Origin of the sequence: Lachnospira hominis (ex Hitch et al. 2025), from assembly GCF_040096395.1 — a bacterium.
Classification (GTDB): domain Bacteria; phylum Bacillota; class Clostridia; order Lachnospirales; family Lachnospiraceae; genus Lachnospira; species Lachnospira hominis.
In genome coordinates, this window is sequence record NZ_JBBMES010000021.1 from 1 (window position 1) to 43,662 (window position 43,662).

General features: G+C 37.3%; 44 protein-coding genes, 1 tRNA gene and 1 pseudogene. 8 read left to right on the forward strand and 38 right to left on the reverse strand.

What is annotated here, in order from left to right:
- Positions 1-257: 257 nt before the first annotated feature.
- The 10 genes from WMO38_RS13125 to WMO38_RS13170 all read right to left on the reverse strand — a co-directional run bounded on the left by WMO38_RS13125 (position 258) and on the right by WMO38_RS13170 (position 13,774).
- Positions 258-386 carry a helix-turn-helix domain-containing protein gene (locus WMO38_RS13125; RefSeq protein WP_349163010.1) on the reverse strand — a complete coding sequence of 43 codons (129 nt, stop codon included), beginning with the start codon at positions 384-386 and terminating at the stop codon, positions 258-260.
- 104 nt (positions 387-490) lie between these two features.
- Positions 491-2,026, reverse strand: a complete 1,536-nt coding sequence (locus WMO38_RS13130) for an HAD-IA family hydrolase (RefSeq protein WP_349163011.1) — start codon at positions 2,024-2,026, stop codon at positions 491-493.
- A 106-nt stretch (positions 2,027-2,132) separates the two neighbouring features.
- Positions 2,133-4,973 (reverse strand): excinuclease ABC subunit UvrA, encoded by a 2,841-nt coding sequence (uvrA, locus tag WMO38_RS13135; RefSeq protein WP_349163012.1) that lies wholly within the window; start codon positions 4,971-4,973, stop codon positions 2,133-2,135.
- A gap of 12 nt (positions 4,974-4,985) precedes the next feature.
- A complete protein-coding gene (gene uvrB / locus WMO38_RS13140; RefSeq protein ID WP_021866021.1) occupies positions 4,986-6,980 on the reverse strand; it encodes an excinuclease ABC subunit UvrB in 1,995 nt (664 codons plus the stop codon).
- Positions 6,981-7,120: 140 nt separating this feature from the next.
- On the reverse strand, positions 7,121-8,422 hold the full coding sequence (locus tag WMO38_RS13145) for a S41 family peptidase (RefSeq protein ID WP_349163013.1): 1,302 nt from the start codon (positions 8,420-8,422) through the stop codon (positions 7,121-7,123).
- 83 nt (positions 8,423-8,505) lie between these two features.
- Positions 8,506-9,729, reverse strand: a complete 1,224-nt coding sequence (locus WMO38_RS13150; RefSeq protein ID WP_349163014.1) for a murein hydrolase activator EnvC family protein — start codon at positions 9,727-9,729, stop codon at positions 8,506-8,508.
- 69 nt (positions 9,730-9,798) lie between these two features.
- Positions 9,799-10,707, reverse strand: a complete 909-nt coding sequence (ftsX, locus tag WMO38_RS13155) for a permease-like cell division protein FtsX (RefSeq protein ID WP_349163015.1) — start codon at positions 10,705-10,707, stop codon at positions 9,799-9,801.
- On the reverse strand, positions 10,697-11,383 hold the full coding sequence (gene ftsE, locus WMO38_RS13160; protein ID WP_021840326.1) for a cell division ATP-binding protein FtsE: 687 nt from the start codon (positions 11,381-11,383) through the stop codon (positions 10,697-10,699). The genes ftsX and ftsE overlap by 11 nt, the downstream gene beginning before the upstream one ends.
- A gap of 15 nt (positions 11,384-11,398) precedes the next feature.
- Positions 11,399-12,490, reverse strand: a complete 1,092-nt coding sequence (locus tag WMO38_RS13165; RefSeq protein WP_349163016.1) for a PucR family transcriptional regulator — start codon at positions 12,488-12,490, stop codon at positions 11,399-11,401.
- A 168-nt stretch (positions 12,491-12,658) separates the two neighbouring features.
- Positions 12,659-13,774, reverse strand: a complete 1,116-nt coding sequence (locus tag WMO38_RS13170) for an ABC transporter ATP-binding protein (protein ID WP_186835972.1) — start codon at positions 13,772-13,774, stop codon at positions 12,659-12,661.
- 412 nt (positions 13,775-14,186) lie between these two features.
- On the opposite strand from WMO38_RS13170, the gene WMO38_RS13175 reads away from it, so the two are divergent.
- A complete protein-coding gene (locus WMO38_RS13175) occupies positions 14,187-14,363 on the forward strand; it encodes a YjfB family protein (protein WP_349163017.1) in 177 nt (58 codons plus the stop codon).
- A 120-nt stretch (positions 14,364-14,483) separates the two neighbouring features.
- On the opposite strand, the gene WMO38_RS13180 is transcribed toward WMO38_RS13175, so the two are convergent.
- From WMO38_RS13180 to WMO38_RS13210, 7 genes are all read right to left on the reverse strand, one after another.
- Positions 14,484-15,437 (reverse strand): CPBP family intramembrane glutamic endopeptidase, encoded by a 954-nt coding sequence (locus WMO38_RS13180; protein WP_349163018.1) that lies wholly within the window; start codon positions 15,435-15,437, stop codon positions 14,484-14,486.
- A gap of 40 nt (positions 15,438-15,477) precedes the next feature.
- Positions 15,478-15,852 carry a RidA family protein gene (locus WMO38_RS13185; protein ID WP_021865640.1) on the reverse strand — a complete coding sequence of 125 codons (375 nt, stop codon included), beginning with the start codon at positions 15,850-15,852 and terminating at the stop codon, positions 15,478-15,480.
- A 183-nt stretch (positions 15,853-16,035) separates the two neighbouring features.
- A complete protein-coding gene (locus WMO38_RS13190) occupies positions 16,036-16,860 on the reverse strand; it encodes a CvfB family protein (protein ID WP_349163019.1) in 825 nt (274 codons plus the stop codon).
- A gap of 98 nt (positions 16,861-16,958) precedes the next feature.
- Positions 16,959-17,031, reverse strand: a tRNA-Gln gene (locus tag WMO38_RS13195).
- Positions 17,032-17,149: 118 nt separating this feature from the next.
- The gene (locus WMO38_RS13200; protein WP_349163020.1) at positions 17,150-17,542 is read right to left on the reverse strand and encodes a hypothetical protein; all 393 of its coding nucleotides are present in this window, start codon (positions 17,540-17,542) and stop codon (positions 17,150-17,152) included.
- Between the two features lie 120 nt (positions 17,543-17,662).
- Positions 17,663-18,163 carry a YkgJ family cysteine cluster protein gene (locus WMO38_RS13205; RefSeq protein WP_349163021.1) on the reverse strand — a complete coding sequence of 167 codons (501 nt, stop codon included), beginning with the start codon at positions 18,161-18,163 and terminating at the stop codon, positions 17,663-17,665.
- A 60-nt stretch (positions 18,164-18,223) separates the two neighbouring features.
- Positions 18,224-19,120, reverse strand: a complete 897-nt coding sequence (locus WMO38_RS13210) for a DUF2156 domain-containing protein (protein ID WP_186835976.1) — start codon at positions 19,118-19,120, stop codon at positions 18,224-18,226.
- 213 nt (positions 19,121-19,333) lie between these two features.
- Between WMO38_RS13210 and WMO38_RS13215 the strand changes: the two genes are divergently transcribed.
- Both WMO38_RS13215 and WMO38_RS13220 read left to right on the forward strand, forming a co-directional pair.
- Positions 19,334-19,909 (forward strand): hypothetical protein, encoded by a 576-nt coding sequence (locus tag WMO38_RS13215; protein WP_349163022.1) that lies wholly within the window; start codon positions 19,334-19,336, stop codon positions 19,907-19,909.
- Between the two features lie 21 nt (positions 19,910-19,930).
- Positions 19,931-20,269 carry a P-II family nitrogen regulator gene (locus tag WMO38_RS13220; RefSeq protein WP_021865646.1) on the forward strand — a complete coding sequence of 113 codons (339 nt, stop codon included), beginning with the start codon at positions 19,931-19,933 and terminating at the stop codon, positions 20,267-20,269.
- Between the two features lie 213 nt (positions 20,270-20,482).
- Here the strand turns inward: WMO38_RS13220 and WMO38_RS13225 are convergent, their stop codons facing one another.
- Entirely contained in the window at positions 20,483-21,184 is a 702-nt protein-coding gene (locus WMO38_RS13225) for a YesL family protein (RefSeq protein ID WP_021865647.1), read from the reverse strand.
- 189 nt (positions 21,185-21,373) lie between these two features.
- Here WMO38_RS13225 and WMO38_RS13230 point away from each other — a divergent pair, with 189 nt between their 5' ends.
- The gene (locus WMO38_RS13230; protein WP_349163023.1) at positions 21,374-22,072 is read left to right on the forward strand and encodes a hypothetical protein; all 699 of its coding nucleotides are present in this window, start codon (positions 21,374-21,376) and stop codon (positions 22,070-22,072) included.
- A gap of 17 nt (positions 22,073-22,089) precedes the next feature.
- Here the strand turns inward: WMO38_RS13230 and WMO38_RS13235 are convergent, their stop codons facing one another.
- Positions 22,090-22,914, reverse strand: a complete 825-nt coding sequence (locus WMO38_RS13235) for a GNAT family N-acetyltransferase (RefSeq protein ID WP_349163024.1) — start codon at positions 22,912-22,914, stop codon at positions 22,090-22,092.
- A 142-nt stretch (positions 22,915-23,056) separates the two neighbouring features.
- Here WMO38_RS13235 and WMO38_RS13240 point away from each other — a divergent pair, with 142 nt between their 5' ends.
- A complete protein-coding gene (locus tag WMO38_RS13240) occupies positions 23,057-23,581 on the forward strand; it encodes a peptidylprolyl isomerase (protein WP_021865650.1) in 525 nt (174 codons plus the stop codon).
- 90 nt (positions 23,582-23,671) lie between these two features.
- Here WMO38_RS13240 and WMO38_RS13245 read toward each other — a convergent pair whose 3' ends face one another.
- The 3 genes from WMO38_RS13245 to WMO38_RS13255 all read right to left on the reverse strand — a co-directional run bounded on the left by WMO38_RS13245 (position 23,672) and on the right by WMO38_RS13255 (position 26,172).
- Positions 23,672-24,463, reverse strand: coding sequence for a TPM domain-containing protein (locus WMO38_RS13245; RefSeq protein ID WP_349163025.1), 792 nt, complete (start codon positions 24,461-24,463; stop codon positions 23,672-23,674).
- On the reverse strand, positions 24,460-25,542 hold the full coding sequence (locus tag WMO38_RS13250) for a TFIIB-type zinc ribbon-containing protein (protein WP_021865652.1): 1,083 nt from the start codon (positions 25,540-25,542) through the stop codon (positions 24,460-24,462). Before WMO38_RS13250 ends, WMO38_RS13245 begins: the two co-directional genes overlap by 4 nt.
- 315 nt (positions 25,543-25,857) lie before the next feature.
- Positions 25,858-26,172: a hypothetical protein gene (locus tag WMO38_RS13255; RefSeq protein WP_021865653.1), complete on the reverse strand. Its 315-nt coding sequence runs from the start codon at positions 26,170-26,172 to the stop codon at positions 25,858-25,860.
- Positions 26,173-26,373: 201 nt separating this feature from the next.
- On the opposite strand from WMO38_RS13255, the gene fba reads away from it, so the two are divergent.
- The 3 genes from fba (at position 26,374) to WMO38_RS13270 (ending at position 30,489) form a co-directional block, all read left to right on the forward strand.
- Positions 26,374-27,237 (forward strand): class II fructose-1,6-bisphosphate aldolase, encoded by an 864-nt coding sequence (gene fba / locus WMO38_RS13260; protein WP_021865654.1) that lies wholly within the window; start codon positions 26,374-26,376, stop codon positions 27,235-27,237.
- Positions 27,238-27,242: 5 nt separating this feature from the next.
- The gene (locus tag WMO38_RS13265; protein WP_349163026.1) at positions 27,243-28,109 is read left to right on the forward strand and encodes a class B sortase; all 867 of its coding nucleotides are present in this window, start codon (positions 27,243-27,245) and stop codon (positions 28,107-28,109) included.
- Between the two features lie 268 nt (positions 28,110-28,377).
- On the forward strand, positions 28,378-30,489 hold the full coding sequence (locus tag WMO38_RS13270; RefSeq protein WP_349163027.1) for a glutamine synthetase III family protein: 2,112 nt from the start codon (positions 28,378-28,380) through the stop codon (positions 30,487-30,489).
- A gap of 104 nt (positions 30,490-30,593) precedes the next feature.
- On the opposite strand, the gene WMO38_RS13275 is transcribed toward WMO38_RS13270, so the two are convergent.
- The 16 genes and pseudogenes from WMO38_RS13275 to WMO38_RS13350 form a co-directional block, all read right to left on the reverse strand.
- Positions 30,594-31,073, reverse strand: coding sequence for an S-ribosylhomocysteine lyase (locus WMO38_RS13275; protein ID WP_349163028.1), 480 nt, complete (start codon positions 31,071-31,073; stop codon positions 30,594-30,596).
- Positions 31,074-31,107: 34 nt separating this feature from the next.
- The gene (locus WMO38_RS13280) at positions 31,108-32,061 is read right to left on the reverse strand and encodes an NYN domain-containing protein (RefSeq protein WP_021865658.1); all 954 of its coding nucleotides are present in this window, start codon (positions 32,059-32,061) and stop codon (positions 31,108-31,110) included.
- A gap of 26 nt (positions 32,062-32,087) precedes the next feature.
- A complete protein-coding gene (locus WMO38_RS13285; protein WP_021865659.1) occupies positions 32,088-32,282 on the reverse strand; it encodes a DUF6472 family protein in 195 nt (64 codons plus the stop codon).
- Positions 32,260-33,627: a nickel pincer cofactor biosynthesis protein LarC gene (gene larC / locus WMO38_RS13290; RefSeq protein WP_349163029.1), complete on the reverse strand. Its 1,368-nt coding sequence runs from the start codon at positions 33,625-33,627 to the stop codon at positions 32,260-32,262. Before larC ends, WMO38_RS13285 begins: the two co-directional genes overlap by 23 nt.
- A gap of 1 nt (position 33,628) precedes the next feature.
- Complete coding sequence (larB, locus tag WMO38_RS13295; protein WP_349163030.1) at positions 33,629-34,375, reverse strand: nickel pincer cofactor biosynthesis protein LarB; 747 nt, start codon at positions 34,373-34,375, stop codon at positions 33,629-33,631.
- A gap of 34 nt (positions 34,376-34,409) precedes the next feature.
- On the reverse strand, positions 34,410-35,066 hold the full coding sequence (locus WMO38_RS13300) for an HAD family hydrolase (protein ID WP_349163031.1): 657 nt from the start codon (positions 35,064-35,066) through the stop codon (positions 34,410-34,412).
- Position 35,067: 1 nt separating this feature from the next.
- Positions 35,068-35,643 (reverse strand): annotated as a pseudogene (locus tag WMO38_RS13305) (cytidylate kinase-like family protein).
- Between the two features lie 16 nt (positions 35,644-35,659).
- Positions 35,660-36,352 carry an LrgB family protein gene (locus WMO38_RS13310; protein WP_349163041.1) on the reverse strand — a complete coding sequence of 231 codons (693 nt, stop codon included), beginning with the start codon at positions 36,350-36,352 and terminating at the stop codon, positions 35,660-35,662.
- Complete coding sequence (locus WMO38_RS13315) at positions 36,345-36,719, reverse strand: CidA/LrgA family protein (protein ID WP_349163032.1); 375 nt, start codon at positions 36,717-36,719, stop codon at positions 36,345-36,347. Before WMO38_RS13315 ends, WMO38_RS13310 begins: the two co-directional genes overlap by 8 nt.
- A 147-nt stretch (positions 36,720-36,866) precedes the next feature.
- Complete coding sequence (locus tag WMO38_RS13320) at positions 36,867-37,634, reverse strand: hypothetical protein (protein ID WP_349163033.1); 768 nt, start codon at positions 37,632-37,634, stop codon at positions 36,867-36,869.
- Between the two features lie 172 nt (positions 37,635-37,806).
- Complete coding sequence (locus tag WMO38_RS13325) at positions 37,807-39,981, reverse strand: ABC-2 transporter permease (RefSeq protein WP_349163034.1); 2,175 nt, start codon at positions 39,979-39,981, stop codon at positions 37,807-37,809.
- Between the two features lie 28 nt (positions 39,982-40,009).
- Positions 40,010-41,263 (reverse strand): hypothetical protein, encoded by a 1,254-nt coding sequence (locus tag WMO38_RS13330; protein WP_349163035.1) that lies wholly within the window; start codon positions 41,261-41,263, stop codon positions 40,010-40,012.
- Positions 41,264-41,286: 23 nt separating this feature from the next.
- A complete protein-coding gene (locus tag WMO38_RS13335; RefSeq protein ID WP_349163036.1) occupies positions 41,287-41,712 on the reverse strand; it encodes a hypothetical protein in 426 nt (141 codons plus the stop codon).
- 69 nt (positions 41,713-41,781) lie between these two features.
- Positions 41,782-42,024, reverse strand: coding sequence for a hypothetical protein (locus tag WMO38_RS13340; RefSeq protein ID WP_349163037.1), 243 nt, complete (start codon positions 42,022-42,024; stop codon positions 41,782-41,784).
- Positions 42,025-42,070: 46 nt separating this feature from the next.
- A complete protein-coding gene (locus WMO38_RS13345) occupies positions 42,071-42,796 on the reverse strand; it encodes a hypothetical protein (RefSeq protein ID WP_349163039.1) in 726 nt (241 codons plus the stop codon).
- Positions 42,797-43,061: 265 nt separating this feature from the next.
- Positions 43,062-43,421, reverse strand: a complete 360-nt coding sequence (locus WMO38_RS13350; RefSeq protein ID WP_349163040.1) for a LytR/AlgR family response regulator transcription factor — start codon at positions 43,419-43,421, stop codon at positions 43,062-43,064.
- Between the last annotated feature and the right edge of the window lie 241 nt (positions 43,422-43,662).

The following is a 43,662-nucleotide window of genomic DNA, read 5'->3' on the forward strand; positions in this document are numbered from 1 at the left end:
AATCAGCTGATGGAATATTCCATCTCAAGTGCTAATTTAGTCCTCACTAAATGTTTTTGATATAAAATTGTACCTAAACTAAGCACACAGATTCACTCTCAGACTGATTGCGGACATCTGTGATACTGACTTGGATTTTCGGTTTAATATTGCAGCGCTGCCCTATCTTTACCGCTAAAATGGTATAAAAATAAGGACTAAATTAGGCATAACCCCTTGATTTTACTGGGTTTCATCTAACTTGGTCCTATTATAACTCAAACACCCGTTTCCCATCTCGAAACAGTCCTTGACGATACATTGAACTGTTCCGCAAGCTGTTCCTGCGTAAGGTTCTTTTCCTTTCTTAATATTTTAAGAAACGAGCCTATATTTTTTTGATTCATACTGCTGCCTCCTTTCATTGACAGGTTATATCATCTGTACCGGAATAAACACGACACAAAGCGAGAAATGCCGTATTTTCACCTATAGACACACTATGTCCTGCTTAATTTCCCTCAAGAAACTTATCAACAAACTTCCTCATTCCGGCAAACTTTTCCACAGTATCCGGTCTGTCCGACTTAAAATCCAGCATTTTATACACATAACCCTGCTCCTTTACAATTTTAAGGCTCACTGGATATACCAGTTCAAAAATAAGCGAAATGTGTCCGACAATATTATCCACAACACTTTTTTTAAGCGACCTGAGTACAGTCTGTTTTGCATAAAAACATTCAAGCACTTCATCTGTTATCACACTGTTTCTTATCTCTTCTGTCGTTGCATTATAAATTGTCTCAAGAGGCACATCTACATTAACCTTTAAAATATCGATTTTGTCTGCGTCACGAAGAATATTACAAAACATTTCTTCACGTTTGGAAAGCCCATCAGCAATCCTGAACTTATTATGCTGTCTGATAGCAAGCTCAAGCAAATCACTGCCGTTTTTCTCGACATATCCTTCGGCAAATTTATTAATTATGCGAGGAGCATTTTTCACAACAGTAACGTTGACAGGTTCACACATAGGATTTTTTATTGCATACACAGTACCCTGGGCGGAAGTCACACAAACTTTATCTTTTCTGTCAGGGTCAAAAAGAATATCCGCACCAAGCTCGGCGTGGTCAACTGACATTCCATCATTAAAAGTCCCAAAACATCTTATCTGTTCAAATCTTCCAATATCATGCAGCATGCCCAGAAGCCATGCAACGTCCTTATCTTCACCAGTAAGTCCTACAGAATCGGCAATTTTTTCACAAAGTGCTGCAACTCTGTAAGTGTGGTCAATTTTTAGTTTAATCTTTCCATCCGACGGGTCATAATAATGCACATATCCGGCAAATGCGTTAAGCACAGCCTTTCTGTTAATCACAGGCTTGTTAATACTGTCAACAATATCGGCAATTTCCGTCAAATCATTGCACACGCAGTACGTCAGTTTTCTTATCTCATCATCAATCGCTATCGTGTCAGGCACATGAATAACTCTCATTCCCGCCGCATGACCTGCCTTAATTCCGTTGATACTATCCTCTACAACAATCGCATTTTCAGGTTTTACACCTATTGCATCTGCCGCAAGCAGAAATATATCAGGTTCGGGTTTCCCATGCTCAACCTCATTGCCATACACGACCGCATCAAGGTAATCCGACACACCTATATCGCGGAGTGTTTTTTCGGCACTGACACGCCTTGTTGAAGTTGCAACCGCACATTTCAAATTATTTGCTTTAATATACTCAAATATTTCCTTAACACCTTTTTTAACAGGAAGACCTTCCTTTTCCCTTATCTTGTAAATATGCTCTGTACGAAGCTTTTTTGTCTCCCAATAATCAGCTTTTCCGTCAAAATAATCATCAAACATTTTACAGTTAAGCTCATCGGGTGCTCCCTTAAAACTGTCGATAAGCCACATAGGCATGTCTATGCCTTGTTTTTTTGCTGCCCACTTCCAGCCCTCATTTGACTGTCTTTCGGAATCGACCAAAACTCCGTCCATATCAAAAATAATTCCATCAACCATACTTATTTTTCTCCAAAATATTTTCTGTATATCTGTATATATATCTGCTGCCCTATATAAATCCATCAGGTATTCAAACTACCTGATGTCACAATCAAAATGCCGCCTACTTTTCCAGATATTTTTTTACATACTGTCCCGTGTAAGATTCTTTAACCTTGACAATCTCCTCAGGCGTGCCCTTTGCGATAACAGTACCGCCTCTCGCACCGCCTTCCGGTCCCATGTCGATAATATAATCTGCAGTCTTTATTACATCAAGATTATGCTCGATAACAACGACCGTATTACCGCCCTCCGCGAGCTTATGAAGAATATCAACCAGTTTATGCACATCCGCAAAATGAAGTCCTGTTGTAGGCTCATCAAGAATATAAATAGTCTTTCCTGTGCTTCTCTTTGAAAGCTCTGTCGCCAGCTTTATTCTTTGTGCCTCACCACCCGAAAGTTCAGTAGAAGGCTGTCCGAGCTTTACATAAGAAAGTCCGACATCATTGAGAGTTTCAATTTTTCTTTTAATTGACGGAACATTTTCAAAGAATTCAACTGCATCTTCAACTGTCATATCAAGCACGTCATATATGCTCTTGCCTTTATACTTAACCTCAAGCGTTTCACGATTGTAACGCTTGCCGCCGCAGACTTCACAAGGCACGTACACATCAGGAAGAAAATGCATCTCAATCTTAATAATACCGTCACCCGAACATGCTTCACATCTTCCGCCCTTGACATTAAAACTAAATCTTCCTTTTTTGTATCCTCGCTCTTTTGCATCCGATGTTGCGGCAAACAAATCCCTTATCATATCAAATACGCCTGTATATGTCGCAGGATTTGACCTCGGAGTACGTCCGATTGGCGACTGGTCTATATCAATAACCTTATCAAGCTGTTCCACTCCGTCTATTCCGTCGTGTTTTCCCGGGATACATCTTGCCCTGTTAAGTTCCTTTGCAAGGTGCTTGTAAAGAATCTCATTTACAAGTGAGCTCTTTCCTGAACCTGATACACCCGTAACACATGTAAATACGCCAAGTGGAATATCAACATCAATATTTTTAAGATTATTTTCCCTTGCACCTCTCACCTTAATCCAGCCTGTCGGTTTGCGTCTTTTTGCAGGAACAGGAATCTTAATTCTTCCGCTCAGATATGCTCCGGTAATTGATTCCTTACACTTCATAATCTGTTCGGCAGTTCCCGTTGCAACAACCTGTCCACCATTCCTGCCGGCACCGGGACCGATATCCACAATATAGTCTGCAGCATACATAGTATCCTCATCATGTTCAACAACGATGACCGAATTGCCTAAGTCTCTTAAATGTTCAAGCGTCTTTAAAAGCTTGTCATTATCTCTCTGATGAAGACCGATACTTGGCTCATCAAGAATATATGCAACACCTACAAGCCCCGAACCAATCTGGGTTGCAAGCCTGATTCTTTGTGCCTCGCCGCCCGAAAGCGTACCTGTTGCCCTGGAAAGAGAAAGATAATCAAGTCCTACATCCATAAGGAACTGTATTCTTGACCTTATCTCCTTTAAAATCTGGCTGCCTATGGCAAGTTGTCTTTCTGAAAGCTTCATATTCTGAAGAAAATCCTGCAAATCAAGAATCGGCATATTGGTAATCTCATAAATATTCTTATCAGCAACCGTAACAGCAAGCGATGTCGGTTTTAATCTCTGTCCCTTACATGACGCACACGGAGTAATTCTCATAAATTCTTCATACTGCTGCTTAGATGCCTCTGAAGCTGTCTCCCTGTAGCGTTTTGCAACATTCCTTACAAGTCCCTCAAATGCAATATCATATACACCCTCACCTCGCTGGCCTCTGTAATAAACCTTAACGCTGTGACCTTTGGTTCCGTTGATAATAATATCTTTAATCTCGTCCGGATAATCCTTAAATGGTGTTGAAAGGCTGAAATTATACTCATCTGCAAGTGCTTTCATAATCGCTCTTGAAAAACTTCCCTCATCTGTTACAGACTGCCAGCCCATAACAACAATGGCACCCTCATCAATACTAAGTCTCTCATCGGGTATCATAAGCTCGGCGTCAAATTCCATCTTATATCCAAGGCCAAAACAATCAGGACACGCACCAAAAGGATTATTGAAAGAAAAGCTTCTCGGCTCAATCTCATCAATACTTATCTCACAGTCCGGGCATGCAAAACTCTGGCTGAAGTTTATCGGCTTTCCACCAATAACATCAACAGTCATTATTCCATCAGCAAGCTTCAATGTCGTCTCAATCGAATCAGTAAGTCTTTTTTCGATTCCCTCTCTTATAGAAAGACGGTCAACAACTATCTCAATATTATGTTTTTTATTCTTATCAAGTTTAATCTCGTCTGTCAGCTCATACATGCTTCCATCAACCATAACACGAACATATCCACTCTTTTTAGCCTGCTCAAAGAGTTTAACATGCTCACCTTTTCTTCCTCTTACAACAGGAGCAAGAAGCTGAATCTTTGTCCTTTCGGGAAGTCCCATAATAACATCAACCATCTGGTCCACAGTCTGTTTCTTAATCTCTCTTCCACACTTAGGGCAATGCGGAATACCCACTCTTGCATACAAAAGCCTGAAATAATCATATATCTCTGTAACAGTTCCGACTGTAGAACGTGGATTTCTGTTAGTAGATTTCTGATCAATAGAAATCGCCGGTGAAAGTCCCTCTATACTTTCAACATTAGGCTTTTCCATCTGACCGAGGAACTGTCTGGCATATGAAGAAAGCGACTCCATATATCTTCTCTGTCCTTCAGCATAAATAGTATCAAATGCAAGCGAAGACTTACCTGAACCTGAAAGTCCTGTAAGCACAACAAGCTCATTTCTTGGTATATCAACAGATACATTTTTAAGGTTATGCTCATTAGCTCCCTTAATCCTTATAAACTGCCTGTAATCTCCTTTTTTCATCATTTACCTCTTTCACTTCGTCTCATATAAAAACTTATTAACTTCAATCATCTTATCCCTGAGAACTGCTGCCTCCTCAAAGTTAAGCTCTGCCGCAGCCTTGTGCATATTCTTCTCAATCTGCTTCTTAACCTTTTCAAGTTCTTTGCGGCTCATAGACTCATAATCTTTCTCAAGAGTCTCACCATTGCCGGATGATGCATCTGCTGCCTTGGAAATGCTTATCAGATCCCTCACAGCCTTCTTTATAGTCTGAGGAGTTATTCCATGCTCTTCATTATACTCCTGCTGAATCTGACGTCTTCTTTCCGTCTCGGAAATCGCTTTTTCCATTGATTCCGTAATCTTATCGGCATACATAATAACATGTCCCTCACTGTTACGTGCAGCTCGTCCGATTGTCTGGATAAGCGATGTCTCCGTCCTTAAAAATCCTTCCTTATCGGCATCAAGAATAGCAACAAGTGTAATCTCAGGAATATCAAGACCTTCTCGTAAAAGGTTAATACCAACAAGCACGTCAAACGCATCCATTCGCATATCACGTATAATCTTCTGCCTTTCAAGCGTATCAATGTCGGCATGAAGATACTTGACACGTATTCCAAGCTCTTTAAGATAATCTGTCAAATCCTCTGCCATACGTTTAGTAAGCGTTGTGACAAGGATCTTATTATGTTTCTTAGTCTCCTTGTTAATCTCCGAAACAAGGTCATCAATCTGCCCTTCAATAGGACGTACAAAAATCTCAGGATCCAGAAGTCCTGTAGGACGTATAATCTGCTCCGCCCTTAAAAGTTCATGCTCTTCCTCATAGACAGATGGTGTTGCCGAAACAAACAACATCTGCGAAATCTTATTCTCAAATTCAGTAAAATTAAGCGGTCTGTTATCCTTAGCAGATGGAAGCCTGAAACCATAATCTACAAGAGTTGTCTTTCTTGACTGGTCGCCGGCATACATTCCTCTTATCTGTGGAATCGTTATGTGTGACTCATCAACTATAATAAGAAAATCATCCGGAAAATAATCCATAAGTGTATATGGCGGAACCCCTGCCGGAAGCCCCGCAAGATGTCTTGAATAATTCTCAATTCCCGAGCAGAAACCGGTCTCCTGCATCATCTCTATATCAAAATTAGTTCTCTCCTCAATTCTCTGTGCCTCAACAAGCTTATCTTCGCTCTTAAAATAAGCAATTCTCTCCTTCAGTTCTTCCTTAATATTCTCAATTGCTGCCGCCATCTTTTCCTTATCAACAACATAATGTGAATTCGGGAAAATCGCAATATGTTCAAGCTCTGACTTGACTTCTCCAGTCAAAGAGTCAATCTCAGATATTCTGTCAACTTCATCACCAAAAAATTCAATTCTTACAGCCTCTCCACTTGATGCTGCCGGATAAACCTCAACAACATCGCCACGCACACGGAAAGTTCCTCGTTTAAAATCCTGATCTCCTCTCATATATTGAATATCAACAAGCTTTCTTATGACATCGTCTCTGTCCTTCTCCATGCCGGGACGCAGGGAAATAACCATATTCTGGTAATCAATAGGTGCACCGAGTCCGTATATGCACGATACAGAAGCCACAATAATAACATCCTTTCTTTCAGAAAGTGCGGCTGTTGCTGAATGCCTTAACTTATCAATCTCATCATTAATAGAAGAATCCTTAGCTATATAAGTATCGCTCTGCGGCACATAAGCCTCGGGCTGATAATAATCGTAATATGAAACAAAATATTCAACAGCATTATTTGGAAAAAATTCCTTCATCTCGCCGTAAAGCTGTGCAGCAAGTGTCTTATTATGTGAAATAATAAGCGTAGGCTTCTGCACTTTCTCAATAATATTAGCCATTGTAAAAGTCTTTCCCGAACCGGTTACACCGACAAGCGTCTCAAACTGATTGCCCTCAAGAAATCCATCTGAAAGCTTCTTAATTGCCTGTGGCTGGTCGCCGGTCGGCTTATATTCAGATACCAACTCAAAATGATTCATACTGTTCTCCTGATTAAGATTAAACTATGTGATATATCTAAAATAATAAACTATTCCTAGTATGTTACCACTATAGTATATCATTCAAAATAAAAAAAGTACAGAACAAATCGAATATTTGTTCTGTACTTTTAAAACTCTTAATTCATTTTTCCTTTAAGATAGTTGACAGCTGCCTCATACTGGACGTCACTTACAGCATCATCCGGAAGCGTAACCTCAATATCAGGTGTAACGCCATTTCCGTGAATATCCTGTCCCTTAGGAGTAAAATATTTGGCAATCGTATACTTTACAGCACTTCCGTCTGTGAGCGGCTGTATTGTCTGGACAATACCTTTACCGAATGTCTTTGTTCCGATAATCGCACCTTTTCCGTAATCCTGAACCGCACCGGCAAATATCTCTGAAGCACTCGCACTATCCTCATTTACAAGAACTGCAAGAGGAACTTTAAGTTCATTGCTGTTGCTTCCCTTATATTCCTTACGTGTTCCGCTCTTAGTCTCTGTATACACAATCAATCCATCCGGAAGAAGCCCATCAAGAATATCAACAACGCTGTTTAAAAGTCCACCCGGATTTGAACGTATATCAATTATAAGTCCGCTCATTCCCTGCTGCTGCAAATCTTCTAATGCTTCTTTAAACTGCTTTGTCGTAACTTCATCAAACTGTGAAACTATAATATATCCAATATTATCATCCATCATTTTATGGTCAACAGTCTTTACATTTACCTCTGCTCTTTCAACTGTAAAGGTAAGTGTCTGTGAGCCCCTTCTTATTTCAAGATTAACAGTTGTTCCTTTATCACCCTTTATAAGTGCAACTGCGGATGACAAATCCATATCAGTTATATCTGTTCCGTCAACTTTCACAACGCAGTCGCCCTTCCTTATTCCCGCTTTGTATGCCGGAGCATCCTCATATGGGTCTGCAATAAGAATCGAACCATCCTCATTTTTCTGGCATACAGCACCTATTCCATAGAACTTGCCGCTTGTCGATTCAAGGATTGCCTTATATTCATCAGGAGTATAATAAACTGTATATTTATCGCCATAGGAATCAAGAAAAGCCTTGTAAATATAATTTTCAGCCTTTTCATCATCTGTTCCACCAAAATAAAAATTCCTGTCAAGAAGCGAATCAATTGCATTAAGCTTACCCTCAACATCACTTCCTATTCCATCTGAATCATCAGTTGAAGTCTGCTGCACATACACCTCTCCATTTGCACCAAAATGAAGATATCCTTTTCTCTCAAAAATCCCAGCTGTAATTCCCACAACAGAAACCGTTGCGAAAACTCCTGCAAGAATGCCAGCCACAAGCCCTTTGCCAAACTTTGACTTATTTTTATTTTTTTCTCTCCTATACGATGCATACGCATTATTTAAATCATTGTTCTGCTGATTTGAATTGTCCATATTATCCATCTGTTTTCGCCTTTCAAAAAACTTAAATCAGAACAAATCCGTATTAAGACCCGTTCTGATTTATGTATAAAAAATATGTCTTTCTACCTTAAATATCCCCAAGGATTAACATATGTACCGCCATAACGCACACTGAAATGAAGATGTGCCCCTGTCGATTCACCTGTCGAACCCATCAGAGCTATTGTATCTCCTCTGTTTACTGTCTGGCCTACAGAGACAAGGAACTGTGAACAGTGCATATAAATAGAATAAAGTCCGTTGCCATGGTCTATCCAGAGCCAGTTACCCGCTGACCAGTTATACTCAGCTCTTACAACTCTTCCTCCGTCAGCCGCATAAATAGGATCTCCCCATACGCCCGGCGTAGTTGCTCCTATATCAATTCCAATATGCGGATTGTTTCTTCCATCAGTATCGCCATAATCAGAAGTTATTCTTCTTGATATTGTAGGCCATAGAAATACTCCCGTACTTGGAATACCTGTGCTTCCGCCACTATTTCCGCCATTATTATTGTTGTTATTTCTGTTCTGTTCCTCAAGCTCGCGTTCAATACGCTCTATCTCACTCGTAAGTCCGCTGATATCACTAGAAAGTTCCGTTTCCTGTGCCTTTGAGGATGCTATGAGACTGTTATAATTGGCAAGTTCGCTCTCTTTTTCAGCCTGCATCTGTGCAAGCTCATCACGCTGTGATTCAAGCTGTGACTGTGTATCAGCAAGCTCAGTATAATCATCCTCGAGCTGCTGTTTTGCCTCAGCTATATACTTAATAGTCTCTTCATATTTTGTGAGCATATCCCTGTCATATGACGAAATTTTTGTAACATACTCGGCACGGTTTAACATTTCACCCATACTCTCAGATGTAAGAATCAAAGCAAGATAGCTCTCTTCATTATGTTCGTACATAAATTTAATTCTTAACTTCATCATCTCGTACTGGCTTGCTGCATCTTCCTGTGCCGCCTCAAGATTCTGTGTTGTCTCATCAATCTGTGTATTCAGATCTTCCATCTTTATCTGAAGTTCATACAGACTGCCATTAAGTTCTGACATCTGTGCGTCAAGTATTGCCATATATTCTTTTGTATCTTGTGCACTGGCCTTATATTCGTCCATTTTCTTTTGAACATCTTTTCTTTGCTGTTCCTTATCTTCTTTTTCCTGTTTTACGTCATCAAGGTCAGAAGCCGCGACCTTTTTTGCCGCAAACAATCCGTTAGACAAAGCCATAACAGAAGATGCACATAATGCAAGGCACAGCAATGTAGCAACAAATTTTAAAATTGTCGTTTTTTTCATACGGTGCCTCTCCTTTCCCAATACCATCCGATAACGGCACATTTTTTTAACATTTTTCAAACCGGCATTTTATACATTGGCATGCTTACGTACCGCAAAGAAGCTTCCGAGGAAACCAATGCCGATTCCGAGGCATATTGCCACAGGTGCAAGAACTCTGAAAACATCTGACATCGGCATAAATGCAAGAATATTGCTGAGAATTGAAAATTTACCAAGAACGTAGCTGATAACCTTCTGATAAATATAGCTCAGAATAACAAGCGGAATTACTGAACCGATAATTCCGATTGTAATACCCTCAACAAAAAATGGAGCATTTACAAATCCATCAGTTGCACCAATAAATTTCATAATTGAAATCTCGTCTTTACGAACTGTAATACCAATAACAATTGTATTCGTAATAAGGAAAATTGATACTGCAAGAAGTATGATAATAATTGCTGCAGCAACATATCCTACAAGCTTTGCTGCACTTGCAAGGCTGCTCGCAGTAACCTCTGAACGGTTTACCTGTCTTACGCCGTCAAGATTCTCAAGATATGTTACAAGTGTACCCTGCATGCTTGCATCGCTGAGATATACCTCATAAGATGCAGAGTTGGCAAGAGGGTTATCATTCTTAAATCCTAATGCAAGTTCAGGATATTCCTTAAAATATTCTGTCTTGAATTTAGCCCATGCCTCTTCAGCAGATGTGTAATGTACTGAAGAAACTTCAACTCTTTTTGAAATAGTATCACCGAGCTGCTTAATCTGTGTCTCTGAAAGTCCCTCGTCAAAGAAAACCGTAACACAGACTTCATTTTCAGCCTTTTTAACCATATACTGGAAATTCATTACAAGTGAATACAAAATACCAAAAAGAAATATACATGCCGCTATTGTTGCTATTGAAGCAAGTGAAAACAGACGGTTGCGGTATATGTTCTTGAGACCGTCTTTTATATGATAAAATAATGACCTAATCTTCATAGAAATAACCACCCTTTTCCAAATCGCTTATAATCTTACCTTCACTCATTGTGATAGTTCTCTTCTTCATCTGCTGCACAATTTCCATGTTATGTGTAACAACAAGGACAGTCGTACCAAGCTTGTTAGCCTGATTAAGAATCTTCATAATCTCGGCAGAATTGGCAGGGTCAAGGTTACCTGTCGGCTCATCACATAAAAGGATAGCCGGTCTGTTTACAAGAGCTCTTGCGATTGCAACTCTCTGCTGCTCGCCGCCTGAAAGCTCATTCGGATAAGCCTTATATTTGTCGAGAAGCCCAACCATTGAGAGCATAGAAAGGACACGGCTCTTAATCTGTCTTGACGGAGCTTCTACAACCTTCATTGCAAATGCAATATTTTCATAAACATTTCTATCCGGAAGAAGCCTGAAATCCTGGAACACAACACCTATGTCCCTTCTGAGATAAGGAAGCTTCTTTCTTGTAATCTTGTTAAGATATTTCTTATTAATATATATCTTTCCTGTTGTCGGGTCTAACTCTTTAAGCAGAAGCTTTATAAGAGTTGATTTACCCGAACCGCTTTTACCTACTATAAATACAAACTCACCCTTCTGAACATGCAGATTAATACCATTTAAGGCAGGTGTACCGGATGAGTATGTCTTTGTGACATTTTCTAAGATTATCATCAGTAATCTCCTCCATTAAAATGTATCTTTACTTTCCATATACTTCATATATTTCACAACCATAAGTGCAATCTTGAATGTAATCGCATCATCAAATACACGCAAATCAAGACCTGTGCTCTTCTGGAGCTTATCAAGTCTGTATACAAGCGTATTTCTGTGAATATAAAGCTGTCTTGATGTCTCTGAAACATTCAGGCTGTTCTCAAAGAACTTGTTAATTGTTGACAATGTTTCATCATCAAAATCGTCAGGCGACTTACCGCCGAATATTTCTCTTATAAACATCTGACAAAGTGGTATCGGAAGCTGATAAATAAGACGTCCGATTCCAAGTCTGCTATAAGCAACCACATTCTTGTTGCTGTAGAAAATCTTGCCTACATCGAGAGCCATCTTAGCTTCTTTATAAGAACGCGAAACCTCTCTTATATCACCCACAATAGTACCATATGCAATATGTGCTGAACTCATTGCCTCAGTATTGAGCATGTCAATAATAACCTGTGCGGTCTTGTCGAGTTCTTCATATGTCTCATTGCCTTTAACTTCCTTAACAAGAATTATACTCTTCTCATCAACTGCTGTAATAAAATCATGCACTTTTCCCGCAAATAAAGTTCTTACTATCTCAAGTGCATTAGTATCTTTTTCGTGTTTCGTCTCAATTATATAAACAACACGCTTAACATCCGTCTCAATATGTAACTTTTCTGCTCTTGTATACATATCTACACGCAAGAGATTATCTAGAAGAAGATTCTTTATAAAATTATCTTTATCGAATCTTTCCTTATAAGCCACCAAGAGATTCTGAATCTGAAATGTCGCAAGCTTACCAAGCATATAAACATCATCGCTTGTTCCCTTTGCAAGAAGAATATATTCAAGATTCTGTTCGTCTATAACTTTAAAAAACTGGTAGCCGTTTACAACCTGGCTCTCTGCCGGCGAATCCATAAATGTCAATGCATCTGCAACACAGCCTTGAACATCATCAAATGTCTTAGCCGCAATCTTGCCGTCTGAATCTATAACGCACAAATCCACCCGTGATATTGCTTTAAGTCCATCAACAGTTGTCTGTAATATTTGATTTGATATCATAGTGAACACCCTTTCGCTTTTAGTCCTTTTTAGGTCCTTGTTTTATTGTAATGCAAAATGACGAAAAAAAAAAGAGGAAATGCATAATTTCTATACATTTCCTCAAAAATTACATCATTATTCCATTCAAAAAACCCAAAACCAAATGATATTGGCTTATTAACTCAATTAGTGAGTGATAATCTGCTCTGTCTCTTTATCAAATACATGAAGTCTTGAAATATCCATAGCAAACTTAACAACATCACCAGGACGAGCTGTTGTACGTGGGTTAACCTTAGCTGTACATGTTGTATCAGCAATATCATAGTGAAGGTTAACTTCAGCACCAAGTAATTCATATACCTTAACTGTAGCTTCAAATGTTGTAGCTGAATGCTTTGTGATGAATTCTTCATCATCCTTGATATCCTCTGGACGGATACCAGCAACAACTGTCTTACCAACATAACCACCATCAATGATAGGTTTGCTCTTATCAGCTGGTAAAGCGATAGAAACTGTATCACTAAGCTTTAATGTTACACTTGAACCATTGCCTACTACTTCAGCATCAACAAGGTTCATCTGTGGAGAACCAATGAAACCAGCAACGAAGATGTTGTTTGGTGTGTTGTAAAGATTCTGCGGTGTATCAACCTGCTGGATAATACCATCTTTAAGAACTACGATTCTTGTACCAAGTGTCATAGCCTCTGTCTGGTCATGTGTAACGTAGATGATTGTTGTCTGTAATCTCTGGTGAAGCTTAGAAATCTCAACACGCATCTGTACTCTTAACTTAGCATCAAGGTTTGAAAGTGGCTCATCCATAAGGAATACCTTAGGGCTACGAACGATTGCACGACCCATGGCAACACGCTGTCTCTGACCACCTGAAAGAGCCTTTGGCTTACGATCAAGAAGATGTTCGATATCAAGAATCTTAGCTGCTTCATGAACTGCCTTATCAATATCAGCCTTTGGTACTTTTCTTAACTTAAGACCAAATGCCATGTTATCATATACTGTCATATGTGGATACAAAGCGTAGTTCTGGAAAACCATGGCGATATCTCTATCCTTAGGTTCTACATCATTAACGAGTTTGTCGCCAATCCAAAGCTCACCTGAGCTGATTTCCTCAAGACCAGCGATCATACGAAGAGTTGTTGACTTACCACAACCAGAAGGTCCAACGAAGATGATGAACTCCTGATCAGCGATTTCAAGATTAAAATCCTTAACAGCAACGAAACCGTTAGGATATACTTTACATACATTCTTAAGTGATAAACTTGCCATTCTTAAAAATCCTCCTAAATTAAATAGGTGCAAAATAATGTGTCATAATATAATAGAAAAACATCAGTTATGTATATCTTTGCACTCTTATTGTGCCTTCAGCTTACGCACGGCACTTTTTTGATGTAACAATCATACAATAATTTGATAATAAAAGCCATATCTCAATTTCACAAATATATGTCTCGTTTTTTTTGCAAATTTACTACATGTGCTTATTTCATGTGAATTTTTCACAAAACGCCGGCACAATTCTGCACTATTTTAACCATAAAATTAGCGTTTATAATAGTTATAACAATTTTTCTGCCGTTTTTTCAAAAAATGTGTTGCATTATTACAACAATTGCACTATAATCAATACATAAACAAAAACAAGTTACATTATTTTAATATTTGGAGGCTGATTGATATGGATATAGCTTCATTGTCAATAGCACAAAGCACTATTAATGTTGCCAGTGATGTTCAAGTCGCTGTTTTAGGTAAGAGTCTTGACACCATGGAGACTTTAGGTGATGGGATGAAGAAGATGTTGGAATCTTCCGTTACTCCTCATCTCGGACAGAATATTGATTATTTAGTTTAATTCGTTTTTTCTTATATTTTTCCTTTCTCATTTTCTTTTCAGTGGATTTATCCACGAAACAAAAAGCTTACCGGGTAATCAACCGGTAAGCTTTTTGTTTTATATTTTCATATAGTATTGTCAAACCATCATGGTAAGTCTTGTTATTATTTCAGTAAATATCATATAACCAAATGCAAGAACCAATGTAATTATAAGTGGTATTGTAACAAACTTCTCTCCGTTTCTTCTCACATGTCTTAACTCAAAATCACGTCTGATAAATCCGGCTTTTCCGTTTCTCTCGGCAAGCTTTTTTAATATAAGTATCGAAAGAGCCAGAAATCCCATTGCAATCGCTCCAAGTACAATCACCTGAATAATCGTTGCAATAAACATGCTTCCCGATGAAAGCTGCTGTGTCTGTCCTGCCATCGCATTTACATCAACACCGGCGAGCGATAAAATCTTCATTACAGTAATTGAATAAGTATTTACAGCAAAGTGTGCTATCATTGATGACCACATAGAGCCTGTTACCTCGACAAGAAATGCAAACATAACTCCAATTACAAAAGCATAACAGAGCTGATTAATATTAAGATGTGTAACACCAAAAAGCAGACCACTTAACAGTGCTGCTCCACAGATTCCGTTTTTCCTGTATGAATGATAAATAAGTCCCCTGAATATAAACTCCTCTACAACAGGCGGTATGACTGCAAGAAGAATTATCTGTATTATAAACGGATATGAAGTAAGGTCAGAAACCGCATCATTCATATAATTTGTTGATATAAACTGTGTAAGTACATTGATAAACAAAACCACAGGAATAAGTGTATATCCGAATACAAGTGAAAGAAATGCATCTAACGGCTTAATTTTTCTATATGGAATACACTTATATATATTTATCTTATTGATAAATACATAGATAAATGCCGGAATAAGCAGTATTGCCTGACTTATAAGGCACTGTCCCCAGTAAGGCAGGTCAATACCCGTCGTTCCTATCACCAGCCCGACAGCCATTGAGCCAGCCACATAAAATGCAAGAAAACACGCAAAAAATATATTAATTCTTTTACACATACGCCGTAAAAATCCCCTTCTGCATTAACTTTTTTGCATTTTACTTAAATGCTATAGCCTCTACCTCTAAAAGAACATCCTTTGGGAGTCGTGCAACTTCAACACATGAACGAGCCGGGAATGGTTCTTTGAAATATTTTTTATAAATCTCATTGATAGTTCCGAAATCATTCATTTCTTTAATAAATACTGTTGTCTTAATGATATTCTCAACCTTTGAACCTGATTCTTCAACAAGATTACAAAGGTTCTTAAAAGCCTGCTCTGCCTGTGCTTCAACACCTTCTGCAATATTGCCTGTTGCAGGGTCTACAGGAATAACGCCTGATGTATAAACCATACCATTAACTTCAATTGCCTGTGAATAAGGTCCGATTGCTGCCGGTGCCTTATCTGTACTGATAACTTTCTGCATAAAATCCTCCTTGTTTTTCTTCGCAAAACAAGAAAAACATGAAGTTTTTCTTGTTATCGCGGTATTCGCCAAGGTTTTAAGCAAGCTTAAACTTTGGCTCATTACTCGCGTAAATCCGAACCCTCTGGTGAGGAGAGGATTTAGCCTCCTTGTTTTGCGAATTGCTAAAATGCATTATACCATTTATTTCATATTAATTGAAGTCTCATTTATAACAATTTTTCCTTCTTTAAGAAGTCTGCCCACCGCACGCTTAAAAGCATTTTTACTCATCTGGAAATGTTCTTTTATTATTTCAGGTGATGCTTTGTCTGTAAACGGAAGACTTCCGCCATTATTTTTAATTGCTTCATATATAATAGAAGAATCTTCATCCATCTGGATATATGCTTTCTGTTTAAGGCTTATTGTAAGTTTCCCGTCTTCTCTTACCTTTGAAACTCTTCCGTATATTATGTCACCTATGTTAATTTTTCCGAACACTTCATTTTTAGGAATCATTCCGAAATATTTGTTATCTATGGCAACATAAACACCATAATCAGGGTTTATCTCAATAACTGTACCGCTTACAGCACTATCCTTCACATAGCTCTGTGCATTTGTAAGATAATCATATACTCTCATTGTTGCGGCAAGTCTGCTGCTCTTATCTATATATAATGCCACAAGACATTCATCGCCCTCCTGGACATGTTTTGTCTGTTCCTTAAACGGCATAAATAAATCTTTCTCAAGACCCCAGTCAAGAAAAGCTCCTATTTTGCTGACCTGCGAAACTTTAAGAACCGCGAGCTGGCCAAGCTGCACCTTAGGAGTCTTTGTCGTGGCAATAAGTCTGTCACTTGAATCCCTGTATACAAAAACAGTAAGTGCATCCCCGGCTTCTATATCTTCAGGAACCATTTTCTTTGGAAGAAGCACCTTATCTTCCTCAGTTCCAAGATAAACGCCAAAATCAACTTTTTTAACTACATTAAGACATTGTGTCTTTCCTAATTCTATCATATAATCTCTCCATTTCTTAAATAAACGGGTGTCATACAAGCACGGATTTCGGCTCGCTGTCAGCATAAAAAAAGCCCTCGCATATATGCGAGGGTAAGCTGGGCTTGAGGGACTCGAACCCCCAGAATGCTGGAATCAGAATCCAGTGCCTTACCATTTGGCGAAAGCCCAATATCGTGACGACATATGGTATTATATCTGATGTTTTTACAAAATGCAAGTGTTTTTTTGAAATTTTTTTAAATTTTTTTTACAACACTAAATGCAATAAGTACAACGCCCGAAAATATCAGCCTTTAAGCCTTACCGTACCATCCGCATCTGTACCAAGATTTGCCGGCTCAACGAAATATGTATATTGCTCAAGGACAACTTCCTTTTTCATATCATCTATAGCTTTGTCTATATCATCCTGATTAAACTTAACAGATTTTTCTGTAAAGTCAAAACCATTATTCTTTTTTATATTAAACAGTTTCTCAGGGTCAGAAAACTTAGGTGCATTGTTTCTGCTGTTATGATTATCAGCAAAATCCCCCGGCATACTATTGCTGTTATCTGAAATTCCATTGCTTCCAGAATCTATACTGCCGTTTTCTTTCACAACATTCAGTTTATCGCTGCCATCAATACTGTTTATATACATCTGAGAACCATGCTGATTTATTCCATATATTGCCATAGTATGCATCTCCTTTCCCAATTATGCCATAGTCATCTGTAATCACTTTATATATCGGATTATATAAAAAAACTTTAACCTCATATTAAGACTTTTTTCTACATTTTTCAAATAAAAGTATTACTTTCGTACCATAAGTACAGGAAAGCCCTCTTTATAGTCTTTTATTATAAATGGATGTGTTTTGGCATAATCATAAATAACATCACCAAGTCCATCATCAACGAGCTTTTGCAGCTCATCTGACGGTTCTTTTCCGATTGACGGACATGTAGGCGTAAGTGCAATTACATACTCATCGTCTTTTTTCATTATTCTTAAAGGCCATATTTTACAGTCAAATGGCTTATCTTCGTATGACAACGTACATCCTTTGTCCGGGTCAAGGAAAAAGCATGGTGCTTCCTCATTTTCATCATCTGTATTATATGAGTCCTGAAGATGCATCCTTCCATATTTGCCATTGTCATCATTCATATCAAACTGATAACTGCCATGTCTTTCAAGTTTTTCAACTGTATTTTCCGGGAAAAGCGGTGTCTCCCACAGACTGCATCTTCTGAATGAACAGCAGAACTTACATTTTGCACATGTCGATTTTTCTAGAACTTTTGATAACATAATATTCTCCCTTCCGCTTGTGTACGGATTATCTTAACAATTTTACTCCGTTTAAAAGCTTTATTTTTCAACTGCACTGTATTTTTTCAGCATTATTTTAGGCCTGTAAGACAGCTTTGCCTTACGCAATCCCTCAATTCCTATATCTTCCTCCCTGTTAAGCCATGTCACGCCGTCAAGTTTTTCGGAAAAAAGCTTATTGATGGCTGCATATCCGCCATTTAATGCATACTCACCAACCGCTTTTTCAAAATGGACATCAACAGTATTTTCATTTATTTTTGACGCAATAGTCATGGCACAAGGGCTGTCATTAACATATATTATTCCGCCTATAAGCCCGAGTTCTTCAAAGTTTTCCAAAGCTTCCTTTATAGCCTTGTACTCAGCCAGCTGTGATGCATCCTCATCCTGCAGATGCTCGTAATACCACGCATCCGCAACTTTCTGTGCATCATAAATATTACATGCACCAATCTCATAGTATTTATAATCAGGATACGTCCTTACAAATTTTGAAAAATGGTTTTTCTTCTTATGGAATGCTTTTCCCGAAAGCGAAGCCAGTTCGCTTCTCAGATATATATAATCACTGTCCCCGGCATCACTGCTGTAGCAGAAACGTGCCGGCATGGCATTTTCAAGAACTTCTTTTTGTTCTTCTGTGACAAATGCAAACTGCAGGCGTTCACCACACTCTTTTGCATCCTTTTCTATCTCGGCAAGTGCCTTTGCGACATCACCTTTTCCAAGCGGAAATGTATAACCACATCTTGCACCTTTTCCAGAATACTTTCTTATTATAAAATCTTTATAACGGCTTATCTTTGTACTATATTTATTGCGAAGCAGATAGATATTGGCAAATGAAGCGTCACTTGCCATTGTGCCTGACACAGCAATACAGCTGTTTATCCAGTCTTCATCTTCCGCCTCCGGTATAGACCATTCAAGCATAAATAATCCTCATTTTCTTATTTTTTGTTCATCGCCTGTATTAATTAACGGCGATATTGTAACACACTGATGTTTCAAGTACAATGTATTACTATAATGAAATTTTTATAAAGTAATCTATTTTTAAGTTGACCGCAGTATCTATATCCTCTAAAATAATTTTAGTGTTTTTGCATATTGCATGGTAAAGAAATGGAGGATTTTAACAATATTATGAACAAAAAAAATATATCTTTTATTCTGGCAGGCTTTTTACTGCTGACTCTTCAATTCAACGTAAAAATCGGTTCTGTTTACATTGATATTTTTAACGACATACTTGCAGCTGTGCTTATTACAGCCGGTGCATTTCCATTGGGCGGCCGCAATGTCGTATTCAAAAAATTTCGTATCTTATCTGTTGTAAGCATCATTTTTATAATTCTGGGACAGGTAATTAATTTCCTTATGGTTATCACGGGAGGCGACAATGCTTTAAAGGTTGTATCCGGTGTCGCAACAATATTTAACATTTATCTGACATACTATTTTACTGAAGGACTTATCCTTGAAGCTAAATTTCAGGATAAATCAGCTCTCACACGTTCTCTCAGATTAGTATGGGCATTATATGGCATTCTTATTTTCGGTAATTTCATCGCACTTATGTCAGGAATCGCACTTGTATCTACACTTGTTCAGATTGTATGTGTAATATTTTCTATTTACTACTGTTCATCTGTTTTTACTTCATGCAGCCAGCTCTACATGGAAGGGCTTCCAACAAAACATATGGATACAGAAAAATAATCTAACTGAAAGGATTTTGATATGAAAAAATTAGAAATAATCATCCGCCCTGAAAGACTTGACGATTTAAAAGCTATTCTCAATGAATGTGATGCACATGGTCTTATGATTACCAATATCATGGGATATGGAATACAAAGAGGCCACAAACGTGAATATAATGGAATTGATTTTGGTGGCAATCTGCTTCCAAAAGTAAAAGTTGAGACTATTGTAAGTGACGAAATTTCCGAGGAAATCATTAATCTTGTAATTGATAAAATCAATACCGGCACATATGGCGACGGCAAAATTTTTATCTATGATGTAGCCGATGCCGTAAGAATAAGAACCGGCGAACGCGGAGTTGATGCACTTTAAAGTCTGACCTATCGTTCTATATGACAAAATCCAGGCAAAAACTATGAGAAACACGCTCTGCGAGTTTCTCAAGTTATCGCGGCAGTCGCCAAGGTCTCGTGCAAGCACGGACTTTGGCTCGTTACACGCGTAAATAAACCGGCATGATTAAGCCTGAAATAAGGTTTAATCATGCCGGTTTTTAATTTATGTAAAACAACTGACTGCCGGTATTTATTTTTCTTCATCACTTTCTGAACTCTCTGATGATTCCTGCTGATGTCCGTTTTCTATATCTTCAAGTGCCTGTTTTACTGCATTTTCCTCCTGGCTCTTCTTAACATAAATAAGAAAAATTCTTGACAGGACATAGCTGTCTATATAAAGAATCAGAGGTATTGTCACTATAAATGCCGTAAAGTAATTGATTGAAAATACTATAAGACCATATGTTATAAAAAGCATTATAAGTGTCTGTGGCAGATGATGCATACAGAGCAGAAGTGCATTTTTAAGTATTCCTATTACTGTATTTTCAAACTTTGAAAGCATTGGAAATGCATATAGTGCAACTGCTGATAAAACAAGAAGCAGTCCTATTGCCGCAAACATAAGAAGTCTTATCGGAACTCCGCCATCTGCTTTTGCCCACATATAGCATATTCTTATATCTGCTATAAGCAATGCTGCAACTACGCCAATTATCAATTCTATCAGAAATCCCTGTTTGAAATTCTGCTTAAACGACTTAATAAATCCTTTAAATACGTATCCTTCTTCATCTCTTACAAGTTTCATGCCAACATAAAACATTGCAGTAATCGAAGCCCCCATTGTTATAACCGGAATACTGAATACAAAGCCCAAAAAGCCAAGTATCAGAAAATCTCCCGCTTTAGTGAGTGCCTTAAAAAACTTTCCTTCTATACTAAACATATGTCTGTTTTCCTTTCAGTGTACTTAGTTGCTGTCAAAATAAGATTATACTGTAAAAACCATAAAAAGCAAAGAATTTTTAATTAAATAATCCCCTGTTTTTATTAAATATTTATAAAAGTATGTTTTTTCGTCTCTGATTATGTTAAACTCTGTATGTTTAACGACACACAAATCAAGGAGGTATTTATGGCTCAGAACAAAAAATCAAAGAAAAAAATGCCGAAAGAACAGCAGACATCTTTTAAGGAATTATCTTTTTCCGATAAAATCCGTTACATTTTCGGCTATTATAAATATTACATGCTTGCGGCTGTTATTATAATTGCCGCTGCCGGATATACCATCTACTCTTTTGTGCAGAATAATTATGATATAAAATGCAATATTGTAGTTGTTGACGGTAAGATTACAGGATATGATACATATTCTGACGATATAACAAAAAATTTCACCAGATATATTGGTCTTGACGGAAAAAAAGAACGTGTTGAACTCGACTGCCACTATTCTTTAACAATAAAGCCTCTCGACCAGGAAGCTAACATAAGCCAGAACAAAATTTATATTCTTGCATCTGTCGGCTCTATTGATGGTTACATGGCAAATCGTGACTATATCGATTATTTTTCAACTGATGCCGAGACATTTTTATATGATTTAACTGAAATTCTTACTGATGATGAGCTTGCAAAAATCGGTGAGAAAAACATCATTTACTATACAACAGCTGATAAAACCCGTATTCCTATCGCTGTTGACCTCACAAATACGAAGGTAAAGACTGATACCGACCTCACACTCAAATCACCTTGCTACGGAGTTGTTGTATCTGCCAAAAATCCTGAAAATGCTATTGCGTTTATCCGTTATGCTTTTGATTTATAATTTTTTGCAAATGCAATTTATCCAAATACAAATTTATATAAATCCGGGCCGCCGTCTGTCTGTGCATAAAGTTCAAAGCCAAGTTTTCGTGCCAGCTTTCGTGACGGCTCGTTTGTTTTGTCTATCACAGCAAACATTTCCTGTATCCCAAGCTCATCTGATGCATATTCAAGAATTGCCTGACACGCTTCATATGCATACCCTTTATGCTGCATATCTCTTCTTATCAGATAACCTATCTCGCAACATGTAACACCGTCTATTTCCCTGTTTTCAATGCCAGCTCTTCCTATAAGTTCTCCAGATTTTTTTTCAAATACAAGCCACAGACCATACTCGAAAAATCCATACATATTTTTTATGTAATTTTTTGTAAATTCAAGTTCTTTATCATAATCATAAAGCTGTTCAATGTACTGGCAGTCTTCAAGTGTGCTGTATACAGCATACAATTCCGGCAGATCTTTTGTCGTCATCTCCCTTATTAATAAATTTTTTGTCTCTGCTACAACAAATGGTTCACCTGTAAGGCGTGCATATACAAGCCTGTAATAAGAAATCCCCATATCAAGTGTTTGGCATACATAAGAATAACCCTCTCCCGGCTTTGTATTAAACCCTGCAGCCTTTACCTCACAGCTGTCTTTTCCACACGCCTCAGCCTGCATCTTAAATTCATTTTCAGGCACATCCGTAATAACAAGTGAATCTTCAAAATCAATTTCTTCAATATCATCAGGAATGAAAAGATTAACTTCTTTATCAAGATTTTGTTTAATTATATTAAGTTCGTCATTGCCAATTGTAATATATTTTATATATACATATATATTTCTTAACATTTTTAATTTTATAACCTTTCTTCACAAGTTTTCATGCCTTATTATTTATATATATCATAAATATAAAAGATTTGCTTGACCACTCACATAAATTTACTGTATAAATATATTTAAGAATTTTATTTTTTGAAAGGACATAATCATGGCAAATCAAAATCCAATAGTTACAATTACAATGGAAAATGGTGACGTTATGAAGGCTGAACTTTATCCTGAAATCGCACCTAATACAGTAAACAATTTTATAAGCCTTATCAACAAGGGATTTTATGACGGCGTAGTATTCCACCGTATCATTCCAGGTTTTATGATTCAGGGCGGTGACCCGGAAGGAACAGGAATGGGTGGTCCCGGATACAGCATCAAAGGTGAATTCTCACACAACGGATTCAAGAATGACCTTTTACACACTAAGGGTGTTCTTTCTATGGCACGTACAATGGTTCCTGACTCAGCAGGTTCACAGTTCTTTATCATGCATGCAAATGCACCTCATCTTGATGGTGATTATGCAGCATTCGGCAAACTCACAGAGGGCGAAGACGTTCTTGATAAAATCGCAACATGCGATACAGACTGGAATGACCGTCCATTACAGCCACAGGTTATGAAGACTGTAACTGTTGAAACTTTCGATGTTGATTACGATGAACCGGAAACTTTATAATACTGTATCATTCTTTTAATTCATTAAAAGGTCTGCTTCCACCTGTGCCTGCACAGATGGGAACAGACCTTTTTTCTTTATAATCACGATTTAAAAATGCCCGCCGGCACTTCCTGAGTTACCGCCGCCTCCGCCGGAGCTTCCTCCTGATGAATTATTTGTCTCTATAGTCCTTGTTGTCACTGTTGTATTAATAAATCTGTCTTCACGCCTGTATACATGAATGCCATTCTTTGCATATGTATTTCCGTCAACTGTCATCTTAGCCTTTGCATTAAACATCATTACAAGAACAACAACAATTGCTATTACTGCCGCAATGCCAAGCTTTATTGGCATATATAAGTAAAGCTTATATGTTTTGCTTGTTGAAAGCAGCTTCTGGGTAATATCTGTATATTTTACGCATGCCTTGTAATAATTTCCATCTGAAAGTGTCGATGTTGTCTTATCTATTATACTCTGAAGATCAGACTGTGAAATATCAGATTTTGCTTTTCCTGATGTTACAACTCTCACAGCTCTTGACTTCATATCTATCACATAGACGATGTAGTCAGCTTCTGATGATGAAGAATCATATGCATATCCTTTTTCTTTTGCAAAAGTTCTTACATAATTATCAAGGTCTGTATAATCAAGTCCTTTTGATATAGTAAGCACTGCAACATCTGTCTTACAGTTTTTTGACACTGATTTGCATTTTTTCTGAAGCTTTGACTCCTTTGTATCTGACAGTATTTCTGCTTCATCTGTAACATATATCTTTGATGAATCCGGATCTTTTGCATATAATACCTGTGGAAAACTTAAAAACAGCATAAGAACTGCCAGTGCTGCCAGAAAAATATTCTTAATTTTGTTAAACCTTACATTCATCATAATATAAACATACCTCCCAACATCATAACAGCAAGTGAAACAACGAATGTTCCTACTCCCCATGCAAATGCCTTACCTTTGCTTATCGGGCGGTCTGCAACTATTTTCCCTGTCTGTCCGTTTAACATGAACTGGAAGTCTTTTCCGTGATAACGGCAGTTAAGAACCCACACAGGCAGAAGGGCATATTCTGCATTATAATTATTTCTCCTTATATCATTATGTCTCACATTGACACTGCTATACCCGGCAATTGTATCTCTTGTAAGCTCTGTTATGTACTTATCAACTCTCCTATTAACGCGTTCTTCCATCTGCTGATGCATAAAATTATATCTTTCGGACAGATAACCGGAAAGATATGCCGGCTCAAAATCTTTTAACTCAGCATAATTATACGGCTCCATCTTATCCATTGCTCCATCTTCCATCTTTTCAGAAGCATCTGCCGGAATCTTTTTGAAATCAGCCTCAACATCCCTGTATACATAAAAATGGTCATGATATGTATACTCTGTATTTCCACGCCTTATTGTTCTTATTTTTTCGGCATCTGCAATCATTCTGTCTTCAGCCTTGTAATCATAAAGCCAAAATGGTACATACAGACCTGATATTTTTTCTATTGTTGACTGGCTCTTTAATGCTGCCGGTGTAAGCGGTCCTTTGTGCACCCATTTTTTATACGCATCAACAGCAGCATCACGGTTAATTTTAAAAGGAATAATTCTCTTTGGTTTATATGCTCCTGTAAGTCTGTCCTCCACAAGTGATGGATTACCGCAGAATGAACATATCACTGCCGATGTGTATTCATCAGCAAGGAGTTCAGCTCCACAGCTTGTGCAATGATATGTTTTCATATTCATTGTTCCACCCGTAGCTTCCCCATCATATGATTCCTTTTCATATCCTTCTCCGGCAAATCCAGTATTTTCATCATAATTGCCGTCAGCTGCATCCATGTCAAATTCACTGACATCCATAATCCTCTGACACTGCGGACACTTCATCTTTTGTGTATCGCTGTCAAATTCCATTGCCGCCCCACAGGATGGGCATTTGTAAGTTGTAGGCATTATAATTCCTCCCCATAATTAATATTTGTGTTCATAATTTATTCATATATCATTCAATTTAAATTTACATTATGAACATTTTTTCTTCACTTTTCCAACATATACTAAAAGAGAATTAAAAATGAGTTGAACAGATAACTCAACATTAAAATGTTTACAAGAATTTTTTCATAAATCGAGTTGTTAATTTATAGAGAACAGCTCTCCTCCCTCTTTTCACTGCCCGACAAAAACGGGCAGTGTTTTTTTACCTGAAAATTCACTTGCATTACATGAAACATTAACGGCTTATGCCTGATTTCCACATTTCAGCTCTTAACGCATAATAATAAATGAAGCTATCATACATACAACTCCAATAACAACAAATATAATGCCTGTTTTTTTCTCTTTTGCATACTTAGGCTGTTTTCTGTCATCTTTATCACGGTTATCGTAGAAAAGATACCACTGCTTTTTTGCATCATTAATCTTAACTATTCCGATAAAACAGAATACCAGACCTATAAGAAATACCATAAATCCCAAAAATGGTACAAACGATGTTCCTGCATGTGCTTCAGCATCATTAAAGTTAATCTCACATGCAAACATTGCAGCATTTGCTGCGAGCGTAGATAATATTGTCATATAAATTGCCTCCTTTTTTGATTTTTCTGCCACCTCTATATATATCATACGAAATCTGTAATATAACCGCTACAAATTCTGTTCACATTATACAATATATGAATGTTTCTAACAACAAAATTTAGCTTTTAATTTGTCTGAATATAATGTATAATATTTCTATGTTGATAGTTAAAATATTTTATTCGGGAGGTATATCTTATGTTAGTTAATGCTACAGATATGTTGAACAAGGCCCGTGAGGGCAAATATGCAGTAGGTCACTTCAACATTAACAATCTTGAGTGGGCTAAGTCTATTCTTCTTACTGCACAGGAGATGAATGCACCTGTTATCCTCGGCGTTTCTGAAGGTGCCGGAAAGTATATGGGCGGCTTCAAAGTCGTTGCCGATATGGTTAAAGCTCTTACAGATTCTATGGAGATAACGGTTCCTGTTGCTCTTCACCTTGACCACGGAACATACGAAGGATGCTACAAGTGTATCAAAGCCGGATTTTCTTCTATAATGTTTGACGGCTCACATTATCCAATTGCAGAAAATGTTGAAAAGACAAAAGAACTCGTTGCCATTACTAAGGCTCTTGGCATGTCACTTGAAGCCGAAGTTGGTGCTATCGGCGGCGAAGAAGACGGTGTTATCGGTGCCGGAGAGTGTGCAGATCCTGATGAGTGCAAAGCAATTGCTGACCTCGGTGTCAATATGCTTGCAGCCGGAATTGGCAATATCCACGGCAAATATCCAGCTAACTGGAAAGGTTTAAGCTTTGAAACTCTTGAAGCTGTCAAAGCAAAAGTCGGCAATATGCCATTAGTTCTTCACGGTGGTACAGGTATCCCTGAGGATATGATTAAAAAAGCAATTTCTCTCGGTGTTGCCAAGATTAATGTTAATACAGAATGTCAGCTTGCATTTGCTGCTGCTACAAGAAAGTACATTGAAGAAGGAAAAGACCTTGAAGGCAAGGGATTTGACCCTAGAAAACTTTTAGCTCCTGGTACTGAAGCAATAAAACAGACTGTACGTGAAAAGATTACTCTTTTCGGTTCAGCCGGAAAGGCCTGATTATAATGGATTCAAAGCACTCTGATGATGACTACATCATTAATGATACAGAATACGAAGAAGATGAAGCTGACATTGCATTTGACAAGCAGGAAAAATCAAAAAAGAAAGGATCTGTAATACGACGTATAATTCTCATTATATGTATAATTGTCTTTTGTGTATCAGCTGGTATGCTCATAAAGATACTGCTCGAGTATAAGAAAGGTTCTGATATTTATAAAGATGTCCAGTCAGAGGTTCTTGACGATAAAACTCCGGTAACCGTTGAGATGCCTGAGGGCGAAGTTGAGATTCCTTTCAAATATAATCATGAAGCTCTCCTTGCAATCAATCCTGACGCCCAGGGGTATATTTATGTACCATCTGTGAATTTACGTCTGCCGATTGTCCAGGGAACAGATAATGAAAAGTATCTTGAAACCACAATTGACGGTTCCATTAATAAAAACGGCTGTCCTTTCATCGACTATCGTATAAAAGGCGGCATTACAGCAAGTCATGTAATAATATATGGTCACACATTATACAGCGGAACTATGTTCTCTTCTCTGCATAAATACCGCAATTCCGGTTTTTATTCTACAGAAGGTAATGACAAGTTCTACATTTATACACAGGATAAGATTAAAGAGTATCAGATTTTCAGTGTGTATCTTACTGACCCGGTCAGCGACACATTTACATTTAATTTCCCTGATATTGCATCCATGAGACAATATGCAATGCAACGTAAGGAACTGACCATGTATGAAACAACGGGTGATGTGAGTGAAGCAACTCAGATTATCACACTTTCAACATGTGCAGATAATCTTACTAAACGTCTCATAATACATGGCAGTTATATCGGTGAATCTGTTATACCGTAGAACAGCATATTTCTGACACGGTTCATTCCGTACCAGCTTGCTATTTGGCGGTTTTGTACTCTATAAAATTAAATTTTTAAATAATTTTCAAAAAAACACTTGCATAATAAATGTTTTTGAGTTATTTTATTTAAAGACAGATAATTGTCGTAATTTAATAGCAGAACAAAGGCGTTCCAATTTATATACTTCTTGATATAAATGGGAATGCCTTTTTTAGTTCTACTATCTAAATAATAAATACATATAAAGGAAGGAAGACAAAGACATGAGTGAAAAGATTAATGTTGCTGAGATTTTCGGCGAAAACGTGTTTAACGACACAGTTATGAAAGAACGTCTGCCAAAAAACGTTTACAAGAATCTTAAACTTGCAATGAAAGGTGAGAAGGAATTACAGCTCGCAGATGCAGATGTTATTGCTAATGAAATGAAAGATTGGGCTATTGAGAAAGGTGCCACACATTATACACATTGGTTCCAGCCTCTCACAGGCTCTACTGCTGAAAAACATGATTCTTTCATCTCTGCACCTAACGAAAACGGTAAAGTTCTTATGGAGTTCTCCGGTAAGGAACTTATTAAAGGTGAGCCAGATGCTTCTTCATTCCCTTCAGGCGGATTAAGAGCAACATTTGAAGCAAGAGGTTATACAGCATGGGACTGCACTTCACCTGCATTTGTACGTGAAGATGCAACAGGTGCTACTCTTTGCATCCCTACAGCTTTCTGTTCTTATACAGGTGAAGCTCTTGACCAGAAGACACCTCTTCTTCGTTCAATGGATGCAATCAACGAACAGTCTCTCCGTATTTTAAAATTATTCGGCAATACAACTTCAAAGAAAGTAACTCCTTCTGTTGGTGCTGAACAGGAATATTTCATTGTAGACAGAGATAAATACTTACAGAGAAAAGACTTAATCTTCTCAGGACGTACACTTTTCGGTGCTATGCCTCCTAAGGGTCAGGAACTTGATGACCATTACTTCGGTGCTATCCGTGAAAGAATCGGTGCATTCATGAAGGATGTCAACAAGGAACTCTGGAAAATGGGTGTTTCAGCAAAGACACAGCATAACGAAGTTGCTCCTGCACAGCATGAGCTTGCTCCAATCTATGCACAGTGCAATACAGCTACAGATAACAACCAGCTTACAATGGAAGTATTAAAGAAAGTTGCTTATCGCCACAATCTTGTATGTCTTCTCCATGAGAAGCCATTCGCAGGTGTTAACGGTTCAGGTAAGCACAACAACTGGTCAATCACAACAGATGATGGCATTAATCTCTTAGACCCGGGTAAAACTCCTCACGAAAACATCCAGTTCCTTCTTGTACTTGGTGCCGTAATGAAGGCAGTTGACACTCACGCAGACCTTCTTCGTGAATCCGCTTCTGACGTTGGTAACGATCACAGACTTGGTGCTAACGAAGCTCCTCCAGCAATCATTTCTATGTTCCTTGGCGAGCAGTTAGAGGACGTAGTTATGCAGCTTATCGACAAAGGTGATGCTACTAACTCAATACAGAAGGGCAAATTAAAGACTGGTGCTTCTACACTTCCTGATTTAAATAAAGATGCTACAGACAGAAACAGAACATCACCATTCGCTTTCACAGGTAACAAGTTTGAATTCCGTATGGTTGGTTCTTCTGATTCAATCGCTCCTGCAAATGTTGTATTAAATACAATCGTTGCAGAAAGCTTCAGGGAAATTGCTGATGAACTTGAAAAGGCTGACAACTTTGACATGGCTTGCCATGATATGATTAAGAAACTCTTCACAGAACATCACAGAATTGTATTTAACGGAAATGGTTATTCTGATGAATGGGTTGAAGAAGCCGAAAGAAGAGGTCTTCCAAATATCAAATCCATGGTTGATGCTGTTCCAGCTCTTACAGCACCTAAGGCTATTAAGCTCTTTGAATCATTTGGTGTATTTACAGAGTCAGAATTAAGATCAAGAGCCGAAATCAAGTACGAAGCTTACGCTAAGGCTATCAATATTGAAGCTAAATCTATGATTGATATTGCAAGCAAGCACATCATCCCAGCTGTTGTTTCATATACAACAGAGCTCGCTAATTCAGTTATCGCAGTAAGCGAAGCTGGGGTTGACAGTTCTACACAGAAAGAACTTCTCGATGAAGTTACTAAATACTTAAAAGAAATGAAGGCTGCTTTGAAAAAGCTTACAGAAGTTACTGAAAAAGCTTCTGATATTACTGAAGGTAAAGAGCAGGCAACATATTTCAGAGATGTTGTTAAGGTTGCAATGGATGAATTGAGAGCTCCTGCTGACGAGCTTGAAATGATTGTTGACAAGGAATTCTGGCCATTCCCTTCATATGGCGATTTATTATTCGAGGTTTAATTCTCATCAGAGTTAAATAAATTTTTGTCTTCCAAAAAGGACTTCGCAGGTTAATCCGCGAAGTCCTTTTGTATTGTTTATAATTAATTATTTTTTCTGACTGATTATTCCGGATAAGTAAGTCTGTCAGGTGTCGGATTATCAAGAACTTCTCTCTTGAACTTGTCCATGTAAATCTGTGCAAGTTTGAGGTTATTATCAAGATAATTACCACAATCCCTCGGAGAATATCCTGGAATCTCACCCTTATAAGAAAGCACGAAATCAGCGGCTTCTCTCAATACATCAAGAATATCTTCAGAGTTAAGCTCCCCTGCAAATATTACATAAAATCCTGTACGGCAGCCCATAGGTCCAAAATATATTGTCTTTTCACTCCATACAGGGTGGTTTCTTAAAAATGTAGCAACAAGATGTTCTATTGAATGAATTCCCGGATTATCCATAGGTGGCTCAAGATTTGGTCTTGTAAAACGTAAATCAAATGTTGTCACAACTTCACTTCCGATGTAATCACGTCTTGAAACGTATACACCCGGAAGCAGATTCAGATGATTAACTGTAAAACTTGCTATTTTGTTCATAATATTTAACCTCTTTCCTTTAATGTTTTATTTATTACTTTTCCTTTAGAAATATTACTTTTCTGTTATCTTCATCGGACTCTATCCTGAATATGTTTATTCCCGAAATGAACTTCTGAAGTGTAGAATAACCGTATTCTTTAACCTTAAAGTTAGGATATTTTCCATGTATTTTCTGTCCGAGAGCACCTAAATCTATGCCGTTTTTTCCGGCTTTTTTTACATACTCTTTTGCAAACTGAACTACTTTTTCTTTGACATCATTGTCTTCTTTTAATGCCACATGGACAGTATTGTTTTCTTTTATCAACACAAAGCTGTCAATTTCGTCTATAAATGTAGAAAGTGAACTGTAACCATACTGTCTGACATCAAAGTCATTATATTTTTTCTGTATGCGGCTTCCAATTTCTCCAAGCCCTGTTCTCCTGCCTTTGTTGTTATTTTCGTTAATTATCTCAATAATTACATTTTCAATCTCCGAAACCTTTACAACATTATGCTTAACTGCAGGCTTCTTGCCTTTTGTACTGATTTCATCATCTTCCGACTCTGCCTCATAAAGTATTTCCAAATCTGTAAATACCGTACAAGCCGCACGGAATGATCTCGGAGTTTTACTCTCTCCCATTCCGATTACATCCATTCCCGACTCTTTCAGTCTTATTGCAAGTCTTGTAAAATCCCCATCACTTGACACAATACAGAATCCATCTACATTTCCTGTATACAGAATATCCATGGCATCAATTATCAGCGTCGAATCAGTAGCATTCTTGCCGACAGTATTAGCAAACTGCTGCATTGCCTGAATTCCGCTATCCCTTACAAGTCTCCGCCATTTTGATGACTGCTGGCTTGTAAAATCACAATATATTCTTTTATATGTTGCAATACCGTATTTTGTCATTTCATTCAAAATACTGTCCAGATATTTCGACGAAATGTTATCCCCGTCAATTAGCACTGCATATTTTTTCTCTTCCATAATAATTCTCCGTTTCGTGTCTGCGTTTACATCTGATGACGAACAATCTTGTACTCGTCATTGCTCTGATAATACGGACAATATGTTCTGCTTGAACTTAAAAATCTTGCATAATCGTCCTCGTCCATGTTTACGTCACACACATATGATTCAATTTCATCATCATAAACAAGATTATTACAAAAATCACAGCTTGTCTCAGTCTTTTTCTTTTTTACCACATTGTCCTCCTGAATTAATTTCTCTCTTTATAATATCATATACTTCTTTAAGCGGCACATTATTTTTTTTGGCAATAGCTGCCGCACTTTCGTATTCCGGATAAAATACTTTTGAATCACCGGAATCACATACCTTGACAACCGCATTTCCAAGCGGTGTGACAATCTCGGAAATTTCTCTTTTTAAAATTGTCCTCTCCATTTTCTGCCTGCGGATTCCTATAGTTGTTGTCTCTGCAAATATTATATTTTCTAGAGTTTTAATATTTTCCTCTTTGCAGATAACCGTAATAAGCCATCCTGGTCTGTTCTTCTTCATAAAAACAGGCATGTAATTAACTTCCCTCGCACCGGCATTATAAAGACGGTCCATGACATAGCCCAATATTTCACCTGTGCAGTCGTCTATATTGCTCTCAAGTTTATATATATAATCTGCCTCTTCACAGCCGTTATTGGCTTTGCCACGCTCTGATTCTGCGTCGGTCTCTATAATCATCGCTCTCAAAATGCTTGGTCTTTCGTATGTACGTTTCCCCGCACCGATACCGATTTTTTTGATTATATATTTATCCGGAAGCCTGTCTGTAGTTCTTACCGCAGCCGCAACCGCCGCACCTGTCGGTGTTATAAATTCACCTTTTATATCCATCTGATTAACTGCAATTCCGTACTCTGCAATTATATTGGCAACAGCCGGCACCGGTACCGGAAGTATTCCGTGCTGGCAGCGTACAGTTCCACAGCCCTCATTCATCGATGGTATGCACACCTCGTCAACTGCCAGATTATCAAGGCATACTGACACCGCAATTATATCAGCAATCGAGTCTATTGCCCCGACCTCATGAAAATGGACATGATTTATGTCTGTTCCATGTGCTTTTGCTTCAGCCTGTGCCAGAATTGTAAATATCTTTACAGCCAGTGCTCTTGCATTTTCTGTCATATGAGTTTTATCTATTATAGCAATAACATCAGATAAATTTCTATGCTCATGATGATGTTCATTATGATGTTCATGCGTATGCCCATCCTCGTGAACATGTTCATGGGCATGATGATGTGTATCTTCTTGTAAATGTGTATGGTCATGTCCAAAAAGATACTCCATATCGTGGTCATGATTTTCATGATCTTTATCAAGCACAACATTAAAATCACAGCAGTCAAGACCTGACTTGCTTACTCTGCCTATTTTTATATCAAACCCATGTGCAGGAATTGTTTTTAATACTTCAAGCAGCACTTTTTCGTCTGCACCGGCATCGAGAAGCGATGCAACTGCCATATCCCCGCTGATTCCTGAACTACATTCCCAATATAATATTTTCTTTTTTGCCAAATTATTTTCCTCCCGCAAGTCTGTTAATCTGTGTTGCAACATATCCGGCACCAAATCCATTATCAATGTTTACAACTGTAACACCGTTGGCACACGAATTAATCATTGTAAGAAGTGCCGAAAGACCACCCATGCTTGCACCGTAACCGACCGACGTAGGCACAGCAATAACCGGATTTTTTACAAGACCACCAAGAACGCTTGCCAAAGCTCCTTCCATTCCGGCAACGGCAACAACACAATTTGCTTTCTGTATAACTTCCATCTTTGACAACAGTCTGTGAAGACCGCTTACTCCTACATCATAGATTCTGTCAACGTATGTTCCAAAAAATTCTGCTGTCTGTGCTGCTTCTTCTGCAACCGGAATATCAGCTGTTCCAGCACTGCACACAGCAATTCTTCCAGTCAGCTTTTTGTCGGTTTTTTCTATCTTTAATATTTTGGAAACCTCATCATACTGAACCTGTGAAAGTTTCTTCTTTACTATTTCATACTGATGTATTGAAGCTCTTGTGCCAAATACTTCGCCATTTTCTTCAAACATTTTACAATAAATAGATACAAGATAATCATCAGGTTTGTTACTGCAATATATAACCTCTGGAAATCCCTGGCGTACTTTCCTGTTTTCATCAAGTTTGGCGTATCCTAACTCTTCATATGGCTGTCTTCCAAACGCAAGTTCCGCCTCCTCTATAGAAAGACTTCCATCTTTTACTTTTCGCAAAATTGTTCTTGTATCCATATTTTCACTCTCCGTGATTATAATTATATTTGTATCATCCAAGTATTTTATCGACAAGTTCCTGTGATGTATCTACTATACATTCCGCTCCGTTCTGAATCAGAATTTCCTTTTCACGGAATCCCCACGAAACTATTATTCCGTCAACTCCTGCATTTTTTGCTGTTGCAATATCAACTTCGGAATCACCGATATAAACCGCATCTTTTCTGTCTGTTTTAAATTCGTCAAGAACAGCAAGAACCGCCTGCGGGTCAGGCTTTTTTTTGATTCCCATGCTTTCACGCTCACCATATACAGCATCAAATTTACCCGGGAAAAAATCATCACACAATATTTTTACTGCATAATCAGCCTTGTTTGATATAACTGCTGTCCTGCATCTTTCTTTGTGAAGCGAATCCAGTACATAATCAATTCCCGGATATTTTTCTGTCTTATCAGCACAATGTTTTCCATAATATTCCTTGAAATCTTCAAACACAACATCTGTCATGTGCTCATCTGTTCCTTTTGGAACAGCACGCACAACCAGTTTCCGTATTCCGTTACCTACGAATTTTGTTACTTCTTCAAGCGTTCTTTTGGGAAAACCATTTTTTTCAAGTGCATAATTCACACTATCTGCAAGATCTCTTATTGTATTGAGTAGCGTTCCGTCCAAATCAAATATCGCAAGTTTATAGCTCATGCTAATCTTTCTCCATTCCGGTCTTTTTAATATATTGTAACACTATATCTATAACTCCGTCTACTCCAAGTCTGCATGCATCAAGACACAAATCATAATTGCCCGCATATCCCCATGTCTCATCTGTATAATACTTATGATATGCTGCTCTTCTCTCATCTGTCGAATCAACCGTTTTTTCTGCTTCACGCACATTCACATTGTGTTTTTTCATAATATTTCCAACGCGTATCTGTCTGTTTCCACTTAAAAATATTCTTAAAACATTATGGTCTGTGCCATATGCAAAATTACCACATCTGCCTATTAAAAGAAATGATTCACCTTTTATTACAGCACTGAGTGCTTTCCTGGGAGTATCTTTCACTGTCTCACACTCATCCGATATAATTGCAGCAAGAAACTCATTTGCCTGTTTCTCCGAAAAGAAATTTGGATATTTGCTATAAATTCCGGCCTATTTTGCCATCTGTGTTACGGACTTTTTATCGTATACAGGAATTCCAAGTTTTTCTCCCAGCTTTTCTCCAATCAAATCACCATAGCATCCACATTCTCTTGCGATTGTAATAATCATAGCCAAAAACCTCCAATTACATAAAATTACTGAAAAGTGTTGCCCCAAATACTGTAAGAATTCCCGCAACCGCTATTGAAAGACTGCTCATTGCACCCTCAATTTCACCCATTTCCATAGCTTTTGCTGTTCCTATTGCATGTGAAGCTGAACCAATTGCAATTCCCTTAGCTATTGGTTCATTTATTCTGAATATTTTACAGATAAGTTCTGCAAATATATTTCCAAGTACACCAGTGATAACTATTACTGCAACTGTAATTGTAACGTAACCACCAAGTTCTTCAGAGACACCCATACCGATTGCTGTTGTTATTGACTTTGGAAGAAGTGTCACATACTCGGTATGTCCAAGTCCAAAAAGCTTTGCCATAATAAATATTGTTAAAAGGCTGGCAAGCACTCCGGCGACAATTCCTGCCGCAACTGCCGCAAAATTCTTTTTAAGAAGTGATATCTGCTCATAAAGCGGTATTGCAAGGCACACTGTTGATGGTGTCAGAAGCCAGCTAAGATATTTTGCTCCCGTATTATATGTATCATAATCAACGTTAAGTGCAAATAATATTACCATTGTAACTGCAATTGCTATAAGAAGCGGATTAAATATTCCAAGTTTAAACCTTTTCTTAAGATACATGCCAAGCATGTATGAAACAAGGCTTATTGTAACCCCTGCGAATGCTGAGTTAATAAAAAATTCATTCATCATAATTATCTCCATTTTTCTTTCTTGTAATTCTGATAACTGCCTGTGACACAAGACCGCCTGCTGCCATAACTACAACAAGTGAAACAACTGTTATAACACTGACCGGTACAAGAAGAGGCTTTAACACGCCCCATGATGACATAAGTCCTACACCGGCAGGAATGAACATAAGAGGCATAATTTCAATAAGAAACTTTCCTGTCTCACGTACATCTTTCAACTTAATTATACCTGTTAAAAGTGCAATGAAAAGAATTGCCATTCCATAAATGCTTGCAGGAATCGGAAGCGGCAGAATATATTTTAATATTTCGCCGGCAAGCGATATTCCTATAATGATAAGAAACTGCTTTACGTACTTCATATATTTTTCCTCATTTCATCTTTTCTCAACAAATGTGTACTCCCTTTTTGGGGCTATGTCAATAGACTTTTCGGCATAAACATAAAAAAAACAGGCGATTGCCGTTACAGCCCTCGCCCATTCTATACTTTTCTAATTCTTGATATATTAAATAGTACCTGTTACCACCAAAGTGCTTATTCCCGGACTTATATTCCACACGCCCGTTACTTCGTCCCGTGTAAATGTCGCCGCAGGAACCGTTATCTGACCCGAATTGGTTGCAAACGCTCCCGTGGTTTCATTATAAGAATAATTGGCAGGTGAACTCCATGCTGTCTGATTAAACGTAACGGAAATATTTGACAGCACAGGGTCAAACACGTCTGTAACCACAACTCCCGTAGAAGCATCTGCTGCCACGTTACCGGAATTTTGTATTAAAAATGTATATGTCAGTGTGCCGTTTTCCGTAACAGGAACAGGACTTACAGATTTAGTAATTGTAAGAACCGGCGTACTTTCTACAGTTATTTCTTCTTCAGCTGTAATAGGTGTTATGCCTGTTCCGGCAACAATTGCTGTATTATTTATAACTGAGGTTGTATCAAGTGGTGCAAATTCATTAACTGCTGCCTCATATACAACTGTAACACTGCCTCCTGCCGGAACCGTTATTCCTGACACTACAAGTGGCGGTCCGGCTGTAACAACAGCTGATGGCTGTAATACACCATTTACATAATATTTTACAGTTCCGTCAATATACGTAAGTGGAACAAGTGTTGTTGTTCCAAATGTATATTCTCCAAGATTATCAGTTACTGAAATACCTGTAATCGGAGTTGTTCCCGAATTAACAATACTGACAATATACGTAACTGTATCACTCTGTCCGTAGGTATTTCTCACTGCCGTTTTTGTAGCCGAGAGCACCTCCAGAATTTCTCATACCGCTATATTGGAATTTGTAACGGCATTGCCGTAACGAAGTTGTGCCTGATTTGTAAATCTTGCCATATTCAATAGTTTCCTTTCATATATTCGGTTATACTATAATATATGACAAAAAGATTTTTAGTTTACACTTCATAAATAATTACAATATTTAAAATATTGCAAGTCCGTTAAAAATAAATACTGTAATCAATACAACTACAGCCATTACAATAGGAACCACTGCTGCATTTTTCTTTCTGGCGGCAAAAGTTCCCGACAATAAAGCCGCTGCCGTAACAACAAATCCTGTTATTATTCTCAATACAATTCTTATAATAAGAAATCCTGCTATACTTGATGACAATATAATTTTTTGTATGACAGCATTTCTGCCGATTCCTTTTCCAAGATAATCCCCGATAAATGAAAGACTCACAAGCGGAGCATTTTTATACGTCAGATTATACATTCGGCTTAAAAATCCCAAATCAACTATACTTAATATAAGTACAACCGCCGCAGAAAAAATAATAGCTGCAAAATCCCGCTTTAAAGCAAGTTTTTTTCTTCCCTCTGCCGATGTATTCTCAATAATATTCATACCCGTCGAATATCGTATTTCTGCCCCTCTTGAAACCACAATAAATATTATTGCAGCCATAAGTCCGACAAGTACACATTCCCTAAGTCTGCCATACTTTCCAAAAAACTGCTCATATCCCCTGTCAGAGATAAGCCATCCTTTTTTATTATATTGATTTTCTATATTTGCAAGATAATCTATTTTATTTATTAATTCTTCTTTATTCTGAATTGCATATTTTAACGTCTGTGCCGCATTTACAGCATAAAGAAATTCGTCATCCGAAACTTCCCGGTTTTTATATGCCTCCTGCATATCTTTAAGCTGTATCTGAATACTGTCATACCTGCTGTTAAGTTCGTCAATCTCACTCTTTAGCTGTGAATAATCTTCTCCGCCTTTTTGAATATATATATTATCATATTCCTTTTGTGACTCGGAAAATACCATTTTCCCTGAACCGCATATATATAATGTAAGAACAAGTCCTATTGCAATTACAAAAAATCCTTTTCCCGTAAATATCAGTTTATGCATTTCTTTAATCACAGGCGGATATAACGCAAATATTCTCTGATATAACTCTCCCGCTTTATTAAACAATTTTTTTAGCACATTTTGTGCTCCGAATGGTCTCAATGTAACACTCTTTATAAGTGCCGCCACAGACATTATTATTGTTACAACTGCCATTCCGGTTATAATTAAAACTTTTGATGAGACAACAAATGTTTTAAATCCCCAATTTGCATATTTCGCCAAAAGAGTATTAATATCAAAAAAATTAATAATATTAACCACTCTCAGAAAACTTATACGGCTCTGCAAACTTATATTTTTATAAAGCAGATACTCGGCTCCCGCAAATATTACACTGCCTATAAGTACAACATTTCTGTTTCTTATAACAGTAAATAACGCCAAAATTATACTTCCGAACATTGCAAGTACAAACGATGCAATTAAACAGAGCAGACACATATATGCCGCCATATTGCATTTTATTGTAAATCCGCTCATCGTCTCTATCGACTGAACAGGTGCTTTCCATATTCCAGATACTCTGTATAACAAAACAGATACAATAACTGTTGATACAAAATATATGAATGTAAGCACAAACGCATATATCCACACAAATATAAATCTTTTCAACGCAAGTATCATACGTCCGCTTTTTGAACTGTGAACTATCTGCCACATACCATTATCACGCTCTTTAAAGCACTCATATATCATCACAATCATACATACAGCCAGCAAATAATATGTATATTTATATTCTATTGTCTTTTCAATGCACGTATCATTCACAAGCACAACCTTAACATCAGCTATCCTGCTATAATCCTCAGCCGTCTTTAAGATATTGTTATATGAATAACTTTTTTTATTTGAAAACAGCTTCTTTCCACGCATCTGTTCTGCCTGTTGAAGACATTCGTTTACCTGACTTGTAAAACCCGATAAATATTTAAGTTTCTTTCTCAGTCTTACAAGTGATGCCGATGATTCTTTACCATCTTCTTTATCCTGTTTTATAATCTGTGTAACATCTTCAAACATTCCCTCAAAATCCGATTCTTCTCTCTGCGTTTTCAAACGGCTGATTAAATCGGAATACTGCCTGCTGTCGGATATTACATCATTAATATTTCGTCCTTCAAGCTGGCCGTACAAAAAAAGTGCTATATTAAGAAGCATACACAATATAACTGTTATAATTAATTTTTTAGTTAATATCCTTTTATATTCCTGCATACTTCACCCCCATAACACGACATTTTTATTATTTAAGTTCTGTCCACTTACATTCTTTACCCATATCGTCTTTTTTAATATAAGCAAGTCCGCTCTTTGAACCGCTTGAGCTTTTTTCCTCAAATTCAACCTCCGCAAACATATAATCCTCATCTCCAAAAAATGCAAATGTTTCACCTTTGCAGCTAATTGTATTTATAAGCTTGCCATCTGTTGAATATACGACACATTTTCTGTCATATGTCTGGTAACTTCTTGCGGCTTCAATCGACCAGAAACGATTATCTGCATATACATATTTTCCATCAAAAGAGAGTTCCATTTTTCTGGTTTCTTCGCTTCCATCAAAAATTTTATTTTTTTCTTTTGATTTTACGTTATAGCAATACATGCCGTCATTATATTCATAATAATAAATATTCCCTGAAACTTCATCTATACAATAATCTGTTATACTGCCTTCTAATACTTTGCCTGCTGTTCCGGTCTTATAATCATACGCATAAAGACTGTTGTATCTGCTGTTCATAATTACCGTATTTGCTTGTTCATCTTTACTCATTGTCGCTGTTTCTATAAGAAAGTAAAGTCTTTCCCCATAGCTTTTTGCCCTTGTTATTGCGGCACCTGTACCTGTATATTCCAGAACTGTCTCTTCTTTTTTACCATCAAGCGAATAACGCTTTATTGTCTCTACAGCCTCTTCTTCATTTCCCAAATGTCCAAGCAGATTGTATACATACACATAATCATCATGGAACACGAGATTTGTTCCGCTCTCACCACCATACGCATATACAACGGCTATTTTTTCCCTTGTACTTCCGTCAGTTGAAAATCTTACAAGATACCCATTCGTATCAAGAAGATATACATTATCTTTGTAATAATAAACCGCACTGTCCAAATAATATGTTGTTGTCTGTCTGTTCTTTGAATACTGGTACCCAACATAGGCATTACATTCCATATTATCATGTGTGCAATCCGCTTTCCCGCACACAGGATAACATTCCTTGGTATCTTTATCAAAAAACAACAGGAAAAAAGCGTTATTCCATTTACCTATATAATAATATCCGCCATCAGCCGCCGCAAATGTGTGCACATATGTACCCCAATACGGCTGCGAATCATCTTTTGACACGCCTATATCATTAATCTCTGTTTTTTCCATATCATTTTTTAAAACAGCTTTAGATACTTTTTTTTTACCGCACCCCGTCAAAGCCGTTATTCCAATACAAATAATCATTACAACAGCTATTAATTTTTTTGTCATACGCATCCCTCCGTTTACTGTTTTTATTCTTCTAATGTAAGGCGGTATAATATAAACATTTTGTCCGACTCTTTTGGTGGCATATTTTCGTTAAATTCCAAAATATAATATGCTTCTTTTACACTTTCATCATTATACTTTACCTTAACCCCTATTATTGTATCGTTAAATGAATTCTGATATAATATAGATGAATTCTCATGGTCATCTGCCCTACCATAATACTCTGCAATCACGGCAAGATATACTATATCGTTACAGTCTCCGCTAATTGTAATGTATGGTGACGGGTTATATCCTCCGTTTGACTGAGCTTGTCTTACAATTTTTGCCTGCTGATATTCATTTACAAATGTTCCCGGTTTGTTATACACTGTATATGTTATTTCACTGATATTTTGCTTTTCTATATCTGCCGGAAGTTCCCACTCTTTATGATATATTTGCAAATCGTATGGTTCACCTTTATAAGAATCGCTCGGGTCACTTGTCGGTCTGTTATATCCACACCAATAACACTAATAATCAATATATTGCACAAATGACTTATCTTTTATATTTTTATTTAAAACAGGATATGTTATCTCATAACTCAAATATTTTTCTTTCTTATATGATATTCCATTCTCTTCATATGTTTCTGATTTCTGAGGTTCTGCTATAATCCCCGATTCATGTGTTGCCTTTTTTTCTTTGCAGCCCGCAAAAATAATTGCTATAATACCTAATAAAATTATTAACGTATTTTTGAACTTCATCATAACAACCTCCCAAACTGCCAACGTATATCTTCTGTTTGTACTCATTTTATTCTTCTAATGTAAGGCGGTATATATAGTAGATTTTATATGGTTCTTTTTTATTTCCTTCAGGATAATATTCAATGCTGTAATAAGCATTTTCTGTACTTCCATCTGCATACCTTGCGTTTACGCCTATTATTGTTTGGTCAAATGACAACTCCATTGTTTCGCTTGTCATCTTTTCAACAAAGCCATAATATTCCGACACAATACACAAATATAAATCTCCCGTATAATCTGATGTAACTGTACAACTTGAGTCTAATTTATACCCTCCCGATAACTGTGCATTTTTGATAACTTTACTTGTCTGCAATTCTTTTACAAATGTTCCGGTTCTGTTATACACAGTATATGTAACATCAGATAAATTTTCCCTGCTTATGTCATCAGGTAATGTCCATAATTTATGATATGTCCATAAATGATACGGCTCTCCTTTATAAGTTTCATTAACACTGTGTGCAGGCTTTTCGTACCCATAACATGTATATTGATTGTCGCCGTATTGAATAAAAGTTTTATCAACTATTTTTTTATCTAAACTGGGATATGTTATCTCATATCCTATATAACTTTCTCTTGTAAAATTAACCCCATTTTCTTCGTATGTTTCTACTTTAGGTTCCTCAAGAGCACCCGATTCATGTGTTGCCTTTTTTTCTTTGCAGCCTGCAAAAATAATTGCTATAATACCTAAAAAAATTATTAACGTATTTTTAAACTTCATTATAACAACCTCCCTTCTAACACATAAAAACAGTTGTGAATTTTTGTTAATTAACATCCCATATTTTTAATTTGTTATCACCTCCGCAATCACGACCTAAAACAATGCACTATCTGATTTTATATTACATTATTCGACACTATTTTCAATGATAACTCTGTGAACGAGGGGTATAACTCTTTTTGTGTATATTTTTCACACAATTCAAACTATTATTTTATTGTACTGTCCGGAAATTTATTAAAAAGATATTTTTAGACTGATTCTAAGAATTCTCCCCTCTGTTAAGCTTATATTCAATACAAGCCTTTTTTAACGCACTCATTTTTCTCGCTGTCACAGGTATGAATTCATCGTATATCTTTATACGTCGTCCTGCCTCGTCCAGCTCTTTAATTCGTTGTATATTCACAACATAAGACCTTGATATTTTAAAAAAGACACACTTATCAAGGATTTCTTCCACTACAACAAGTGAATCGTCACTCCTGAATGTTTCACCTTTGGCAAAAATCTGCGTCTCACTGTTATATGCCCTAATATAATCTATATCACGCATATTTATATTATAAAATATTCTGTCTTTACTTACTCTGATTTTATCGGAAATATTTTTTATCCCCATATTCTTTTGCACCTCTCATTCATAATGTACTCATTTCAAAACAAATATTATAGCTATATAATTACACTTTAGTCATATATTGTCAAGTATATTGTAATTTTTAAACAGTTTTTTTATTGGCACAAATCATTTCGCATGCTTCGCGGATTCAACAGGATCACGACCCATAACTATGAGAAACACGCTCCGCGAGTTTCTCAAGTTATCGCGGCAGTCGCCAAGGTCTCGTGCAAGCACGGAC

Excerpts from the sequence above, each read along its gene's own strand:
- WMO38_RS13235 (WP_349163024.1), bottom strand. The coding sequence starts at position 22,914 with ATGTTAAGAAATATATATGTATATATAAAATATATTACAATTGGCAAT.
- WMO38_RS13325 (WP_349163034.1), bottom strand. The coding sequence starts at position 39,981 with ATGCAGGAATATAAAAGGATATTAACTAAAAAATTAATTATAACAGTT.
- WMO38_RS13200 (WP_349163020.1), bottom strand. The coding sequence starts at position 17,542 with ATGGCAATATATGGAATAAATCAGCATGGTTCTCAGATGTATATAAAC.
- WMO38_RS13240 (WP_021865650.1), top strand. The coding sequence starts at position 23,057 with ATGGCAAATCAAAATCCAATAGTTACAATTACAATGGAAAATGGTGAC.
- WMO38_RS13125 (WP_349163010.1), bottom strand. The coding sequence starts at position 386 with ATGAATCAAAAAAATATAGGCTCGTTTCTTAAAATATTAAGAAAGGAA.
- WMO38_RS13330 (WP_349163035.1), bottom strand. The coding sequence starts at position 41,263 with ATGACAAAAAAATTAATAGCTGTTGTAATGATTATTTGTATTGGAATA.
- WMO38_RS13245 (WP_349163025.1), bottom strand. The coding sequence starts at position 24,463 with ATGATGAATGTAAGGTTTAACAAAATTAAGAATATTTTTCTGGCAGCA.
- WMO38_RS13175 (WP_349163017.1), top strand. The coding sequence starts at position 14,187 with ATGGATATAGCTTCATTGTCAATAGCACAAAGCACTATTAATGTTGCC.
- WMO38_RS13300 (WP_349163031.1), bottom strand. The coding sequence starts at position 35,066 with ATGAGCTATAAACTTGCGATATTTGATTTGGACGGAACGCTACTCAAT.
- WMO38_RS13270 (WP_349163027.1), top strand. The coding sequence starts at position 28,378 with ATGAGTGAAAAGATTAATGTTGCTGAGATTTTCGGCGAAAACGTGTTT.
- WMO38_RS13210 (WP_186835976.1), bottom strand. The coding sequence starts at position 19,120 with ATGCTTGAATGGTCTATACCGGAGGCGGAAGATGAAGACTGGATAAAC.
- WMO38_RS13280 (WP_021865658.1), bottom strand. The coding sequence starts at position 32,061 with ATGGAAGAGAAAAAATATGCAGTGCTAATTGACGGGGATAACATTTCG.
- WMO38_RS13250 (WP_021865652.1), bottom strand. The coding sequence starts at position 25,542 with ATGCCTACAACTTACAAATGCCCATCCTGTGGGGCGGCAATGGAATTT.
- larB (WP_349163030.1), bottom strand. The coding sequence starts at position 34,375 with ATGGATACAAGAACAATTTTGCGAAAAGTAAAAGATGGAAGTCTTTCT.
- WMO38_RS13275 (WP_349163028.1), bottom strand. The coding sequence starts at position 31,073 with ATGAACAAAATAGCAAGTTTTACAGTTAATCATCTGAATCTGCTTCCG.
- fba (WP_021865654.1), top strand. The coding sequence starts at position 26,374 with ATGTTAGTTAATGCTACAGATATGTTGAACAAGGCCCGTGAGGGCAAA.
- uvrA (WP_349163012.1), bottom strand. The coding sequence starts at position 4,973 with ATGAAAAAAGGAGATTACAGGCAGTTTATAAGGATTAAGGGAGCTAAT.
- WMO38_RS13350 (WP_349163040.1), bottom strand. The coding sequence starts at position 43,421 with ATGGGGATAAAAAATATTTCCGATAAAATCAGAGTAAGTAAAGACAGA.
- WMO38_RS13185 (WP_021865640.1), bottom strand. The coding sequence starts at position 15,852 with ATGCAGAAAGTTATCAGTACAGATAAGGCACCGGCAGCAATCGGACCT.
- WMO38_RS13165 (WP_349163016.1), bottom strand. The coding sequence starts at position 12,490 with ATGATATCAAATCAAATATTACAGACAACTGTTGATGGACTTAAAGCA.
- WMO38_RS13205 (WP_349163021.1), bottom strand. The coding sequence starts at position 18,163 with ATGTTATCAAAAGTTCTAGAAAAATCGACATGTGCAAAATGTAAGTTC.
- WMO38_RS13345 (WP_349163039.1), bottom strand. The coding sequence starts at position 42,796 with ATGAAGTTTAAAAATACGTTAATAATTTTTTTAGGTATTATAGCAATT.
- WMO38_RS13265 (WP_349163026.1), top strand. The coding sequence starts at position 27,243 with ATGGATTCAAAGCACTCTGATGATGACTACATCATTAATGATACAGAA.
- WMO38_RS13310 (WP_349163041.1), bottom strand. The coding sequence starts at position 36,352 with ATGAATGAATTTTTTATTAACTCAGCATTCGCAGGGGTTACAATAAGC.
- WMO38_RS13145 (WP_349163013.1), bottom strand. The coding sequence starts at position 8,422 with ATGGATAATATGGACAATTCAAATCAGCAGAACAATGATTTAAATAAT.
- uvrB (WP_021866021.1), bottom strand. The coding sequence starts at position 6,980 with ATGAATCATTTTGAGTTGGTATCTGAATATAAGCCGACCGGCGACCAG.
- WMO38_RS13255 (WP_021865653.1), bottom strand. The coding sequence starts at position 26,172 with ATGACAATATTATCTACGCTCGCAGCAAATGCTGCAATGTTTGCATGT.
- WMO38_RS13150 (WP_349163014.1), bottom strand. The coding sequence starts at position 9,729 with ATGAAAAAAACGACAATTTTAAAATTTGTTGCTACATTGCTGTGCCTT.
- WMO38_RS13215 (WP_349163022.1), top strand. The coding sequence starts at position 19,334 with ATGAACAAAAAAAATATATCTTTTATTCTGGCAGGCTTTTTACTGCTG.
- WMO38_RS13170 (WP_186835972.1), bottom strand. The coding sequence starts at position 13,774 with ATGGCAAGTTTATCACTTAAGAATGTATGTAAAGTATATCCTAACGGT.
- WMO38_RS13130 (WP_349163011.1), bottom strand. The coding sequence starts at position 2,026 with ATGGTTGATGGAATTATTTTTGATATGGACGGAGTTTTGGTCGATTCC.
- WMO38_RS13225 (WP_021865647.1), bottom strand. The coding sequence starts at position 21,184 with ATGTTTAGTATAGAAGGAAAGTTTTTTAAGGCACTCACTAAAGCGGGA.
- ftsX (WP_349163015.1), bottom strand. The coding sequence starts at position 10,707 with ATGAAGATTAGGTCATTATTTTATCATATAAAAGACGGTCTCAAGAAC.
- ftsE (WP_021840326.1), bottom strand. The coding sequence starts at position 11,383 with ATGATAATCTTAGAAAATGTCACAAAGACATACTCATCCGGTACACCT.
- WMO38_RS13340 (WP_349163037.1), bottom strand. The coding sequence starts at position 42,024 with ATGATGAAGTTCAAAAATACGTTAATAATTTTATTAGGTATTATAGCA.
- WMO38_RS13315 (WP_349163032.1), bottom strand. The coding sequence starts at position 36,719 with ATGAAGTACGTAAAGCAGTTTCTTATCATTATAGGAATATCGCTTGCC.
- WMO38_RS13230 (WP_349163023.1), top strand. The coding sequence starts at position 21,374 with ATGGCTCAGAACAAAAAATCAAAGAAAAAAATGCCGAAAGAACAGCAG.
- WMO38_RS13220 (WP_021865646.1), top strand. The coding sequence starts at position 19,931 with ATGAAAAAATTAGAAATAATCATCCGCCCTGAAAGACTTGACGATTTA.
- WMO38_RS13180 (WP_349163018.1), bottom strand. The coding sequence starts at position 15,437 with ATGTGTAAAAGAATTAATATATTTTTTGCGTGTTTTCTTGCATTTTAT.
- WMO38_RS13190 (WP_349163019.1), bottom strand. The coding sequence starts at position 16,860 with ATGATAGAATTAGGAAAGACACAATGTCTTAATGTAGTTAAAAAAGTT.